The following is a 57012-nucleotide window of genomic DNA, read 5'->3' as shown; positions in this document are numbered from 1 at the left end:
GGCAGGTCCTCCAGCTCCGCCGCCTCCGGGGAGCCGCCGTACCCGCCAGCGGCGAGCAGCACCCCCTCGCGGGCCCGGACCCGGATCCGCCCGTCCGGCCCGTCGAGCACCGCGCCCACGACGGTGCCGTCCTCGACCAGCAGCTCGCGCGCCCGGGTCGCCAGCAGGCAGTCGACGCCCCGGCGGACCAGCGCCTCCCGCACGAAGCCCCCGGCGAGACCCATCCCGTGCGTCAGCAGGTCCGCGTCCTTCGCCGCACCTCCGGACTCCGCGTACTGCTCGGCGCGGGAGACGCCGACGTCGTAGTACGGCCCGCGACGCAGGCGCCCGCGCCAGGCGCCCAGGTCCCGGCCGTCCACGACGCATTCCAGCAGCCGCCCGGACTCCGTCGAGCCGGGCGCCGGGTGGTAGAGGTCCGGGGCCCCGGGGATCGCCCGGAGCGGCACCCCGGCCGCCGCGAACCAGGCGGTCGCCTCCCGCGCGTCGTTCAGGTAGTCGCGGCGGGCCGCCCGGTCCACGGGCCGCTCGCCCTGGACGTGGTCCAGATAGGACTCGACGGCGTCGATCGGGTCGGCTGGCCCCTCGGCCAGCGGATCCCCGCCGACCCAGACGAACCCGCCGCTGTAGGCGGCGACCCCGCCGACGACGTCCGAGCGCTCGGCGACGAGGACCTCGCCCCCGAGCTCGGCGGCGCGCAGCGCGGCGGCGAGCCCGCCCAGCCCGCCCCCGACGCAGAGCAGGTCGACCTCGCGGTCCGGTGTGGATGGTTCCGGCACGGCCGGTCTCCTCTCGGTGCGCACGGCGGATCAGACGGGAAGGCGTTCGCGGCTGGTCTCGCGCATGGTCGCGACGGTGATCAGACCGACCGCCGCCACGCCCATCACCCAGAACGCGGGTGCCATCGGGTCTCCGGTGCTCTGCACCAGCTGGGCGGCGATGTAGGGCGCGCTGCCCCCGGCGACGATCGTGCCGATGTTGAACCCGAGCGCCACCCCGGTGTAGCGCACTCGACGCGGGAACAGCTCGGTGAACTGCGGGAACGCGGGAACCTGCGCGAAGCCGTTGAAGGACATGTAGACGACGTAGACGAGCCCGACGACGACGATGCTCGACGTCGCTCCCAGCACGGCGAAGGCGGGCCAGGCGATCACCAGGTACCCGACGTACGCGAAGATCAGCACGGGCCTGCGGCCGAAGCGATCCGAGAGCGCGCCCGCGACGGGGTACGTCGCGCAGGCGAGTGCGATGCCGATCGCCGACGTCCAGTACACCGACTGCTTGTCGAAGCCGAGATCGTTGATCAGGTAGACGTTGAAGTAGGTCAGGCCGATGTAGCCGCTGCCGTTCATCGCGATCGCGATGCCGATGACCCGCAGCACCGAACCGGGCCGTTCCCGGACGACCTGCAGCAGCGGGCTGCGCACCACCTCCTGCTTGTCGGCCATCTCGGCGAACTCGGTGGTGTCCTCCAGCCGGACCCGCACCCACAGGCACAGGACCGCCAGCGGGATGGAGATCAGGAACGGGATCCGCCAGCCCCAGGCCACCATCTGCTCCTCGGTGGTCAGGGTGCTGACCAGGCCGACGACCGCCGCGGACATCGCGAAGCCGAAGGTCGAGCCGAGCGCGGTGACCGAGCCGTAGAGCCCGCGCCGCCCGGTCGGGGCCGACTCGGCGACGTAGGTGGCCGCGCCGCCGATCTCCCCGCCCGCCGAGAAGCCCTGCGCGAGCCGGATCAGCACCAGCAGCACCGGTGCCAGGAGACCGACGGACGAGTACGTCGGCAGCAGGCCCAGCAGCCCGCAGCAGATGCCCATCGCCACCACCGTCACGACCAGCGCGTGCCGGCGGCCCCGCCGGTCACCGAGCCGGCCGAAGAACCACCCGCCGATCGGCCGCATCACGTAGGCGGAACCGAAGACGGCCAGCGTGAGCAGCAGGGAGACGGCGGGCTGGCCGCTGGGGAAGAACAGCGGACCGATGGTGACCGCGAGGAAGGCGTAGACGCTGAAGTCGTAGTACTCGATCAGCGTGCCGACGCCTCCCGCCACGGCGGCGCGCCGGGCCGTCGCCGGGGAGCCGGTCGTGGTCGCCGCATCGGCGGCTGGGGTCGTTCCGGGCATCGCGAAGCTCCTGATCATCGTTGATCGGATCGGCAGGGGGCTGGGGCAGGACCGGGATCAGCGCTGGGGACTCGACTCACGGGCGTGCTCGGCGAGCAGCAGCTTCAGCGAGCCGCCCGCCTCGATCACCCGTCGCGCTCGCTCGCTGGGCGGCTCCCCGCGCAGCTCGGTCCCGTCCAGGCGGACGGCGGCCCGCCGCCAGTCGACCTCCACTGCGGCACCGACCTCGGCGGCGGTGCTGATGCCGGGCACCGTCAGCAGCGGCATCCCGTTGTAGGTCTCCCCGCGCCAGAAGCCGGGGGAGAAGGACTCCGCCAGGACCGCCGCGATGCCCAGGTCGCGCAGCGCGACCATCGGCGGATAGTGCGGGTGGCCGTAGCCGAAGTTGCGGCCCCCGACGATCACGTCCCCCGGCCGGACCCGGTCCGCGAAGCCCGGGTCGTAGGCGCGCATCACCTTGCCGCGCAGGAACTCCGCGTCGTAGGACTTGATGTTCTCGACGCCGATCACCAGGTCGATGTCGAAGTCGTCGCCGAACGCCCAGGCCACCCGCCCGCGGATGACGTCGGGCGGCGGCGGGTAGTCGCGCACGGCGCTCATGAGCGCGCCACCTCCTCGGCGGCGGTGATCGTGCCCGCGACGGCGCTCGCCGCCACCGTGTAGGCCGACCCCATGTAGATGTTCGCGTCGGTGCTGCCCATCCGGCCGGAGATGTTGAGCACCCCGGTCGAGATGCAGTTCTCCCCGGCCTGCAGCGGCTTCTGGTAGCCGAAGCAGAAGTCGCAGCTGGAGCGGGCGATCTGCGCCCCCGCCTCCCGCAGCACGTCGAGGAGCCCCTCGTCCTCGGCCTGCCGGTGCACGGCGTCGGAGGTCGGTACGACGTTGAGCTCCACTCCCGGGTCGATCCGCCGTCCGTCCAGGACCAGCGCGGCGGCCCGGATGTCCTCGATCCGCCCGCTGGCGCAGGATCCGATGAACGCCTTGGTGACCGGGGTGCCGGACAGCTCGTCGGCGCCGCGGGTGTGGGCCGAGCGGGCCGAGCCGGGCAGCACCACCTGCGGCCGCAGCGCGGACAGGTCGATGGTGTGCACGGCCGCGTACTCGGCGCCCGGATCCGGCAGCTGCGGGGTGAAGTCGGCGGCCGCGACGCGGCGGGCGTAGTTCAGCGCGGCCTCGTCCGGCTCGAACACCGCGGACACCGCCCCGGTGAACATCGCCATCCCGCACAGCCCCTGCCTGCGGTCGATGGACATCGACCGCGCGCCCGGCCCGGCGAACTCCATCACCTGATGCGCGCACCCGTCCGCGCCGAACTCGCCGATGATGTGGTGCACCAGGTCCCGGCTGTCGACGCCGGGCGCGAACCCGCCGGTCAGCTCGAACCGGGTGGTGCGGGGGACGTCGAGGTGGATCTGCCCGGAGACCCACGCCTCCAGCAGGTCCCGGCGCACGCCCCAGCCCAGCGCGCCGAACGCCCCGGCGCCGGAGATGTGCCCGTCGAAGTGGATCAGGAAGTTGCCCGGCAGCGCGTAGCCGAGCTCGGCCATCACCTGGTGCCCGATGCCCTGGGCCTCGTGCAGCGAGATGCCGTAGAACTCGCACCAGTCGCGGGTGACCTGGTGGACCGCCTGCTCCTTGTCGGTGCCCTTGGTGAGCATGTGGTCGATGAACACGAGGTAGCGCTCCGGCTCGACGAGCTCGCGGATGCCGAAGTCGTCGTGCATCTGCCGGAACATCACGTCGGTGTAGCCGGGGAAGTCGTAGGCGATCATGTAGTCCGGCCGCACCGGCAGGTTGTCGCCCGCCTGGACGCGGTCGACGCCCGCGGCCCTGGCCAGGATCTTCTCGGTGATCGTGCTGGGCATGGCGCTCCCTCAGACCGTTTCGGCGGCGGGCAGGTACGAGCGCTGCTGCCGCTCGACCTCCGCCATGCCGATGAGTTCGACGAACTCGTGGTGCGGTGTGGCGTCGGCGCTGACGTCGGCCGGGGGCTCGCCCGCGGCGAGCCGGCGCAGGCACGCCTGCGCGGCGCCGGTGACGGCCATCAGGACCTGGGTCGGCAGCAGCGCGAGCCGGACGCCGATCTGCTCCATCACCTCGGGGGTGAACTCGCGCTCGGTCCACGCGGAGGCGGTCAGCGTCGCCATCAGCGGGACGCCCGCGACCTCGTGGCAGCGGCGCCACTCCTCGGTGGTGGTGAACGTCTTCGTCACCGGCATGATCAGGTCCGCGCCCGCGTCGACGTAGGCCTCGGCCCGGCGCAGGGCCTCCTCGCCCTTGGCGTCGGTGCGGGCGATCACGAGCATCCCGGTGGCCTGCGCGGCGTCCCGCACGGCGCGGATCTTCCCGGTCGCCTCCGGCAGGTCGAGCAGTTCGATCTCGGCGCCGGGGATGAGCGGGCAGCGCTTCGGGGAGCGCTGGTCCTCCAGGAACACGGCGGCCACCCCGGCGTCGGCGAACCGGCGCGCGGTCCGGGCGGCGTTGACGGCGTTGCCGTAGCCGGTGTCGATGTCGGCGATGACGGGCAGCGGGCTCGCCTCGCGGATCGTCCGGACCGCCTGCAGGTTCTCCGTCATCGTGTAGAGCTCGGCGTCCGGGTAGCCCAGCGCCGCCGAGACGGCGAAGCCGGAGGCGCACAGCGCGGGGAAGCCCGCCTGCTCGGCGAGCCGGGCCGTGAGCCCGTCCCACACGCCCGGCGCCTGGACGAGTCCTTCGCTGATCATCTCGCGCAGATCCACTGACCACTCCTTCGTGTATCGTGATCCGATATGCGTTACGGAACTGTGCGCGAGGAGGGTGGGACGTGTCAAGCAACACATCGCCGGGTCGCTAGCCTGGCGAGGTCGTAGTCACGAAGGGTGAGGGGACGGGTGTGCGAGAGGCTGTCGAGGACGGCTCCGGGCGCGAGACGGTCGGCTCGGTGCTGCGCGCCTGCCAGCTGCTCGGCCAGTTCGGCGCCGAGCGGCCGGTGATCACGCTGGCCGAGCTCACGGCTGCCAGCGGGCTGAACAAACCGACCGTGCACCGGCTGATGAGCTCGTTCGTCGAGGCGGGCTGGGTGCACCGCGACCACAGCGGCGCCTACCGCGTGCGGATGCCGGTGTTCGCCATCGGGTCGGCCGCGCTCGCCGGCTTCGACCTGCGCACCGAGGCCCGGCCGGAACTGGAGGCGCTGGCCTCGCGGTTCGGCGACACCGCGTTCCTGATGGTGCCCTCCGGGGCGGGGGCCGTGTGCATCGACCGCGTCGAGGGCGGCAAGCCGATGGTGCTGGCCGCCGTCGCGATCGGTTCGGTGCTGCCGTTCCACGCCGCGGCCGCCCCGGTGGCGATGGTCGCGTTCGACCCCGAGCTGCGCCGCCGGGTGCTGGCGGAGCCGCTGCCCGCCTTCACCGGGGAGACCTTCGTGGATCCGGCGGAGTTCGCCGCGCACCTGGACGAGGTGCGGGCCGGGGGAGTCGCGCGCAGCCGGGACGACTACCTGCAGGGCGTCTCGGCGGTCGCCGCTCCCGTGCTCGGCTCCGGCGGTTCGCTGATCGGGACGATCAGCCTGGGCGGGCACAGCGACGACTTCACCGGCGCTCCCGGCGACCTGCGCGCCGCCGAGGTCCGCGCCGCTGCCGAACGCCTCACCGGCTCCCTCAGCACGGCCCGCTTCTGACGCTCGCTCCCCGGGGCCGCGCCCTGCTGTCGCGGGAGCCGGCCCGGTCCCGCGGCCGTCGGCCGGACGCCACCCGGGGACCGCGCTACTTCGCGGCGCGCTCCGGGTCGGGGGTGCCGGGGTCCTCGTCGAGGTGGCCGACCTCGGTGGTGCCGCGGGCACCGCGGGTTTCCGGTGCCGCGAGCCACGCGCCGAGGGCGAGCACGGCGGTCAGCGCGGTCACTCCGAAGGCCACCTGGTAGGAGATCGCGTCCGCGATCATGCCGGTGACCAGGGGGCCCACGATCGCGCCGACGTCCGCGGACATCTGGAAGGCGGCCAGCACCGGCCCGCCCCTGCCCTTGCTGCCCAGCAGGTCGGCGACCGCCGCGTTCTGCGCCGGGTTGAGCAGTCCCGCGCCCACCCCGGCGACCAGCGAGGCCACCAGGAACACCGGGATCGAGCTGCTGAAGCCCAGCGCGGCGGTGCCCACCACCGAGATGGAGAGCCCGAGCAGCACCATCGGCTTGCGGCCGCGCAGGTCCGAGAGCCGACCGGACATCATGATCACCGCGGCGTTGCCGACGGCGAACACGGACAGCGCCACCCCGGCCATCGCCTGCGTGGAGTGCAGGGCCTCGACCACGAACAGCGGGATCAGCGCGATCCGCACCCCGAACACGGCCCAGCCCGTGCTGAAGTTCGACAGCAGCGCGGCCCGGTAGGCCCGCGAGCCCAGCGCCTCGCGCACGGTCACCGCCGGGACGTCGTCCTTCACCGGCGCGGCCAGCGTCGAGTTCCGCAGCAGCAGCCAGCCCACGAACGCGGCCAGGAACAGCGCGGCGCCGTAGATCAGGAACGGCAGCCGCAGCGAGTAGCCGACCAGCAGGCTGCCGATGATCGGGCCGGACACGTTGCCCAGCAGGAAGCTCGTCGCCCACAGCCCGGAGGCCCGCCCGCGCTGGTCCGGTGGGGACAGCCGCACCAGCAGCGCCACCACGGACACGGTGAACATCGTCGAGCCGGTGCCGCCGAGGGCCCGGAACACCAGCAGCTGCCAGTACGAGTCGGCGAAGGCGCAGGCCGCGCTGCTCACGCCGACGATGGTCACCCCCCACACGTAGATCGGCCGTTCGCCGAACCACGCCACGAGCCGCCCGCTGGCGGGGGCGAAGGCCAGCCGCATGAAGGCGAACGCGCTCACGATGAACGACGCCGCCGTCACGCCCACGTCGAAGGAGGTGGCGAAGGCGGGCAGCGCGGGGGAGACGATGCCCATCCCGATCGCGACGATGAAGCTCCCGGTCACCAGGATCCAGATCTCGCGCGGCAACCGGGTTCCGGTGTCCGCGCCGCCCGCACCCGTCGGCATCGCTGACCTCACGCCGCCTCGCTCCCGTTCGACGAACCGGACGCGATCGCACTCCGGCCAGAGCGGTAGAACCCGCCCCGGCCCCCGCGCATTCCCCGCAGGTCGCGGAGCCGCGCCGGTCGGGAGCGGGCGTGTCCCGGCCCCGGGAAGCGCCCGGGGCCGGGTGCCGGCTCAGCTGAACGCGCCCGCGTAGGCGTTGAGCGCGGGCTGACCGCCGAGGTGGGCGTAGAGGACGTTCGACGCGCCGTCCAGCTCGCCGCCGCCGATCAGGTCGATCAGGCCCGCCATCGACTTGCCCTCGTAGACCGGGTCGATGATCATTCCCTCCAGCTCACCGCAGAGCCGGATCGCCTCCAGCGTCGACCGCACCGGGACGCCGTAGCGATCACCGGCCCAGCCGTCGAGCACGGTGATCTCGTCGTCCCGGAGCTCGCGGCCCAGCCCGATCAACCCCGCGGTGTGCCGCGCGATCCGCCCGACCTGCTCGCGGGTCCTGTCCACCGCCGCCGAGGCGTCGATGCCGATGACCCGGCGCGACCGCTCCTGACCGGCGAACCCGGCGATCATGCCGGCCTGGGTGGACCCGGTGACCGCGCAGACCACGATCGCGTCGAAGAAGACCCCCAGCTGCTCCTCCTGCCGCGCGACCTCCTCCGCCCAGTTCGCGAAGCCGAGCCCGCCCAGCTCGTGCTCGGACGCTCCGGCCGGGATGCCGTAGGGCGTGCCACCGGAGGCCCGGACGTCCTCCATCGCCTGCTCCCACGACTCGCGGATGCCGATGTCGAACCCGGCCGGGTCCAGCCGCACGTCGGCGCCCATGATCCGGGAGAGCAGGATGTTGCCGACCTTGTCGTTGACCGCGTCCGGCCACTCCACCCACTTCTCCTGCACCAGCCGCGCCCGCAGCCCCAGCTTCGCCGCGACGGCCGCGACCTGGCGGGTGTGGTTGGACTGGTAGCCGCCGATCGAGACCAGCGTGTCGGCGCCGGAGGCGAGCACGTCCGGAACGATGTACTCCAGCTTCCGGGTCTTGTTGCCGCCGTGGGCGAGACCGGAGTTGCAGTCCTCCCGCTTCGCCCAGATCCGCGCCCCGCCGAGGTGGGCGGTGAGCCGGTCGAGCGGGTGGACCGGGCTCGGCCCGAACAGCAGCGGGTAGCGGGGGAAGTCGGCCAGCGCCATGAGCTCTCCTGGATCTCGTCGAGGGCGATCACCGGGCGGGGATGCCGGTGCGGCCCCGCACCGCCCTCGGCCCGGTGATCATCCGCTCGATCGTGCGGGGATTCTCCGCCCCGCGCCACCCCCTTCCGCCGCCTCGTCGGTCGGCGTCAGCGCGCGGTGCGGGACAGGAAGTCCCGCAGGTGCGCCGCGATGGTGTCCAGGTCGCTCTCCAGGGCGAAGTGACCCGCGTCGAGCAGGTGGATCTCGGCGTCCGGGAGATCGTCGGCGAAGGCGCGAGCGCCGTCGGGCCCGAAGATCTCGTCGTTGGCGCCCCAGAGGGCGAGCAGCGGGACCTGGCTGCGCCGGAAGTGCTCCTGGACCGCCGGGTAGAGCTCGACGTTGCTGACGTAGTCGCGGAACAGGCGCAGCTGGACGGCGTCGTTGCCCGGCCGCTGGAGCAGGGCGTGGTCGTGCCACCAGGTGTCCGGGCTGACCAGGCTGGGGTCGGGGACGCCGTGCAGGTACTGCCACCGGATCGCCTCCAGCTCCAGGGCGCCGCGCACGGCCGCCTCGTTCTCCGGCCCGGGATCGGCCGCGTAGTCCCAGATCGGCGCCCAGAAGGAGGGGACGAAGCCGGCCTCGTAGGCGTTGCCGCTCTGGCTGATGATCGCGGTGATCCGCTCGGGCCGGCGCAGCGCGAGCCGCCAGCCGATCGGGGCTCCGTAGTCCTGCACGTACATCGCGAAGTCCCGCACGCCCAGCTCGTCGAGCAGGCCCTCGGTGGTGGTCGCCAGCGCGTCGAAGGTGTAGTCGAAGTCCTCGACGGCGGGCGCGTCGGACAGGCCGAAGCCGAGGTGGTCGGGGGCGAGGACGTGGTAGCGGTCGGCGAGCGCGGGGATGAGTTCGCGGAACATGTGCGAGCTGGTCGGGTAGCCGTGCAGCAGCAGCACGGTCGGCCGCTCGGGCGATCCGGCCTCGCGGTAGAAGACCTGGTGGTCGCCGACTGACGCGGTCAGGTGTCGCACTTCAGGCATGACAACCCCTTAACTTGATTTATCCGGTTAGGTGTTGACGCTAAGCGCCGCGTGCTAACCTGTCAAATCGGATCGATAAGGTTAGGTTGGTGTGGTGATCGACGAGGTGGAGCTGCTGCTCGCGCTGCTCAACAGTCGTCCGGTGGTCGACGGCATCGAGCGGGACGAGCTGGGGGAGGACGAGGCCGGACGCGCCTGGGCCACCGCGCGCGGCGGGGTCGGCACCTCAGCGGAGCTGCACCGGTTGCGGTGGGTGCGGGAACGGCTCACCGAGGTCGCGCTCGGGCGGCGGCCCGCCTCGGCGCTCGCGGACGCGCTCGACGGAGTGCGGCAGCGGCCGGTGCTCGACGACTCCGGGTTGAGCTGGGAACTCGTCGCCGGCGCCGACGAGCTGCTGCCCGCCCGGGCCGTGCTCGGGTGGGCTCGGGTCACCGAGCGGCTGCCCGGTCGGCTGCGGCCCTGCGGCAACGAGGAGTGCCGGCTGTTCCTGCTGGACCGCAGCAAGGCGAACCGGGCCCGCTGGTGCTCGATGGCCACCTGCGGCAACCGGATGAAGGCTCGCCGGCACTACGAGCGCCACCGCTCCGCCGACGGTTGATCGCCCGGCCGGGAGCGGAAGCGCGTCCCGCCGGGATCGCGGAGAACCGGCCGCGGCGGTCCGGCGCGGACGTCGGGCCGGCCGCCGCGAGTGGCGGGGCCGGAGCGTCCCGCGCGGTTTCCGGGGGAGCGCTGGTCCCGCCGAGGAGGAGCCGCCCGGCGGCTCGGCCGGACGGCTCCGGGAGGACCCGCGATCAGCGGGCGGCGAGAGCCGGGGCCTCGCTGAACAGGGTCGGCTCGACGGCCACGCCCCGCGCGAAGTTCTCCTCGACCTCGGCCTTCTCCTCGGAGTTGGGGAGGTTGTTCTCGCAGTCGGTCCCGGCGCTCGCCCCCGACATCAGGTCCTCGCAGACGCCGGTGCGGTCGTCCGGCAGCCCGAGGATGTGGCCGATCTCGTGGGTGGCGATGCGCGGGACGTGGTGGCCCTCGTCGACGGCCTGGCGGCCCATCCACACGGTGCCCACGCCGAGGGACTCGACCTGGGCGCGGGGCCACTGGTCGTCGGCGAGCACGGTGAGGTCGGCCTCCCCGCCGGTGGCCTCCTCCAGCTTGACGTTGGCGACCTGGTCGTTCCAGACCGCTGCGGCCTCGGCGACGGCGTCCTGGAACTCCTCGGCCCCGCTCGCGTCGTAGGTGATGACGTGCGGTTCGGCGGCCGAGACGGCGCCCGCCGCCGGCGCGCCCGCCACCAGCGCGATCGCGGTCGCCGCCCCGGCGAGTGCGGATGTCATCGAATACCTCGGCATGTCGGCTCCTCCTCATCGGTCACGACGGTTCCGCCCGGAGGCTAGGCCCGCGCCGTGCCCCGATTCGGACAGTGGCGGCTAACCGCCAGCCCGCCTAGCCGGTGCCGATGAGCAGGACGAGCAGCCGGCCGACGTCGAGGTCCAGGACCCCGGCGGGCGGAATCCCGTCCTCCAGCGCGCTCAGCAACCGCTCGCCCGCCTCGTCCTCGGCCTCACTGAGCAGCCGGTCGCGCAGGTGCGCGCGGCGCGCGAGCGGATCGCTCGGCTCGGTGCCGGTGCACGCGAGACGGGCGCCGCGCACCACGAGCTCGGCGCGCCCGACCGGGCGCGGGGCGAACCGGTCGTCGCGCCCGTCGTCCGCCGGGTGGCCGGCGCACCACGTCGGCTCGACGGTCCTCGGCCGCACCAGCTCGTCGAAGGCCCGCGCGACCATCCGGCCGGGCGGATCGTCGTCGTCCACGCGCACTCCCGCCGACCGGCACGCCGCCCGCAGCGCGGCGGTGGAACCACCGGGGAGGCCCAGCGCCCGGGACACCGCCTCCCGCACGTCGAGCACCGGCCGGTCGGCGGTGAGCGAGCGCGGCGGCCAGTCGTCCGCCGCCGCGGAACCGAACACCGCGATCGTCGCGGCCCGCAGCAGGTCCACGACGAGCTCCCGCATCCCGGCCTCGCCGACGTAGGCCTCGTAGGCGCGCAAGGAAGCGGATTCCCACGGGTCCTCGCCGTCGCCGAACCGGAGCGCGAACACCCGCTCCGCCCCGGCCGCGCGCATCCGCGCCAGGGAGACCAGCGCGCCGAGCTCGGCGGAAGTTCCCTGCGCCGCCACGGGTTCGGCCTCCACGTGGCCGTGCTCGCGCAAGACCTCCCGCAACGCTGCCACGAGCGCGCCGCGCGCTCGCAGCACCTGCACCGGATCCGGCGCGGAGCCCCGCACCAGGTGCCGCGGCCGCGACCGGGTTCCGCGCCCGCGCGCCGCCCGCGGCGGGCGGAGGCTCTTGGCGGTCATCGTCCAGCTCCGCGCCCGCACTGACAGCTCGCCGCGCCGGGTGGTGATGACCTCGCCGCGGATCCCGACGTGGTCGCCGGTGTCGACGTGGTCCCGCCACGGGCCCAGCACCGCCGAGTCCAGCAGGACCTGGACCGAGCCGGTTGAGTCGTCCAGCACGGCGAAGCACACCCCGCCGAGGTCCCGGATCGCCGTGACGCGGCCCGCCACGACCACCTCGCGCGCGGTGTGCGAATCCGGTGGCAGGCCGCCGAATTCCGCGACCAGGTCCTCCACGGTGGTGTTCCGGGCGAACGTCGCGGGATACGGCTCGACCCCCGCGTCGCGCAGGTGCCGCAGCCGTTCCAGGCGCCGCCGCTCGGGCCCGTCGCGAGGCGGGGCCGCGGCGGCGCGCTCGGCCGCCGCCTCCACCTCGCGGACCCCGGCGACGAGGTCGTCTTGCACCGCCCCGGCCGGGGTCACCCCGCGCGGGAGCCGCCGCCCGGCGGGCAGGAATCCCTCCAGCGCCCCGGCGGCCAGCGCGACCCGGGTCAGCGACCGGGCGGCCGGGTAGCACAGGAAGCGGGGCACCCAGTCCGGGTCGTACTTCGCGTTCGCCCGGTAGAGCGATTCCAGCTGGTAGAAGCGGGACGGGACGGTGAGCACCGCCCGCCACGCCCGCAGCACCGGGCCGGCGCCGAGCCGCTCCCCGGAGGCGAAGACGGACCGGAACATCGCGAAGTTCAGGGAGACGCGGCGGATTCCGAAGCGGGGCGCCTCCGCCATCAGGCAGGCGATCAGGTACTCGTTCAGCCCGTTGTCCGCCCCGGGATCGCGCCGCATCAGGTCCAGCGACGCGCCGCGCCGCCCCCACGGCACGAAGGACATCAGCGCGCGCAGTCCTCCTCCGGCGTCCCGCGCTTCGAGCATCAGGCACCGGCCGTCGGTCGGGTCCCCGAGGCGGCTCAGCGCCATCGAGAACCCCCGCTCGGCGCGGTCCCGCCGCCACCGCTGCGCGACGGCCAGCAGGTCGGCCATCTCGGCGCGCGGGATGTCCGCGTGCCGGCGCAGCCGCGCGGTGTACCCGGCCCGCTCGACGCGGTGCACCGCCTGGCGCAGCGCGCCGCGTCCCGGTCCGGAGAGCTGGAAGTCCCGCACCCGCAGCACCGCTTCGTCGCCCAGCTCCAGCGCGCGCAGGCCGAAGTCGGAGTACAGCCGCGCTGCCCGCTCCCCGGCGCCGAGCGCACCGGGGGTCCACCCGTAGGTGCGAGCCTCCTCCAGCCAGGCCCGCACCGCGCGCGGCCAGGCGCCGGGATCGCCGACGGGATCCGCGCTCGCGATGCTGGCCCCGCCGATGACCTGGTAGGTGATCGCGGCTCCGCCGTCGGGGGAGAACAGCACGTTCTTGTCCCGCCGGGTGGCGAAGTAGCCCAGCGAGTCGGGTTCGCCGTGCTCGGCCAGCAGCGTCCGCAGCCGGATCTCGTCCTCGTCGGTGCGCCGTCGCCGCCGTCGCGTTCCGCGGAAGAAGGCGTACAGCGCCGCGCCCAGCACGCTCGTGGCCGCCAGGTCCAGCAGCAGGTCCAGCCAGGCAGGCCCGGTGCCGGCCCCGACCCGGTGCAGGCCCAGCAGCCCGCCGACGGAGCGGTCGGCCGCCCACCAGAACCGGTCGGACGTGCCGGCGACCGTGCCGGGGAACGCCTCGGTCAGCCCCCAGCCCGCGAGCACCACCGCGACGATCCCGCCGACGCACACCAGCAGCGCGTGCCGCCACGCGCCCGGCGCCAACCGGGCGGGGAACGCGGGCCGCGCGGTGGCCAGCAGCGCGGCGGTTCCCAGCGCGATCAGCGCTTCGGCCGCCAGCGCCCCGGCACCGGCCGGTCGCCCGGCCAGCTGCCCCGGTTCCGCCAGCCCCGGTACCCGGGGCGCGGCGACGTGGGTGCCGACGCTGGTGGCCAGGCCGCCGAACTGGAACAGCAGCAGGGTGTTCAGGGCCGCCCGCTTGCGGCCGCGCAGCGCGGCTCCCAGCACGACGAGCACCAGGACGTTGACGACGTTGCCCGCGACGGGGACGTTCACCAGCCCGAACAGGAAGACCGTCCAGCGCGCGAACGCGTCGTGCCCGTCCCGCACCAGCAGCACCGCCGAGACGCAGGCGCCGAGCTGGACCAGCGCGGTCACCGCGACGGCGACCGCCGGCCCCCAGGACGCACGCGCTCCGACCATCCCCTCAACCCCCGCCGGGCGATTCTGGCCGCCCGCCGGGCCCCGTGCCACTCACGACCGGTTCGGCCGGGCGCGCTGCCAAAGCCGGACTACCGGCCGGAGGGCCGGTCCGGGCCGGTGATGCCGCGCCGGAGCTCACCGGGCCTGCGGGGCTCCGGTTCGTGGTAGCGGTCGTGGGACGGCGGGAGCTGCCAGGGGACGCTGGTGACCATGACGCCCGGTTCGAACCGCAGCCGCGCCTTCAGCCGCAGCGCGCTCTGGTTGTGCAGCGCGTTCTCCCACCAGCGGCCGAAGACGTACTCCGGGACGTAGACGACGACCAGCTCGCGCGGGTTCGCCCTCCGCAGCGCGCGGACGTGGTGCACGACGGGCCGGGTGATCTCCCGGTACGGCGATTCGAGCACCTTGAGCGGAACGGGGATCGCGCGGCGCTCCCAGGCCTCCTCCAGCTCCCGGGTGTCGGCGTCCTCGACGTTGACGGTGATGGCGGTGAGGTCGTCGGGGCGGGTGGCCCGCGCGTAGGCGAGCGCTCGCAGGACCGGCTTGTGCACGTGGGACACCAGCACCAGCGCGTGCACGCGGGAGGGGAGGGTGGCGTCGGAGTCCGCCGGTTCGAGTTCCCGCTGCACCTGGTCGTAGTGGCGGCGGATGCTCCGCATCGCGACGAACAGCACCGGGACCACGATCACGACCAGGTAGGCGCCGTGCGAGAACTTGGAGACGAGCACGATCACCAGCACCAGACCGGTCATCGAGGCCCCGGCCCCGTTGATCAGCCTGGCGCGGCGCCGGACCCTCCGCGCCGCGCGATCGGCGGTGGTCATCTCCCGGTTCCAGTGCCGCACCATGCCCGCTTGGGCGAGGGTGAACGAGGTGAACACGCCGAGGATGTAGAGCTGGATGAGGCGGGTGGTCGATCCCTCGAACACCCAGATCAGGGCTCCGGCGGCGGCCGCCAGCAGCACGATGCCGTTGGAGAACGCGAGCCGGTCGCCGCGCGTGTGCAGCTGCCGGGGCATGTACCGGTGCCGCGCCAGCAGGGAGGTCAGCATGGGGAAGCCGCTGTAGGCGGTGTTCGCCGCCAGGACCAGGATCAGCGTGGCCGCGGCCTGGACGTAGTAGAAGCCCGGGCTGGTCTCCCCGCCGAACACCGCCGCCGCGATCTGGGCGATGACGGTGAGCTGGGGTTCGGCCGCGCAGTCGCCGGGGAAGCCGATCAGGTCGCAGGGGTTCTCCGCGTAGTGCACGCCGGTGATCAGCGCCAGGGCGGTGACCCCCGAGAACATCGTGATCGCGATCAGCCCCGTCGCGGCCAGCGTGGCCGCCGCGTTGCGCGCCTTGGGCTTGCGGAACGCGGGCACGCCGTTGGAGACCGCCTCCATGCCGGTCAGGGCGGTGCAGCCGGAGGCGAACGCCCGCAGCAGCAGGAGCAGCAGCGCGAACGTGGACCACGAGGTCTGCTCCGGGCGGATCTCGTAGGCCGCGCTGCGGGCCACCGGCGCGGCCCCCGCCAGCACCTGCGCCAGCCCGGTGCCGATCATGACCAGCACGCCCGAGATGAACAGGTAGCTCGGCAGGGCGAACGCGCGCCCCGACTCGCGCATCCCGCGCAGGTTCATCGCCGTCAGCGCGATGACGAACCCGATGCAGATCTCCACCCGGTAGGGGTTCAGCCCGGTGAACGCCGAGATGATGTTGTCCACTCCCGCGGAGACCGAGACCGCCACGGTGAGCACGTAGTCGACCATCAGCGCCGCGGCCACGACCAGACCCGCCGAGGGGCCGAGGTTCTGCGCGGCCACGGTGTACGAACCGCCGCCGGAGGGGTAGGCGCGCACGACCTGGCGGTAGGAGATCGTCACGACCGCCAGCAGGACCACCACCGCCGCCGCGGCCCACCACGCCAGGTGCAGCACCGCCACCCCGCCCAGCGCCAGCACCAGCAGGATCTCCTGGCTCGCGTAGGCGACCGAGGAGAACGGGTCGCTGGCGAACAGGGGAAGCGCCAGCCGCTTCGGCAGCAGGGTCTCGGCGACCTGGTCGCTGCGCACGGGCCGACCCACGACCAGCCGCTTCACCCACCCCGCAGCCCCCAGCACGCCCGGAGCATAGGGGCGCGCGCGCCCCACGACGCGCCTCGGAACCCTCCCGGGTGAATCGGTCCCGGCCCCGCGCTCACCGGTGTCGCGCCGCCCCGGAGGCGGTGCGGAGCTGGCTGGTGCATCGGTGCTCCTGATCGCCCGGCGGTCGATCGGTGGCGGCAGCCGCCCCCGTGATCGACCACAACCCGGCCCGGCCGGATCCCGGGTTCATCGCATCGCGTTGAGCTGGTCGCGCGTGAAGGTCTCGGTGGACTTCAGGCCCGTTCGGAGCAGGATCTCCTCGACACCGCCGTCGGGGAGCGCGCGGTTGCCCGCGGTGCCGACGGCGACTCCGCGCACGCCCCCGGCGAGCGCGCCGAACAGCACGTCGCGCTCGGTGGAGCCCGGTGCCCGGCTCCCGTTCGCGATGCCCGCCGCCGACTGCGCGGCCGCGCCGGTCGCGCCCTTGGCCACGTCGCGCGCGCTCTCGTGGAAGAGGATCACCGGCCACGGTTTGACCGCGCCGAAGGAGGCCCGCCAGCCGTTGTGCCGCCACAGCTCCCGGAGCCGGGCGCCGAACGGCGCGCCCGCGTTGAACCGGGTGGCCGCCGACCGGAGCTCGTCCGAGGCCGCCAGCATCCGCCGCAGCTCGGCGACGACTCCGTCCGCCTGGTCCGCCTCGCGCCCCGCCGCGTTCGCCGAGTCCCGCGCGGCGTCGAGCTCCCGCACCGCCCGGTCGTGCTGGTCGCGCAGCGCGGTCGCTTCCCGGCGGGAGCCGTCGTGCTCGGACCTGGCCCGGCGCGCGGCCGCCTCGGCGTCGTCGAGCCAGCCCCGTTGAGGCGAGTGCTGGTACACGGCCAGGAGGCTCTCCGCGCGCCAGAGCCGCTGTTCGGCGTCGTTCACGCGGCCGCGCGCCGCCCGCCACGCGGAACGGGCGCGCGCCTCGCCGGACTCCGCGTCGCGCAGCGCGGATCGGGCGGCGGTGAGCTCGTCCTGGGCCCGCGACGCCCGCGCCTGCGCGATGCCCGCCTCGTCGGTGAGGCGGCGCCGTTCGCGCGGGTGGCCGCGCACCCCGAGCTCGCGGGCACCGGACCGGGCGCTGTCGAGCTCGCGCAGCTCCTGCTCCCGTCGCGCGCGCGGGGCCGCTTCCGGTGGCGCCGCCTCCCGGCCGCCCGGCGAGGTCCACCGCAGCGATCGCACGCCCTCGTCGATCTGGCCGGCGAACGTCGCGAACTCGGGGCGCCCGTCCGGCGTGCGCGCGACCTCGCCGGACGGGCCGATCTTCTTCGACACCCCGCTGCCGCTGATCCCGCCGAACGCGCCGCCGACGCCGAGGCTGATCGCCGCGTTGGTGAACAGGTGCCCCGGATCGGTGCCCTTGCCCGTGATTCCCGACGCCGTGCTGGTGGCGGCGAGATCGATGGCGAAGTCCCGCGTGCCCTCGACCAGGGCCCGGCCGTAGCCGAAGCTGAAGGCCTCCCCGCGCCAGCTCCGCTGCGCCAGCTGCTTGATCGCGGTGCGCGCCGAGGCGAGCCATCGGGTGAGCGTGGCCAGCACCTCGCCGAGCAGGGCGAGCATCCGGTTCGACTGCGCGACCAGGGTCGCGATGTACGCCTCCGCGGTCGCGACGAGCGGCGGGAAGAACGCCGCCGCCGCGATGTAGGCGATCAGCGCCGCGACCTGGATCGCGATCTCCACGAGGACGTCCGAGATCCGCTGCTGCTGGTGCGCGTGCTGCTCCAGCGCGCGCGCCACGTCCTCGCAGCGGTCGGACAGCGCGTCGAGACCTCCGGTGAGGCCGCCGGTGGAGCTGTGGAAGGCGTCCGCCGCGGGCCCCGACCAGTCGCCACCCGCCCGCGAGCGGGCGAGCCGGGAGCGGATCTCCGCCTCGTGGCCGCGCAGCTCCGCGGCGAGACCGCTCCACGCCCGCGCCTGGGCCTGGAGCGCGGCGGGGTCGCCGGTCCGCAGCGCAGCGCTGATGGCGGCGTCGCCCTGCTGGCTCATCAGGCGCGTCCCGGGCGCCCGGCGATCCGCGCCGACTCGTCCTCGGCGGACCGGTAAGCACGGGCCTGCGCCTCCAGCGCGTCCGCGCGGGCGTGCAGTTCTTCCACCTGGTCCCGCATTCCGCCGACGACCGCGTGCACGATCTCCAGCGCTTCCGCCGCCGCCGCATCCGATTCGAGCAGCTGTCCGAATCCGGTCGCCTGGAGTCCGCTCGCGAACCGGTCGCCCGAATCGCGCACGCCCTCGGCCGCGTCGCGGAGGGATGCCGCGGTCCTCGTGAGGTGTCCGGAGTCCACCGAAACGAGCTGCACCCTGCTGCCTCCTCTTCCCCGTCACGATCGCCGGTGCCGTGCGGTCGAGAGATTCCAGCAGGAGATTGGTGCACCGCAAGGGAAAACTGCGGCTGGTGATCTTTCCGACAGCCTGGTCGCGGCGCATCGCCCGATGTTCACCTGCCGTGCACCGCCCGATAAGCCCGGTGCTGGCCGGGCATCACCGAGGTCTGCGGCGCGAACCCGCCCGGCGCGGGGAACGGGACTGTCCCGGTGGCGCCGAGAGTCGGCGAGGTTCGACGGAACGGCGCGCGCTCCGGCCCGCTGCTTCTGCGGCGGGGGAGCAACGCCGGTTCTTCGGCCGGTGCGGAGTTCACGTGCGCGGGCGGCGGGCCCACCGCACCGGGGGGACCCGCCGCCCGAGGTCGCGGCCGGGGTCAGGTCATCATCTCGCCGAACTGCTGCTGCACCGGCCCGATGATGTCCGGGTTCATCGCTCCCAGGGTGAGCGCGATGCCCGCGAGGATCCCGAGCACCAGCGCGATGGTGCCCATCACCAGCCCGGCGGTCGCCAGGCCCTTGCCGGTCCGATGCGGCTGGCCGGCCTGCTTGCGCCCGAGGATGCCGAAGACGATGGCGACGATCCCCAGCAGGATCGCCAACGGCGCCAGCACGGCCGGGAGCACGCAGAACAGGGCCAGCAGCCCGAGCACGAGGGCGGTCACGGCCATGGGGCTGTTCGTGACCTGCTGCACCGATCCCGGCGAGCCGGTCGTCCACGAGGTCTCCGCAGCGGGATCCTGGCGCGGTTCGGCGCGGCTCGCGCCGCTGTGCTCCTCGGCCCCGTTCCCGTCGGGCCGGCGTGGGTCGTTCCGGTGCTCCACGTCGTGCGAGTCGTGCGAATGTGTCATGGCCGTTCTCTCCCCCGCGCGGATCTCGGCGGCCATCGCGCCGCCCTGCGTGCGCTCCTCGGGTGCCCTGCCCGGTCGGGCGGGCAAACCCACCCGGAACCGGGTGCCCAGCGCGACCGGGTGCGGAGCGGGAGCGGACGAGCGGCAGCGCGAGGAATCCATTGGCGGGCGCGTTCCGGAGCGGGAAGCGGTGCCTCCGGGCACCTCGGCAGCGGCCCCCGCGTCCGCCGCCGAGGGCGGGCCGCCGACCGGCCGGACGCGCCCCGCGCGGGCAGGTCTCCGGCCGCGACGTGGGATCGAACCCCGCCAGCTCCCGGGCCGCGGGCGGTCAGGAGTCGGGCCAGTCGACCGACAGGTACTGGGTTTCGGTGAACTGGTGCAGCCCCTCCTGGCCGCCTTCCCTGCCGAGGCCGCTCTGCTTGAGGCCGCCGAAGGGAGCGGAGGGATCGGAGACGATGCCGCGGTTGATGCCGACCATGCCCGCGTCCACGGCCTCGCCGATCCGGAGCGCGTGCCCCAGGTCCCCGGCGTAGACGTAGGCGGCGAGGCCGAGCTCGGTGGCGTTGACCTGGCGGATCAGCTCGTCCTCGTCGTGCCAGGTGACCACCGGGGCGATCGGGCCGAAGATCTCCTGCCCGAGGACGCGGGCACCGGCGGGCACGTCGGCGAGCACGGTCGGTGCGGCGAAGTGCCCGCCGGTGCCGGTGGGGAGCGCGGCCCGGGCGGCCACGCGGGCCCCGTCGGCGAGCGCCGAGTCCACCAGCGCGTCGAGCGCGGAGGCCGCCTTCGCGCTGATCACCGGGCCGATCTCCGCGCCGGGGTCGGATCCCGGCCCGACGCGCAGCGCGGCGACCCGGGCGCCGAACCGGTCGAGGAAGTCCGCCGCGATCTCCTCGTGCACGTAGAACCGGTTGGCGGCGGTGCAGGCCTGCCCGCCGTTGCGGAACTTCGCGATCATCGCTCCGGAGACCGCGGCGTCCAGGTCGGCGTCCGCGGTGATCACGAACGGGGCGTTGCCGCCCAGCTCCATCGAGGTGGTGAGCACCTGGTCGGCGGCCTGGCGCAGCAGCAGCCGCCCCACCGCCGTCGAGCCGGTGAACGACAGCTTGCGCACCCGCGGGTCCTCCAGCCAGGTGGTGACGACGGCCGCCGCGTCGGTCGTGGTGACGAGGTTGACCACGCCACCGGGCAGGCCCGCCTCGGCCAGCAGGTCCGCGATGGCCAGCGCGGTCAGCGGGGTCTCGGCCGCGGGTTTGACCACGGCGGTGCAACCCGCCGCCAGCGCGGGCGCGATCTTGCGGGTCGCCATGGCCGCCGGGAAGTTCCACGGCGTGACGAGCGCGGCGATCCCGACGGGGCGGTGGGTGACGAGCGTGCGGGCTCCGCCCGCCGGGGCCGGCCCGTAGGCACCGCCCGGGCGGACGGCTTCCTCGGCGTACCAGCGGAAGAACTCGGCCGCGTAGGTGACCTCGCCGAGGGCGTCGGCCCGGGACTTGCCGTTCTCCGCGACGATCAGGTCGCCGAGGCGGTCGCGGTCGCGCACCATCAGCTCGAACGTGCGATGCAGGACCTCCGAGCGCTGCCGCGCGGGCAGCGCGGCCCAGGCGCCCGCGCTCGCCGCCGCGGCGTCGACGGCGGCGATCGCCTCGGCCCGCCCGCCCTCGGGGACGGTCGCGATGATCTCCCCGGTGGCGGGGTCTTCGACGGGGAACTCGGTCACGGGGGAGCCCTTCCTCGATGTGCTGGACGGCCCCGCGACGACTCGGCGGCGGGAGCCCGGGATCATCCTCGGACCGCGCGCCCATGCCGTCCAATGCCGATTCGGCTCCCGTCCCATGCCCTGCTGGCATACTCCGCGGCGTGGAGCTGCGCAGCCTGCGGTACTTCGTCGCGGTCGCCGACCTGGGGTCGGTCAGCGCGGCGGTCGACGTCGTCCGGATCACCCAGCCCGCGCTGTCCCGCCGGATCCACCAGCTCGAACGCGAACTGGGGCTGCGCCTGTTCGACCGGACCGGTGCCCGGCTGGAGCTGACCGCGGCGGGACGGCACTTCCTGCCGGCGGCCCGGGAGGTGCTGCGCAGCGCCGAGGCCGCGCGGGCCGCGGCCGACGCGCTCGCGGCGGGGAGGCTGAGCCACCTGGCCATCGCCGCGCCCACCACGACGTTCACCGACGTGATCGCCCCGTTCCTCGCGACCTTCGGCCCGCGGGATCCGCTGCCGACACCCGTGGCGCCCGCCGGGACCGAGGCGCTGCGCCACGGCGCCGACCTGGCCATCGCCACCGCCGTGCCCGAACCCGCGTGGCGGCACCGGGCGCTGGCCGCGCTGCCGCTGTGGGCGTACGTGCCCGCCGGACATCGTTGGGGCGCGCGGGAATCCGTGCGCTTGGCCGAGCTGGCCGCCGAACCGCTGATCGTGCTCGAACCCGAGCTCCGGCCGCGCCTGATCCTGCGGGACGCGCTGGCCGCCGCCGAGCTCGCGCCGGAGGAGCAGATCGTGTGCGGCGATGCCCAGGTGGCGCAGGCGCTGGCGGCGGCGGGCCGGGGAGTCGCCGTGGTCTCCGACGACGCGCGCTTCGGCCTGCACGGCCTGCGGATCGAGGGGCCGCGAGGACCGCTGCGGATCAAGCTGTACGCGGCCTGGTCACCCCGGCACCACGCCGCCGGGGTGCTGGCCGGGATCGCCGAGCGGTTGCGCGAGTTCTGCGCCGACCGCTACGGCGCGGACGTGCTCCCGCCGGAGTGACGCGGTCCGGCGGTCCCGCCGCTGCTCTCGGACCGCCTCCGGAACTCGCCCGACCGCGCGTCGCGGGTCAGAGGACCTCGTCGCAGTCCAGGTCGGCCGCGGCGCCGGGTTCCCAGCGGACGTCCGAGAAGGTGACGTCCAGCCGGTCGTCGGAGAACACCAGGAACGGGGTGTCCACCTGGTCCGGCTCGGACGACGGATCGAGCTGGTTCGGCGGCACCCCCGGTGGGCGCGGATCGCTCTCGGCGAAGCAGGACAGCGGGATCGCGACCCGGGTCGGGGTTCCGGGCGGGATGCGGCGGAACAGCTCGGTGGCGGAGCGCTCGACCCCGCACGGGTAGGTGCAGTGCAGGCCGATCCCGACGTAACCGGCGGGCGGTGAGTGGACCTCAGCGGTGAACACCAGGGCCCCGTCGTGCTCCAGGAACGCCGGGAAGTCGATCGAGGCGAGGCCCTTCTGGACCTGCACGTAGAGCTGGGCGGGCAGGTCGCCGGTCCAGGTGGCGCGGAGGCCGTCCGCGGCCGGATCGACGCGCAGCGCTCCGTCCGGCTCGTGGGAGAAGTCGGCGCCCTGCCAGTTGTTCTCGTCCGAACCGACGAAGCCGGACAGGCCGGGAGCGACCTCTCCCGAGTAGATCGCCTTGGGCCGGGGGGTGTCCGCGGTCGTGATGAACGAGGTGGCCGCGAGGCCGGCCAGCAGCGCGGCCCCCACCGCGCCACCGGCCACCAGCCACTTCCGGTCCCGCCCCGGCGGCGGGGTCGTCCGCGCTGGTGCCTCGGGCGGGGCGGGCGGCTCGATCGGGGAGCTGACCGGCACCGAGACCGGAGCTTCCACCGGCCGCACCGACAGCTGGGCGGCGCCGAGCGCGACGGTGTACTTGGGGTGCAGGGCTGCCCGGACGGGCTTGGCGAACTCCTCGGCGATCTGCTGCCGCACCAGCGGGACCTGGGACGAGCCGCCCGCGAGCAGGACGGCGGACAGGTCGCGGATGCGCAGTCCGGCGGACTGGGTGGTCCGGTGCAGCGCGTCGATGGTCAGGCGCACCGTGGGCGCGATCATCTCGTTGAACTGCAGGCGCGTGATGGTGATCTCGCGCGGGCCGGCGGGCATCGGGACGCTCAGGCGCACGTCGGGTTCGGTCGACAGCGCCTCCTTGGCCCGCACGCAGAGCGCCTCGATCTCGGTGAGCGCGGTGGCGTCCCGCGGATCGGACGGGTCGAGCTCGCTGATCGCGCCGTCGAGCCGCTGGTCGAGGTGGGCGCGGATCGCCCGGTCGAAGTCGACGCCGCCGAGCTGCTCGACCCCTTCCGGGGTACCGAGGATCTCCATCCGGCCGTCGCGCATCCGCAGGACGGTGGAGTCGAAGGTGCCGCCGCCGAGGTCGTATACGGCGATGACCTCGCCGTCGCCGAGGCGGCGCTCGGTGGAGTAGTGCGTGGCGGCCGCTTCCGGTTCGGTGAGCAGCCGGACGTCCGGGATGTTCGCGAGCCGGGGGACCTCGGTGAAGTGCTCCCGCCGGTACGGGCCCCAGACCGCGGGGTAGGTCAGCACCACGGATTCCGGCGGTCCTCCGGTGATCCGCGTGGCGGCCGAGATCACGTCGCGCAGCTGCGCGGCCATCAGCGCGGCGGCGGAGTAGGTGGCGCCGCCGAGGAACAGCGGAGCCGGATCGCCCAGGCGGCGCTTGAAGTTCCGGGCCACCTTCCGCGGATCGGTGTCCGGGCTCAGGGCCGCGTCTCCGGTCAGCAAGGCGCCGCCCGGGACGCGGTAGGCGACCGAGGGCACGATCATGGAGGGGGACATCGGCACCATGCGGGTGCTGCCCGGACTGCTGATCGCCGCCGAGGTGAACGACGTTCCGAGATCGATTCCGACGCCGTAGCGCACTGCACAAGCCCCCTCAGATCTTCGGAAAGCACGGCACCATGACTACGTGTGTGATCAACACTAACCCTGGTGCGGCGTGGTGGACATCCCCACCCGGCACCGGATCGGCGCGCGTCCCCGCTGCGCACGGCCGCTCCGGGGAGCGAGGTGCCGGCTCCGCGCCGCGCCGGTCGCACCCCAGCTCGGCGACCGCGCAGGTGACCACGATTCCGAAGCGGCTGACCCGGATTGGTGATCTTGAGCCGCGTAGGCTCTCGCCAGCGATCACCACGACGCCCCCGCCCGCGCGGGGCGGGGAACTCGATGGGAGTCGGCTGAACGACCACCCCGGGGGACGCGGAGCCGGGGGCGGTGGACGAGTTGTCGGACGATCGTGCGAGGGGTGGGTACCCGGAGATGCTCGCGGACCACGGAGCGCGGGCCGCGCTCGAGGAACTGGCGACGACCCTGCCCTGCCCGGTCAGGTTCGGCGGTGACCTCGGGCCGCGACCGCCGGAGGACGTCGAGTCCGGCTTCCACCGCGCGGTCGCCTCCGTGCTGAGCCTGCTCGCGGAGTCGGTGCGGGGCGCGGACGCGGCGCTCGTGGTGGAGTTCGGGCACGACGAGGCGTTGCACGCCAGGGTGGTCTCGACGGCCGTGGCGCTGTCCACGAGCGAGCTGCGCGCCTCCCTCGAAGCCGACGCGGAGCGGATCGCTGCGGTGGGCGGTGCGATCGAGTCCGCCGTGGTCGGCGGCGCGGCGATCGTGACCGTCTCGCTGGGGGGAGCACCGGCGCAGGCGGTCCCGGCCTGGAGCCAGGGCAGCGCGCTCAACCGCCGGTTGCTGGACCTGGTCCGGCAGGGTCGCCGCGCGTTCGCCGAGGAGTCGGAGCAGCAGCGCTGGGAGGCGGTGCGGGAGAGGTTGACGAGTCCGCCGCGCCTGGCCGTGGTCTCCGATCTCCCCGCTGACCCCGATGCGGTCTCCCGCGCGTCGGAGCTGGGGGTCGCGGTGGTCATCGCGGAGGACCCGGCCGACGAGGCGCTGGCCGAGCACTTCCTCAGCGAGGACGATCCGCACGGGTCGATCGACGCGGTGCTCGTCGACGCGCGGCCGGACCTCGGCTTCCTGGCGGCGCTGCGGCGCAGCGGGCAGCGGGTGGAGGTGGTCCAGGACTCGACGGTCGACGAGGCGGCGCGGGAGCTGCTCGCACTGGCCCCGGTGATCGCCGCCCGGCGCGCGCTCGTCTCGTTGCGCGGCCTGGTGCGCGGTCTGTCCGGTGAACATCCGCTGCGGTGGGCCGTGGACCAGCTGGCCACCGAGGCGCACGAGGTCACCGAGCTGGACCTGCTCGACGAGATCCGGGCGGGTGAGATCAGGCTGCGGGAGGAGCTGGTCGAGGACGCGGCGCGGTTGCTCGGCGCGTGCGGTCCCGACCCGCGAGCCCGGCTCGGCCTGGACGCCGCCGACGAGGACGAGCAGGTGCGCGCCGCTGCCGAGGACGCGGTGCTGCGGTGGCGTGCGGAGGCGGGGGGACCGGGACTCGTCGGGCGCAACGCGATGACCTGCGAAGTCCTGGTGCGCACCGCGGAGGGCCTCCTCGACGCGACGCGCACCGCCTGACGGCGGGAAGCCCGCCTCCGGCGCGGGCGGCGGCCCGCGACGCCGCGCTCGGCGAACCGGGTCCGGGCGTCGATCACCCGCGTCCCCGGGCGGCGACCCACTCGGCGGCGGCCGCCAGGACCGCCTCCTGCGGACCGGCGCTGAGCCGGGACGTCGCGCGAGGAATGCGGCCGAGCGCCGCCGCCACCGCTTTCAGGCCGGGGATCGCCGGGGCGCTGAGCTCGGTGACGTCGAAGGCGGCCAGCACGCGGCGGTGCGCCTCGGCGACGTCGGCCCGCCCTTCGCGCACGGCGGCGACCAGGTCGACGAGCTCGTCCGGGAAGAGGTTCGCCAGGCCGCTGACCGCGCCGTCGGCCCCGGCCCACATCGCGGCGGGGATGAGGTCCTCGAAACCGGCGACGATCGCGAAGTCCGGCCGGTGCGGCCGGGTGGCGCGCAGTGCCGCGATCACCGCGAGCAGGTCGCGCACGGTGAGCTTGGCGCCGATCACCCGGGGCTCCTCGGCGGCGAGGCGGCCGAGCAGCCCGGGCGACAGCGGTTGTGCGGTGAGGCCGGGGAAGTCGTACACGACCACCGGAACGCCCGCGGCGTCGGCGACGGCGCTGAAGTGCTCGAAGACGCGGTCGTCGGGCACCTTCCAGTACAGCGGTGGCAGCGCGAGCACGGCGTCGGCACCCGCCTCGGCGGCGTCGGCCGCGAGCGCGCGGGTGTCGTTCGTGGACAGCCCGCTGACCCCGGCGAGCACCGGTACCCGCCCGGCCGCGCTCGCGAGGACGGTGTCCAGGACGGCTCGCCGCTCGGCTCCGGAGAACTCGGTGAACTCGCCGGTCGAGCCCAGCGGGACCAGCCCGTCCGCGCCGCGCGCGATCAGGTCGGTCACGAGTCCGGCGAGCGCGTCGTGATCGATCGCGCCGTCCTCGTGGAGGGGGGTCAGCAGAGCGGGCCACAGACCGGATAGCCGCACGAGCGCTCCATCCTGCGCGGGAAGGCTTGCCTGGTGGGCGATGCCCGGGGGAGAAGGTAGCGGAGAGGAGCGGCCCGCGACAGCGCTGGACGGGTGCCGTGGCACCCGTGCCGGGAGCGGTGCGGTCCGAGCGGCAGCCCGGTGCCCGCCTCGCCGCCCGCCGGCCCCGGGAACACCGGCGCGGGCCACCGGTCACCAGTCGTGCAGGGTCCCGTCGAGCAGGCGGTTCGTCGGGAGGTAGGCCGGTTCGTACTCGTACCGCGCGGCCAGCTCCTCGTCGACGTGCACGCCCAGGCCCGGTTCCTCGCTCGGCCGCAGGCCACCGCCGGAGAAGTCGAGGGTCGTGCCGAAGACCTCCCCGGTCCGCTCGCTGTGCACCATGTACTCCTGGATGCCGAAGTTGTGCACCGCCAGCCCCAGGTGGACGGCCGCCGACAGGCCGATCGGGGACACGTCGGTCGGGCCGTGCATCCCCGACTTCACCTGGTACATCCCGGCGTAGTCGAGGATCCGGCGCACCCCGGTGATGCCGCCCGCGTGCGTGACGGGGGAGCGGACGTAGTCGATCAGCTGCTCCCGGATCAGCGTCTGGTAGTCCCAGACGGTGTTGAACACCTCGCCGATCGCCAGCGGGGTCGTGGTGTGCTGGCGGACCAGCCGCAGCGCCTCCTGGTTCTCGGCGGGGGTGACGTCCTCCAGCCAGAACAGGTCGTAGGGCTCCAGCGACCGGCCCAGCCGCGCGGCCTGGACGGGGGTCAGCCGGTGGTGCGCGTCGTGCAGCAGCGCGACCTCCGGTCCGAACTCGTTGCGCACCGCCTCGAACACCGAGGGGACGTGGCGCAGGTAGGCGCGGGTGTCCCAGCTCTCCTCGGTCGGCCGGGGGGAGCGGCGCGCGGGCTCGTAGTCGTAGCGGGTGCCGTCCCCGACCGCCGCCGCCTCGCTGGAGGCCACGCCGTACACCGAGTCCAGCCCCGGCACCCCGGTCTGGATCCGCACCGCGCGGAACCCCTCGGCCAGGTGCGCGCGGACCGAGTCGAACAGCTCGGGCAGGTCCTTGCCGCTGGCGTGGCCGTAGACCAGGCAGCGCTCCCGGCTCGCGCCGCCGAGCAGCTGGTAGAGCGGCAGGCCCGCCACCTTCGCCTTGATGTCCCACAGCGCGGTGTCGACCGCGGCGATCGCGGCCATCGTCACCGGGCCCCGCCGCCAGTAGCCGCCGCGGTAGAGGTACTGCCAGGTGTCCTCGATGCGGTGCGCGTCCCGGCCGAGCAGCAGCGGGGCCAGGTGGTCGCGCAGGTAGGAGGCGACGGAGAGCTCGCGGCCGTTGAGCGTCGCGTCTCCCCAGCCGACGACGCCGTCGGAGGTGGTCAGCTTCAGCGTGACGAAGTTGCGGCCCGGGCTGGTGACGATGACGTCCGCGCTGGCGATGAGCACAACACCACTCCTCCTGCTCGTCGGTGGATCGCCCTCCGGCCCGCTCCCGGAGCGGTCCTGCCGCGGCGATCGGCGTCCGACGCTAGGAGCGCGATCCGGTGGGCGGCAACGCATTGCCACTTGTTGTCACCGCGGCCGGTGTGCTCGATTGGGTGCGGACATCTCCCGGAGGTGAGCGGTGACCGAGCGTCGGCCGACCATCTACGACGTGGCGCGCCGCTGCGGCGTCGCCGCGTCCACCGTGTCCCGCGCCTTCAGCAACCCGGCGCGGGTCAACGCCACCACCCGCGCGCTGGTGCGGGCGGCGGCGGCCGAGATCGGTTACGCGCCGCGCCCGCTCGCCAGGGCCGAGGCGCCGGGCCGGTCGCGCACGCTGATGCTGGTCGTCACCGACATCGCGAACCCCTACTACGCGAGCATGATCAAAGCGGTGCAGGCGCGCGCCATCGAGCACCGCTACACCCTCGCGCTCACCGACAGCGACGAGTCGCCCCAGGTGGAGGCGAGCAACCTGCGCCACCTGCTCGCCGGGTCCAGCGGCGGCATCCTGGCGACCTCCCGGCTCTCCGACGACACCGTGCGGCAGCTCGCCCGGCACCGGCCGCTGGTGGTGGTCAACCGCGAGATCGCCGGGCTGCCGAGCCTGGTCGTCGACACCGCGGGCGGGATGGGCGAGGCCGTGCGGCACCTGGCGGCGCACGGCCACCGCCGCATCGCCTACCTGTCCGGGCCGCGCAATTCCTGGATCAACGGGCAGCGGTGGAACGCGGTGCGGGGCGCCGCGGCCGAACTCGGGGCGCGCGCGGTGTTCCTCGGGCCGCACGCGCCGACCAGGGAAGGCGGTCACGACGCCGCCGAAGCGCTCCTGCTGGACGGGGCGACGGCGGCCATCGCCTACAACGACCTCGTCGCCATCGGCGCGGTGCGACGGCTTCAGCACAGGGGGATCCGGCTGCCGCAGGACCGCAGCGTCGTCGGCTGCGACGACATCTTCGGCGCGGACCTGCTGGTGCCGGGGCTGACCACGGTCGCGGGGCCCACCGGGCAGGTCGGTTCGTGCGCGGTCGACCTGGTGCACGCGGAGCTCACCGGCGGCGTCGCCCGGTCGAGGACCTTCGACGCGCACCTCCGGGTGCGCGGCTCCACCGGACCGGCACCGGCAACCGATGGCAACTAGTTGTCCGGGGGCTCCGGCGGCGCTGATGCTGCGCGCATGGCTGGCAGTTCCCCTCCTCCGCTCGCACCGCACCCGGACCGGCTGCTGCCCAGCGACCCGGTGCAACGCCCCATCGCCCGGCGGCTCCACGAGAGCGTGCGCGATCTCCCCCTGATCAGCCCGCACGGGCACGTCGACCCGGAGCTGCTGGCGGCCGACCGCCCCTTCCCCGACCCGGCCGCGCTGCTGGTCACGCCCGACCACTACGTGACGCGGCTGCTGCACGCGCACGGCGTGCCGCTGCACGCGTGCGGCCTGCCGGGCGGGCCGGAACCCGCGCCGCCCCGGGAGGTGTGGCGGACGTTCTGCTCGCACTGGCGGCTGTTCCTCGGGACCGCCTCCCGGCAGTGGCTGGAAGCGGAGCTGCACGACGTGCTGGGCGTGTCGGTGCAGCCGTCGGCGGAGACCGCGGACGCGCTGTTCGACGAGCTCACCGAACGCCTGAGCCGACCCGAGCTGCGCCCGCGCGCGCTGTACCGCTCGTTCGGCATCGAGGTGCTCGCCACCACCGACGACCCCGCCGACGACCTCCGCCACCACCGGGCGCTGGCCGAGGACCCGGCCTGGCACGGCCGGGTGGTGCCGACGTTCCGGCCCGACCGCTACCTGGACGCGACCAGCGCGAGCTGGCCCGGCGCGCTGGACCGGCTCGCCGCCGCCAGCGGCATCGACACCGGCGACTACCGGGGGTTGATCGCGGCGCTGGAGTCGCGCCGCGAGTACTTCCGGGCGCACGGCGCCACCGCGACCGACCACGGCGCGCCCGATCCGCGGATGGAGTTCCTGCCGGAGAACGAGGCGTCCCGGTTGTTCGACGAGGTGCGCGCCGGCCGGGGAGACGCGGCGCTGCTGTCCCGGCAGCTGCTCGGCGAGATGGCCCGGATGTCCAGCGAGGACGGGCTGGTGCTCGCGCTGCACACCGGCAGCCTGCGCGACCACCACCCGGAGACCTCCGCCCGCTACGGGCCGGACACCGGCCACGACATCCCCACCGGCGCCGAGTTCACCCGCTCCCTGCGGCCGATGCTGCGGCGGTTCGGCACCCACCCGCGGTTCCGCACCGTGCTGTGCACTCTCGACGAGTCGGTGTTCTCCCGGGAACTCGCGCCGCTGGCCGGTTTCTACCCGTCGGTGTACCTGGGCGCGCCGTGGTGGTTCCTGGACGCGCCGCGAGCAATGCGGCGGTTCCGGGACGCCGTCACCGAGACGGCGGGATTCCACCGCACCGCCGGATTCATCGACGACACCCGGGGTTTCTGCTCCATCCCCGCCCGGCACGACACCGCGCGCCGGGTCGACGCCGGGTACCTGGCCTCGCTCGTCGCCGAGCACGTGCTGAGCGAGGAGGACGCCGCGCAGGTCCTGCGCGAGCTCAACGACCTCCAGCCCCGCACCGCCTTCCGGTTGTGATCGTGCGGTTGCGCCGCGAGCACGCACCCGCACCGGTCCGGGCCGTCCACCTGGGACTCGGCGGCTTCCACCGCGCGCACCAGGCCTGGTACACCGCCGCCGACCCCGAGTGGGGCATCGCCGCCTACACCTTCCGCAGCACCGCGCTGCCCCGGGCGCTGGGCGAGCAGGGCGGGCTGTACTCGTTGCTGGTGCGCGGAGCAGCGGGTCCCGCGGTGCGCACCGTGGCCTCGATCAGCCGTGCCCATCCCGGAGGGGACGTCGAGCGGTGGCTGGCCGACCTCGCCGACCCCGAGGTCGCACTGGTCACGCTCACCGTCACCGAGGCGGCCTACCGGCCGTCCGCCCCGGGAGAGGATTCGGCGCTCGCCCGGCTGGTCGCCGGGCTGCGGGCGAGGTTCCGCCGCTGCGCCGCCCCGATCACCCTCGTGCCCTGCGACAACGTGCCCGCCAACGGGGACGTGCTGCGGACGGCGCTGCGGGCGTCGATCCCCGCGTCGGAGGCGGCGTTCGCCGCGTGGGCGGAGACGGGGGTGTCGATCGCGAGCACCGTGGTCGACCGCATCACCCCCGCCACCACCGCCGAGGACGTGCGGGCCGCGCGGGAGCTCACCGGGGTGCACGACGCGGTGCCGGTGGTGACCGAGCCGTTCGCGGAATGGCTGATCGCGGGCGGCTTCGCGGCGGGGCGGCCGCGCTGGGAGCGGGCGGGGGCGCGGTTCACCGGCTCCGTCGACGAGCACCAGCGGCGGAAGTTGTGGCTGCTCAACGGCGCGCACACCCTGCTCGCCTACGCGGGTCCCGCGCGCGGGCGGAGCTCGGTGCGGGAAGCGGTGGACGACGACGTGCTGGCCGGGCTGGTCGAGTCCTGGTGGGACACCGCGTCGCGGCACCTCGCGCTGCCCGCGGCGGAGCTCGCCGAATACCGCGAGCGGCTGCGGCGGCGCTTCGCGGCCCCGGCCATCGAGCACCGGCTCCGGCAGATCGCCGCCGACGGCTCGCAGAAGATCCCGGCGCGCGTCCTCCCGGTGCTGCGGGCCGAGCGGGCGGCCGGTCGGCTGCCGGAGGCGGCGGTCGCCGTGCTGGCCGCGTGGACCGCTCACCTGCGCACCGGTGAGGTGCGGGACGCCCGCGCGGCGGAGCTGGTGCGGTTGGCGGCGTCCGGGGCCCGCGCGCCGCTCGCGGAACTGGATCCCGAACTGGGCGCCGACGACGAGCTGGTGGCCGCGATCGACGCGGAGCTGGGGCGCTTCAGCTGACCCGCGAGCGCGCGCCGCTCGGGACCGAGCGGCGGGGCTGAACGGGCCACGTCGGCGACGGCGGAGCGACGCGCGCCGGCCCGGATGGCAAGTAGTGGCAACTGATTGCCGCGCGGATCCGCGGCTGCCTAGGTTGAACGCCCTCCGCGCCGCCCGGGAGCAGCGGCGACACCCGCGGCGACGTCCCGCGACGGCACCCCCACGACGAAGTGAGCGCCGGACGAGTCCGGCCAGGGAAGGGAATCGACATGCACCCGTTGGACTGGGCGGTCATCGCGGGCTACCTGCTGGTGATGGTGGCGATCGGCGTCTGGGCGCACCGGCAGGTCGCCGACACCGCGGACTTCTTCACCGCGGGCGGGCGGATGCCGTGGTGGCTGGCCGGGATCTCGCACCACATGTCCGGCTACAGCGCGGTCGTGTTCGTCGCCTACGCCGGGGTCGCCTACGACCAGGGCGTCGTGTCCTACGTCGTGTTCATGTTCCCGCTGGCCGTCGCGACCGGGATCGGCGCTTTCCTGTTCGCTCCCAAGTGGAACCGGCTGCGCACCCACTACGACATCGCCTCCCCGCTGGAGTACCTGGCGCGCCGCTACGACGTTCCCACCCAGCAGGTGCTGGCGTGGAGCGGGTCGCTGCTGAAGGTGTTCGACGTGGCGGCGAAGTGGTCGGCGATCGCGCTGCTGCTCAACAGGTTCGTCGGCGTCCCCCTCGGCTGGGGGATCGTGATCACCGCTGCCGTGACGCTGGTGTACTGCACCGCGGGCGGGCTGTGGGCCGACGCGCTCACCGAACTCGGCCAGTTCGTCATCCAGGGCGTCGCGGCGTTCGCGATGATCGGTGCCGTCGGCGTGGCGCTGGCGGACCGCGGGTTCAGCTACGCGAACTTCTGGTCCGCGCTGCCCGAGGGCCACACCGCGCCGACCACGAGCAGCTATCCGGCGTACTTCCTGCTGGTCTACGTGATCGTGAAGACCTTCGAGTACAACGGCGGCATGTGGAACCTGGCGCAGCGCTACATCGCCACTCCCAGCTCCACCGCGGCGAAGCGGACGGCGCTGCTGTCCAGCGGGCTCTACCTGGTGTGGCCGATCGTGCTGATGCTGCCGATGTTCGCCGCTCCGCTGCTGGTGCGGGTGGCGGACTCGCAGGACGTCTACGCCGAGATGGCGCTGCGGTTCCTGCCCGCCGGCCTGCTGGGCCTGGTGCTGGTCGGAGTCTTCTCGCACACGATGGCGATGGCCGCCTCCGACGCCACGGCCATCTCGGCGGTGATGACCCGCGACGTGCTGCCGCACGTCTGGCGCCGCGCCCGAGATTTCACCGACCTCCAGTCGCTGCGGGCCGGGCGAGTGCTCACGGTGGTGTTCGTGCTGCTGAGCGTGGTGCTGGCGCTCAACGCGGAGAACCTCGGCGGAGTGCTGGGCATCATCGTCGCCTGGGTGGGCGCGCTGATCGGACCGATCTCCATCCCGATGATGCTGGGCATGTTGCGCCCCTTCCGGTACGTGGGGCCGGCGGCGGCGCTCGGCTCGTGGGCGGGCGGGCTGCTCACCTTCGCGGTCACGAAGTACGCGCTGGTCCTCCCCGAGGCGGTCACGGTGGTCTCGCCGGTTCTGGTCTCGCTGCTGCTGTTCGTCACCATCGGAGCGCTGCGCCGGGACGCGCCACCGGCGGCCGAGGAGATCACCGCCGCGCTCACCACCGACCCGGACGCCGGCACCCCGAGCCCCGCCGCCAGCTGAGCGCTCGATCACCGGCGGTGGGCCCGTCCGGGCTCAGCGCGGACCGGCGGTGAGCTCCAGGGCCGCCGCGTCGCCGTCCCGCGTGCGGACCCCGGAGACCTACCGGGCGGCCCGCGACGTCGTGCGGCGCTGCGCCGCGGTGCCCGGCGCCCGCTGACGCGCCTCCCGCGCCGGGCGGGGGACCGGTTCGAGCCCCGGCTGGGGGCGGCCGGGGCTCGAACCGGAGAACGGGGTCAGGCCGCGACGTCGAGTGCGGTCCAGGCCAGCGCGGTCGCCGCGTCCAGCAGCGCCTTCTCCGCGTCGCCGCCGACGCAGTGCGCGGCGAACTCCGGCTGGTGGTTCAGCGCGGGTAGCGACCCGATCCCCACGTAGGGGTGGATCGCGGGCACGACCTGCGAGACGTTGCCCATGTCGGTGGAGGCACGGTTCATCCGCCGCGCCACCGGGTCCTGGCCGAACGCGCGGCCGAGCCGCTCGGCGTTGCGGACGTAGGCGTCCAGCGCCGGGCGGCAGGTGCGGAACTCCGCGTACGGCTTGCTCTCCGGCACGATCTCCAGGGAGGTGCCGGTGGCGTGGGCGCCCGCTTCGAAGCAGCGCCGCACCTTCAGCTCGGTCTCGGCCAGCTCGCCCAGGCTCTCGGCCCGCACGTACCAGCGGCCCTCGGTGCGGGCCGGGATCGCGTTCGGGGCCTCCCCGCCGTTGGTCATGACGCCGTGCACCCGGACGCTGGGCGGCAACTGCTGGCGCAGCAGCCCGATGGCGACCTGGGCCACGGTGAACGCGTCGGCGGCGTTGACGCCCTGCTCCGGGTACGCCGCCGCGTGCGCCCCCTTGCCCTGGTAGGACACGTGGGAGTGCGAGACCGCGAACGGCTCGGCCTCCGCGACGTCCACGGGTGCCGGGTGCGCCATCATCGCCAGGTCGAGACCCGCGAACGCCCCGCGCTCCAGCAGCTCGATCTTGCCGCCGCCGCCTTCCTCGGCGGGAGTGCCGTAGACCTCGACGGTGAGGCCGGCCGCGTCCGCCAGCCCGGCCAGCGCTCGCGCCGCGCCGACGGTGATCGCCGCGATCAGGTTGTGCCCGCAGGCGTGCCCGAGCCCGGGCAGCGCGTCGTACTCGGCGCACAACCCGAGCCGGAACGGGCCGCTGCCGAACGTCGCGAGGAACGCGGTCTCGAACCCGAGGTAGCCCGGCGTGACCTCGAATCCCGCTTCCGCCAGGGATTCGGCGACCCAGCGCGCCGAGCGGTGCTCCTCCCACGCCGTCTCCGGGTGGGCGTGCAACTGCTCGGAGAGCCGGACGAGCCGGTCGGCGTCGGCGGCGACGGTGTTGGCCGCGTGCCGCTTCGCGGCGCTCATCCCTCGTCCCCGGGCACGCCGTAGGAGGGCGCGGCGGTCGGGTCGAGCGCGCGGGTCACGTAGTCGTCGCGCTGCGGCAGCCAGATCTCCAGCAGGGCGCGGAGATCGGCGATCGGGGAGTCGCTCCAGTCGATCCGCAGGTCGGTCTCGCGCCACGACACCGCCCGGACCACGGACACTCCCGCCGAGTGCACCGGTCCGGCCTCGCCACCGGCGGCCAGCCCCGCTTCGAGCGCGGTGAGCAGCCGCTGCTCCAGCTCGCCCGCGGACCCCTCGAACGCCTCGGCCACGGCGTCGACGACCTCGGGGGCCGCCAGCATGTTCCCGGCCGCGACGACACCCGCGCCGACGCGGTGCCGGTGCACGCCCAGCGACGCGGAGCCGGAGTGCGCGGCGCCGGCACCGCCCAGGTCCAGCACGGTGAGCTGCCGGTGCTCGGTCAGGTCGTTGCCGCCGACCACCGCGTCCAGCGCGCCGCGCGCCCCGGCACCGGCTTCCAGCGCGTCCAGCAGCGCGGTGCCCAGCCGCGGATCGGTCACGTTCTGCGAGGACGCGCCACCGACCCCCGCGCGCAGGTGGACGCAGCGGGCCGCCACCGCCGGGCTGGAGGAGGTCACGGCGATCCCGACGGCGCCGCGGCCGTCGGTGCCGAGCACGGAGAACGTCACTCGGCACCTCCGGGGAGGACCGCGATCGCGTCGACCTCGACGAGCCATTCCGGGCGGGCCAGCGCGGAGACCACGACCCCGGTGGAGATGGGGTGCACGCCCCGGGTCCAGCGCCCGACGGTGCGGTAGACCGCCTCGCGGTAGCGCGGGTCGACGAGGTAGATCGTCAGCTTCACCAGGTGCTCCATCCGGGCACCGGCCTCCTCCAGCAGCATCGCGATGTTGGCCATCGCCCGCTCGGCCTGGGCTTCGACGTCGCCGATGCCGACCGACTCGCTGGTGTCGAGGTCCTGGCCGATCTGACCGCGCACGTACACGGTGTTCCCGGCGACGACGGCCTGGCACAGGTCGTTGTCCAGGTCCTGCTCCGGGTAGGTGTCGCGGGTGTTGAACGGCCGGATCCGGGTGTGCCCGCCCGCGACGATCGGGGGGCTCGCCGGGTTGGAGGTCATCGTCGGCTCCTTCAGCTCTCGTGGTCGGCCGCGATCGCGGCGGCGTGCTGCGCGAGGTAACCGCGCTGGGTGGCGATGTGGTCGGCGACGTACCGGGCGTCGTGCCACACGCCCCAGATGAAGCTCGACCCGCGACGCGACAGCCACGGCAGGCCGAGGAAGTAGACGCCCGGCTCCGCGGACACGCCGCGCCGCTGGTCGGGTCGCCCGTTCTCGTCGAAGGCGTCGACCTGGAGCCAGCCGTAGTCGGTGGCGAAACCGGTCGCCCACACGATCGAGCCGACCCCGGCCTCGGCCAGGTCGAGTTCCCGGCGCGGATCGGTCGCGCTGGCGGGCAGCGGCCCGAGGACGTGCGCCTCCGGTTCCGGTGGCAGGTCGAGCCCGTTGCGCTCCGCGTGCTCGTCGGCCGCGCGCAGCAGCGCGAGGTGCTGGGCGTCGCCGAACTCGATGTTCGCGGCCAGGTCCGGTGCGAAGCGCAGCACGCCGTCCGCGAAGGACTCCGTCATGCCGACCAGCTCGATGCCGGTGCGGGCCAGGGCCCGGAAGTCGACGGTGCGGCCGCCCTGCGCTCCGCTGACCGCGATGGTCACGTGCCGCGCGCCCTGCGGCGGGGTGTCCGCGTCCCACAACCCGAGCACGCCCAGCCACCAGCAGAAGTCGCGCCCGCGGTACCGGCGCGGCGGCCGGTCGTGCGGTCCGACCGAGAGCAGCACCCGACGGCCGGAGCGGCGCAGCTCGTCGGCGATCTGGACGCCCGAGGAACCGGCCCCCACGACGAGGACCGCTCCCTCGGGCAGCTGGGAGGGGTTCCGGTAGTCGCTGGAGTGCAGCTGCACCGGCCCGGCGTCGGCGGGGACCACGGGCGGGATCACCGGGTGCTGGAACGGGCCGGTCGCCGCCACCACGAACCGCGCGTCGATCGGGCCGTCCGAGGTCTCGACCCGGAAACCGGGAGCACCGGCGTTCTTGCGCACCGAGGTGACCTCGACGCCGCAGCGGATCGGTGCGTCGATCTTCGCGGCGTAGTCGGCGAAGTAGTTCGCCACCTGGTCCTTGGTGGCGAACTCGTCGGGGGCGACGTCGGCGAACTCCATGCCGGGGAAGCGGTCGTGCCACGCGGGCCCGTTGGCCACCAGCGAGTCCCAGCGCCCGGTGCGCCAGCGCTCGGCGATGCGGTCCCGCTCCAGGACGACGTGCGGGACCCCCTGCTCGCCGAGGTGCTCGCTCATCGCGACGCCCGCTTGGCCCGCGCCGACGACGACCACCTCGGTCCGTTCGCTTGACATGTCGACCTCCCTCGATCGGCGGCTCCGAGTCGTCCCCGCTGCCGCGGGAAAATCCTCGAAGACGTCGACCCTTCTGTCCAACAGATGTTGCAGCTGCGCCGGATCGATTCTTCGGATGCGGCTACCGCGTCCGCGCCGGTTCGGCGCTCGGCTCGGTGGCCTCGGGGGCGAGGTCCTCGGGCCGCAGCAGCTCGTTCCCGGCGGTCTCCCGCAGCGTCAGCGCGGCCACCAGCCCGCCGACGGCGAAGATCATCAGGTACGGACCGGGCACGAGGGTGCTGCCGGTCGCGGAGATGAGCACGGTCAGCACGTACGGCACCGTCCCCGCGAACAGCGCGGCGGTGACGTTGTAACCGATCGACAGGCCGCTCTGGCGGGTGCGCGTCGGGAAGATCTCCGCCGACCACACCGCGTAGGTGCCGAGGATCGCCGCCAGGCACGCGCCCAGCAGCAGGCCCGCGATCCACGTCCCGACGAGACCGGTCCGCATCAGCAGGAACGCCGGCGTGGCGAGGACCAGCAGCGCCGCGGTCGCCCCGATGAACACCGGCTTGCGCCCCACCCGGTCGGACAACCCGCCGAACAGCGGCACCAGCACCAGGCCCAGCAGCGAGATCGCCGTGGACAGCAGACCGGCGCTGCCCGCCGGGTGCCCGAGGTGGTCCGTCTCGTAGGTGACCAGGTAGGTCAGCACCACGTAGAACGGCACGTGCATCGCCGTCATCAACCCGGCCGCCTGCAGCAGCTCGCGACGATGGGTGCGCAGCAGCTCCCGCGCGGGGCTGCGCGGCACGGAGTCGTTCGCCTCCAGCGCGCGGTACTCGGGGGTGTCCTCGATCTTGTTCCGGATGACGAAGCCGATGACGCCGAGCGGCGCGGCGATCAGGAACGGGATCCGCCAGCCCCACTCGGTGAGCTGGGTCTCGCTCAGCCCGACCGACAGCATCAGGAACGCGAAGGAACCGGCGAGGAAGCCCAGCAGCGAGCCGACCTCCAGCCAGCTCACGCCGAAGCCCCGGCGGCGGCGCGGCGCGGTCTCCGCCAGGAAGCTCGCCGCGCTGCCGAACTCGCCGCCCGCCGCGAAGCCCTGCACCAGGCGCAGCACCACCAGCAGCACCGGCGCGGCGATCCCGATGGACGCGTACCCGGGCAGCAGCCCGATCGCCAGCGTCGCACCGGACATCAGGAAGATGACGAGCGAGAGCGTCCGTTTCCGGCCGATCCGGTCGCCCAGCGGCCCGAACACGGCGGCGCCGATCGGGCGGATCCCGAAGGACACGGCGAACACGGCGAACACGGCCAGCAGCCCGGAGGTGCCGTCACCCGCGGGGAAGAACACCTTCGCGACGGTGTCGGCCAGGTAGGCGTACGCGGCCCAGTCGAACCAGTGCACGAACACGCCGACGGCCCCGGCGGCGACGCTCCGCCGCAACCCGGCGGCGTCGGGGGCGGCCTCGGCCTCCGGAACGGCCGGGCCGTTGTGCGAGGTCGGCATGGGCGCCTCCTGATGTCGGGATGGTGGGCGAGCGCGCTCGCCGGACGTCCCGGTGGCGCGGTGCGGACAAGACTGACGCCGGGGGGAAGGATTCGTCCAATAGATGTTTTCGCTGCGCCTGAACGGAAGAACAGATGATGTCGCCCGGGTTTCGGAATCGTTCCAGGCGCGTTTCCGGACGCGGTCAGACCACGTCCCGCAACAGGGCCATCACGGCGCGGGAACGCGCGGTCTGCCGGACACCGCCGACGACCGTGATCGTCACCTCCAGGGGAGGTCGGTTCCCGAGCAGGTCCAGCGCGACGACCTCACCGCCGCCGTAGGTCTGGGCGGTCCGCGGCCGCTGGTTGAGGATCGAGTACCCGAGCCCCTGGGCGACGAGCGACCGCACCGTCTCGTAGCTCCGGCTGCGGTACCGGACGTCGGGCGCGGTGCCCGAGGACGCCACGACCTCGCGGAAGTAGTCCCTGCTGTGGGGCAGGTCGAGCAGCACCATCGGGTCGGGCGCCAGCTCGGCCAGGTCCACCGCCTCCCGCCCGGCGAGCCGGTGCCCCGCCGGCACGATGACGTGCGCTGGTGCCAGGTCGATGGTCTCCCGCCGCAGGTCGGCGTCGGTCGGCGTGCCCAGCCCGTAGGTGAGCGCGAAGTCGATGCGGCCGGTCCGCAGCGCCTGGTGCAGGTGTTCGGCCTCGTCCTCCACCACGGTCAGCTCGACGTCGGGGTAGTGCTCGCCGCAGGCGGCGAACAGCCTGGGCAGGTAGTACGGGCCGAGCGTCACGAAACAACCGATCGCCACCGGCCCGGTGACGGTGCCGCCGCTGCCGCGCGCTTCCGCCTCGACGTCGCGGGCCCGGGTCAGCAGGTCGCGCGCCTGGTGCAGCAGCCGTTCCCCGGCGGAGGTGAGGGTGAGGCCGCGCGCCCGGTGCCGGATGAACAGCTGGAGCCGCAGTTCGTGCTCCAGGTTGGCGACCGCCGAGGAGACCGCCGACTGCGCGATGCGCAGCTCGTCGGCGGCCGCGGTCATCGAACCGCGCTCGGCCGCGGTGACGAAGTAGCGCAGCTGCACGAGGGTGAAGCCGACGGGGGTGGGCATACCGGGCCTCGGGGGTGGGGGAGCGGTCTCCTCCGAAGGTTAGCCCGCGACCGCCGCCCCGGCGGCTGGCGGAAGCCGCCCGTCACCACCGGTGGCGGCGGCGCAGCGCGGCCGGGCGCCCGTCTGGGTCCACGACGGCCCGCTCGACGGGCACCGCCCACACCCGGGTCAGCGCGGAGGTCACCGGGCGGGAGTGCCGCCGCAGGTGGCCGGGAGGTCGCGGTCCCGCCCCGGCACCCTCGTGCCAGCGATCGAGCTCGGCGGCCGCCCGGCGCAGCACCTCGGTGCCCGCGACCGGATCCGCCAGGTCCGCGACGAGGTCGTGCTCGCGGCCCAGGTGCTCCCGCCACAGGCGCAGCCGGAGCTCCCGGGCGAACGCGCCGCCCTCGTCGACGACGGCGGCGGTGAGCTCGGAGTCGTAGGACCACGAGCGCCGGTTGAGGTTCGCCGAGCCCACCGCGGCCCAGCTGTCGTCGATCACGCAGACCTTCGAGTGCAGGTAGATCGGCATGTCGCCGGTGTTCTCCAGGTCGTAGACGTCGACCCGGTCCCCACCGGCCGCGCGCAGCACGTCCAGCGCCGCGCCGTGGGCGACGCGGCTGGTCGCCGTCTCCACCGCGCCTCCCTTCTCCGGGAGGTGCGGCACCACGGCGACCAGGCGCAACCCGGGCTCGCGGCGCAGCGCGTCGGCGAACGCCTCGGCCACCACCGGTGACCAGAGGAACTGGTCCTCCACGTAGACCAGCCGCCGGGCGCGGCGCAGCGCCTTCACGTAGGCACGGGCGATGCTGCGCTCGCCCCCGGGGGCGAACGGGTAGGGCGGTCGCTTGGCCGGGTAGGTGCGCAGCAGCTGCACCGAGCTGGACCCGGCCCGGGGTGGTGGCGGGAGGCGGTCCGGGAGCCCGTCGGCCCGCCGGGGGCCCAGCCACCGCCGGGTCCGCGAGATCGGCCCCCGCCGGGACGCCGTCGCGTCCGACCACCGCTCCCGGAAGCAGTGCTCGACGTCGTCCACCGCCGGTCCGCGCACCAGCAGGTGCGCGTCGTGCCAGGCGGGTCGCGCACCGTAGCGGCCGTCCATGGACGCCTGGACGTCGGGATCGCCGGGGTGGCGGTGGTCGTCGCGGCGGCTCGGGCACGGGTCGATCCCGCCGAGGAAGGCGGCGTCGGAGGCCGGGTCCTCCGGGCGGCGGATCACCAGGAACTTCTGGTGGTGGCAGCCGAACGGTCGCACCCGCTGGTCCAGCAGCGCGGCCCCGCCCCGGTGCCGCAGCGCGGTGACGAACCGCCGGTTGTCCGGGACGAGGTCCCGGCGCAGCGTCAGGAACGGCCACCAGAACAGGGCGTGCACCGAGGCGCCCAGCTCCAGGGCGCGCAGCAGCAGCGCGCCGAGCGAGGTCCCCGCCCCGTCGAGCGGTTTGTCCTGGACTCCGCTCCAGGCCGCGAAGAAGACCTGATCCCCGGCCCGGACGTCGTTGAGCTCGGACACCAGGCCGGTGAAGTACTCGGTGCCGTCGATGAGCGGCCGCACCGAGTTCCCCGCCGACCAGGGGCTCCCGCCCGGGTGCCGCCGGTCGAGGTCCGTGGCCGGGTTGCCGCGCTCGTCCGCGGTCAAGAACCAGTGCGCCGGCCCGCTGTCCGCCGGTTCCTCCGCGGACGGGTACTCGGGGGGTTCCGGCACGGCTCGTCGCTCACCGCCTCTCGTGGTTCCGCTGCTCGTCACCGCAGCCGGGCCTCGCGTCCCGGAGCGGATCACCCGGGATGGGTCTCACCGCCGACCGGTGCGAGCACCTCCCCGGTGTAGTAGCTGGAGAGCTGGTTGGCGGCGAAGAACACGTAGGAGGGCGCGATCTCGTCGGGCTGGGCCATGCGCCCCATCGGCACGTGCTGGCCGAACCCCTCGACGGAGCTCTCCGGCAGGGTGGCCGGGATCAGCGGAGTCCACACCGGACCGGGCGCGACGCAGTTGACCCGGATGCCCTGCTGCGCCAGCGATTGCGCGAGCGACATCGTCAGCACGTGCACCGCGCCCTTGCTGGCGGCGTAGTCGATGAGCGTCTTGTTGCCGCGCAGGCCGTTGACCGAACCGGTGTTCACGATCGCCGAGCCCTCCGGCAGGTGCGCGAGCGCGGCGCGGGTGAGCCAGAACGGGGCGTAGACGTTCACCTTGAACGTGCGGTCGAACTGCTCGGTGGTGGTGTCGGTGAACCGCTCGACCGGTGCCTGGGTCCCGGCGTGGTTGACCAGCACGTCGAGCCCGCCGAACTGCTCGGCGACCTCGTCGACGAGCCGCTGGCAGGCGGCCTCCTCGCCGAGGTCGGTCTTGTGCAGCTCGCACCGCTGGCCCTGGGCGCGGACGAGCTCGGCGGTGCGTTCGGCGTCCTCGTCCTCCACGTCCGCCTGGTAGGCGATGGCCACGTCGGCGCCCTCCTTCGCGAACGCCACCGAGACCGCGCGGCCGATTCCCGAGTCGCCTCCGGTGATCAGCGCGCGCTTGCCCTCCAGCAGCCCCCGTCCGCGGTAGTCCGCCATCTCGTCCCGGGGCGCGGGCTCCATCGCCGCGCTCGTCCCGGGTGCGGTCTGCTGCTGGGGCGGGGGAGTGGAGTGCTGGTCGGACATGCGCGCCTCCTCGGCGTCGTCGTGCGTGCTCGCGCGGGAGCGGGGCGACCGGTTTCCCGAGCCGCTCCCGCCCGTCTCCGCGGCGGGTCGGGGATTCTGGCCCCCACCTACCCGGTTCGGCAGCCGGGTAATCGGCGTCGTGCCGCATCAGCTCTCGCGCACGTCGGCCTCGCGGTCCCGCCCGCCGCCGAGGCACCGCCCGGCCCGGCGGGCCCCGCGTGGCGTGATCGAGATGCGAGGCGGGGGATCTCCCCGGAAGGGAAGGTCGGAGCGGGGCGGCGCGCGCGGAGTTGCACCTTCCGCGGCGGCATGTGGTCCAGTGGCCCACGTCCCGATCCCCGGAGGATGAGGTCCCCGCTCATGCGTTCGTCTTTCACGCCACCCCGCCAGGTCAAGATCGGTGACGCGGCGGCCTTCGCCGGCACCACGCCGCGGGCGATTCGCCACTACCACGAGATCGGCCTGCTCCCCGAGCCCGAGCGGGGCGGTGATGGTCGCCGCCGGTACGGGTACGAGGACATGATCCGCCTGCTGTGGATTCGCAAGATGGCCGACGCCGGGATCGCCCTCGACGACATCCGCGACGCCCTGGCCACCGGCACGGCTTCCGCCGGTGCGGACGGCGAAGACGGCATCACGAGTGTCCTCGAGCGCTTGGAGGAGACCCTCGCCCAGCGAGAGGCGGAACTGGGGCGGCAGCGGACCGCCGTGCAGCGGATGCGCACCGAAGGCAGCCGGATGGGCCTGCTCTCCGATTTCGTCACCGATCGCCTCAAGAGCCTGCCCGAAGGCTCCCTGCGTCAGGAGGACCTGGACGCTCTGCTGGTCACCGAGCGGATCTTCGGCCCGCTCGGCGCGGCCGTCCAGGCCACCCGCTTCCTCGTCCTGGCCACGCATCCCGCCCTGCGGGAGCGATCCGACCGCGTGGACGAGGCCGAGGAAGCACTCGACGACAGCGTCGCCGTCGATGATCCGCGGGTGGTTCGAGTGGCCGTCGAGCGGCACGCCTTCGAGACCGCCCTGCACACCGCCATCGAGGAGTCCGGCTTGGACGAGGACGACGACGCCCTCTTCGACGCCTGGGACGCCTCGCACCCCGCTGCCGCCGACGATGAGGCCGACCTCAGCTCCGGCGGATCGGAGGCCGCCTCCACGAGCGCGTTCGAAGCCGTGGGCAAGATGCCCTACGACGCCTCCCCGGCCCGCCTGCGCTGCATGGAACTGGCCGTCGAGATGTTCGCCCAGGACTCACCCGCCACCTGAAGCCTGAGCGGGATCGGGCGCCGGACGTCGCGGCCCTACCGGGGGCGGGACGGGCCCGCCCCCGGTGTTGCGGCCGTGCTACTGGGCGCGGTTGCCGAGGAGAGCCATCCCCAGCGTCCCGGCCCCGGCGAGGGCCAGGAGCGCTCCGGCGACGACGTTGCTCCACACCATGCCGACGGTGGGTGCCGCGGCCGGGACGATCCACGTGGAGATGATCAGCCAGATGCCCAGCGGCACCAGGACCCAGCTGATCCCGCCGCCGCGCTCGAACAGACCCGTGACCCCCAGCCCGATCCCCACGGCGACCAGCCCCAAGATCAGGTTGTGGGTCCGCATCGCGGGCTCGGTGGCGTTGAACCCGAGCACCCAGGGCGACAACGCGGCCCAGAGTCCGGCGAGCGCCACGATCCCGTCCGCCGCGACCGTTTGCGGGGAGCCGAGCGTCCCGCCGTACTGGCGTTGCAACGACACGACGTCCGGGTGGTCCCGCATCGACGCCTCGTGCGAGGAGCGCTGTGCCATGTCGAGCTCCTTCCCGGGAGGAACCTGCCTCCCATCACGGAATCTCCGGATGACGTGCGGGAGAAACGTGCCGCGGCGGGGGAATGCGTCCCGATGTCGCCGACCCTCGCGGGACCGGCCGGGCATCGGAACGCTGGCGGTGACCGAGCCCGTTCACTCCCGTCGTGCCGCCGCGAGGGCCGCGCCCGCGCACGGCTACCGGAGCGGGGCGCCGAGGAAGTCGCCGATCTCGCGCACGACCCGTTCGGGGGCGTCCTCCATGAGGAAGTGCCCGGCGCCGGGGACCACGACGAGCTCGGCGTGCGGAATGGCATCGCTGAGGCGCTTCGCGTAGCGCGCGGGCTGCCACTGGTCCTCTTCGCCCCACACGATGCGGACGGGCGCGGTCAGGTGGCCGAGCTGGTCGCTGATCTCCTCCGTGTACGTCGAGTCGTAGTGGCGCACCTGGTGCTCGAAGAAGGAGACGCGGCCCGGCGCTGACTGGTGGGGCGCCAGGTACGCCTGGAGGACGTCTCCGGACATGAGCGAGTCGTCGGCGACGGTCATCTTGAGCTGCCGGGTCAGCAGGGCGTTGAACTCGTCCTGCGACATGGCCGCGACGTCGTCCAGGTGCTCTTCGATGATCTTCTTCCAGGTCGGGGAGGGCCACGAGTCGAAGCTGACCGAGTCGATGAGCATCAGACGGCGCACCCGCTCGGGGTGGGCGAGGGAGAAGCGCTGACCGATGGCGCCGCCGATGTCGTGAGCGACGATGCTGACCCGGTCGACGCCCAGCGCGTCGAGGAGGTGTTCCAGGAGTTCCGCCTGGGCGGCGACGGAGGTGTCGCGGTCCACCGGCCGTTCGGAGCGGCCGTAGCCCAGCAGGTCGTAGGTGACGGCCCGGAACCCGGCCGCCTCGATCCGCGGTACGACATCGCGCCACTCGTGGGAGTGCGAGGGGGTGCCGTGGATGAAGATCACGGGTTCGCCCTGGCCGCGATCCCGGTAGGCCAGGCGCACGCCGTCGACGATGAGGCTGTCGGTCAAGAGGGTCATGGTGCGTTCCTCGGGTAGCTGACGTCGGGGAAGGCCCGGCGATCGCCGAGCAGGCGGGAGCCTATACTAGGTAGACCAGTCTACCTAGTTGAATCGAGGGGCCGATGGACGAGACGGGACGAGCACCGGGCGCCGGGAGGCGGCGACCGGCTCGGGAGCGAGTTCTGGACGCCGCGGCGCTGCGCTTCTACCGCGACGGGGTCGCGGCGACCGGCATCGACACGATCACCACCGAGGCCGGGGTGGCGAAGATGAGCCTGTACAACAACTTCTCCTCCAAGGCCGAACTGGTCCGCGCCTACCTGGACGCCCGGCACGAGGAGTGGCTGGACCAGTACCGCTCACGCCTCCAGCGGGCGGAAGGTCCCCGCGACGCCGTGCTGGCCGTGTTCGACACCTACCTCGACAGTGCCGCCGGGGAGGGCTTCCGCGGATGCGGACTGCTCAACGCTGCCGCGGAAATGCCCGCCGGGGACGAGGGGCGCGCCCTGGTGCGTCGGCACAAGGAGGAAGTCGAGCGCCTGATCGCCGGGCACACCGCGGCGTTGTCCCCCGAGCGTCCCGATGCCGCTCGCGCCGCGGCGGAACACCTGGCCTTCCTCCTGGAGGGCGCCATGACGCGCGCCGGCCTGGAGGGCGACAGCACCCGGTTGCGGCACGCCCGGGCCCTGGCGGTGGGGCTGCTGGACCAGTTGTGACCGGGTCGGCCCGAGTCCGCGAGCGCCAGGCCCGCGCCGGGACGAGCGCGGCGCGCCGACGTGCGGCGCGGGAGGTGGCCTAGTCTTGCGAGCGGACGCAACGGCTCGACGATCGCGGGGGACGCTGATGGGTGTGTTGGATTTGCGCGGAGTCCCCGCCAGGCGCGCCGTTCCGGCCGCGGTGGGGTTCGTGCTCGCCGTGACCGCGGTAGCCGCGGCCGGCTCGCTGTCCGCGGGTTCGGCGGCCCAGAGCTACGCGACGCTGGTGCAGCCCGCCTGGGCGCCTCCCAGCTGGTTGTTCGGTCCGGTGTGGAGCCTCCTGTACGCGCTGATCGCGTTCGCGGGCTGGCGGGTCTGGCTGGCCGCGGGGTCCATCGGCAACGCCCGGACCGAGCTGTCGGTGTACCTGGTGGGGTTGATCCTGAACGCGCTGTGGACACCGCTCTTCTTCGCGCTCGGACTCCCGGTGGCGGCGATGGTCGACATCCTCGCGCTGGACCTGGTGATCATCGTCACGGCGGTCCTGTTCTGGCGCCGGGACCGCGTGGCTGGATGGGTCTTCCTGCCCTACCTGGCGTGGACGCTGTTCGCCACCGCCCTGAACGGCGCCATCATCGCGTTGAACTGAGCAGCGGCGAGCGTCTCCGCTGCTGTCAGCCCGGCTCGGGGAAGTCGGGGAAGCGGTCGAGGAGGGTCGACCGGATGTGGTAGTCCACCCTCGTTCTCCGATAGGTGACGTCGTTCTCGACGCTGTCGGGCAGACCGCGGCGGACGCTGCCCGAATCGGCGTCGTACTCGGAAGAGCCGAAGAACCGCACGCACGATTCCGGTGCTTCGGAGAAGCGCAGTTCTTCGGCCTCCACCACCGCGACGAAGTCGATGTCCGGTTGCTGGCGGGAATCGGTCATCGCGGCTTCTCCCGCCGGGCAGGTCGGGGCCGCTCGGAGCGCTGCGCCGAACTCGGCCTCCTCGTGCCCGTGCGGTCCGCCTTCTTCCGGGCGGGCCGCTTGCCGCCTTCGGCCGAGTCGTCGGTCGCGGTTCGCGCGGTCTCTCCGACGTCTTCGGCCGCGCTCCTGGCGCCTTCGCCGACGTCTTCGGCCGCGCTCCTGGCGCCTTCGCCGACGTCTTCGGCCGCGCTCTCGGCGCCTTCGCCCACGTCCTCGACCGCGCTCCCCGCGCCCTCTCCGACGTCCTTGGCCGCGCTTCCGGCGCCTTCACCGACCTCGTGCGCCGCCTTCCCGGCGCCTTCTCCGACGTCTTCGGCGGCGCTTCCGGCGCCTTCGCCCACGTCCTTGGCGGCGCTTCCGGCGCCTTCGCCGACATCCTTGGCCGCGCTCCCCGCGCCCTCTCCGACCTCTTGCGCCGCCTTCCCGGCGCCTTCACCGACCTCCTTTGCCGCGCTGCCAGCGCCTTCTCCGACGTCTTCGACCGCGCTTCCGGCGCCCTCGCCGACTTCCTTGACCGCGCTTCCGGCGCCTTCGCCGACGTCTTCGACCGCGCTTCCGGCACCTTCGCCGACGTCCTTGACCGCGCTTCCGGCGCCTTCGCCGACGTCCTTGACCGCGCTTCCGGCGCCTTCTCCGACGTCCTTGACCGCGCTGCCCGCGCCCTCGCCGACTTCCTTGACCGCGCTTCCGGCGCCTTCTCCGACGTCCTTGACCGCGCTGCCAGCACCTTCGCCGATCTCCTGCGCCGCCGCGCCGAGCCCCTGGGTCAGGTTCTCCAAGATCTGCGGGTTCCTGTCGATGGTCTTGAGAACGCGCTCCAGGATCCCCGCGACGTTGTCGAGCCGGACCTTCAGCAGGGCCTGCGCCTCAACTCCCTTGATCTCCAAGGCGACCCGCCCGAGGAAGACGTCCGCGCCGACGTTGAGCTTCACCAGGTCCAGCACCTCGGCCTGGAGCGACACCTTCGCCCGGACGTTCTCGACCTCCAGGTTGATCTCGTCGACCTTCAGGAGCGGCACGTCCAGCAGGACATCGGGCTCGGCGGTGTTGCGAACGGCGGTCTCCTCGTCGTCGTCGGCCTCCGGCTCGTCCTCGCGATCTCGCCCGTAGCGCGCGTCCTCATCGTTGCGATCCAAATTCTGGTCGGCCATCGCGTTACCTCTTCTCGCATCGGCCCGTTCTCCGGAGCGCAGCGCCGACCGCGGCCCGGACCGCTCCGGCAACGGCCACTCACCGGAAGTCGGAGGTCCGCACGGGCGCGGGTTCCTCACCTGGCCCGCTCCCCGATGAGCGCATCACTGGCCGGGAGACTTCGGCCGCCGGGTTCGCCGCGGTGCCGCGGTGCGAGCCCGCGAGGTCGCTCGCCGAGCGGAGCTCTCCCGGCCGGTGGCGGCGGAGCCCTCCTCGGACGCCCGATCGTCCGCCTCCTCCGGCTCTTCGCCGCCGCGGTCCTCGGACTCGCGCGCGGCCTCGTTCGCTTCGGCCTCCTCTTCCTCGTACTCGTCCTCGGTGCCGCCCTCCTCGGGAGCTTCCGGTTCGGTCGAGCGAGCCGACCGCTTCCTGCCTCGGAGGGTGCTGGCGGTGTCGGTGAGCGAACCCGTCGCCGTCTCGGCCGCCTTCTTGCCGGCGGCGCCCGCGGTCCCGGCGGTGTCGGCGACGGCGCCCGCGCCGGTGCCCCGGATCCTGTCGGCGAGCGCGTCGACCCGGCTGGTGGCCGCACTGGCGGCCGCGTTGGCGGCGGCTCGCAGCAGCTGCTCACCGAGTTCCCCGGTGACCTTGTTCTTGACCTCTCCGGTGAGTCTCTGGAGTTCCGGGGAGGAGTTCAACAGCTTGGTGCCCTGCTGCATGAGCTGTTTCGGATCCAGCGACAGCCGCCGGCCCGCCAGCATCCCCGCCACCGCGATCGCCAGTTTCATCCTGCGCGTGCGGCCCAGCAGGTAGCCGATGGCCACCGCGACCGCCGTCCTCAGCGTCGACATCGCAACCCCCTGTGTCGGTCGGCACTCCGAAGCCTCGGTTGGCCGGGTACCCACAACCCCGGACGCCATATCGGGCCAGGTGCGCTGGTCTGCCGTCCACGGGCGAACGGACGTCGAAGGACCCGGATCCGCCGGTGATCTGTTTGACCCGGGGGAGGGCGGGCATTACTGCGGTAGCCGCAGCCGGACGGCGGCCCGTGGGCCGGGGTGGGGAGGTTGCGGCGACGGCGCGAACGACCTGGCCGACGGATCGATGTGCCGCGTCGCGTGGAACGCGGTCTGGGTGCGCCCCGGACCCGGGACGCGCCGGTGGCCACGTGGCCCCCCGCGTGCCGCGGCACGCGGGCCGAACCCGACGCGTGTCGCGACTGAGGCGTGTCGCGGTCAGCACCAGCACGACGAGGGGATGCCATGGTTGAGACCGGTCAGAAGCAGGGATCGATGAGCAGGGTGATGAGCGAGCTGCCGATCGATCCCCTCAAGAAGTCAGGCCAAGGGCTCGTCGACGCCCTCGTCTCACGGGCGTTGGGCACGGTCGACACCAAGGTCACCGCGCTGACGGGCCGACTCACGGAGGTCGCCGAGAGCGGTGGCACCGGACTCCTCAGCGCCATCACCGGCAAGGAGGAGGAGGAGAACGGCGAGAAGGGGAAGGGCGGTCTCCTCTCCAGCATCACCTCCGGGCTGAGCGGTGGCGCGAGCAAGGCGACCGAGACCGTCAAGCAGGCCGTGGGTGGGGGCGGCGGCGACGGAGACGGCGGGGACGGCGGCGACACGGGTGGTGCGGGCGGCAGCAACGCGAAGGTCGTCAACATCATCGAGCAGTTCGACGTCGGGTTGCCGCTGCGGGTCGCCTACGACCAGTGGACGCAGTTCCAGGACTTCCCCACCTTCACCCGCAAGGTCGAGAGCGTCGACCAGGAGTCCGACGAGAAGGTCAACTGGAAGGCGCAGATCTTCTGGTCCCACCGCAGCTGGGAGGCCACGATCACCGAGCAGATCCCCGACACCCGAATCGTGTGGCGCTCGACGGGGGCGAAGGGCTCGGTCGACGGAGCGATCACCTTCCACGAGCTCGCGCCCTCGATGACGCGGATCCTGATGGTGCTCGAGTACCACCCGCAGGGCTTCTTCGAGAAGACGGCGAACCTCTGGCGCGCTCAGGGCCGACGCGCGCGCGCCGATTTCAAGCAGATCAAGCGGCACATGATGACGCGGACGATCCTGGAGCAGGACGAGATCGAAGGCTGGCGCGGCGAGATCCGCGATTCGGAGGTCGTCCAGACGCACGAGGACGCGCTCGAGGAGGAACGCGAGAGTTCCGCCCAGTCCGAGGAGTCCGAGCACGGCGACTACGAGGACACCGGCGAAGAGGGTTACGAGGAGGAAGGCGAAGGCGAAGAAGGCGAGGAGGACTACGAGGAAGAGGAGGACGAAGAAGAGGAGGACGAGGACCGGGAAACCGAGAAGCCGGCGCAGGGCCGGAGCCGGTCGCAGGAGAAGCCTCGCAGGGGAGACAGGGGGTAGCCCATGTCCGCCCGCGCACGGATACCGGGCCTCGGTCTCCTCCGGAGAGGCTTCGACGCACTGGTGTCCAAGATCAAGGACTGGGGCAGCAAGATCGTCGACACCTTCTCGGAGAGCGTGAAGGCCCTGCCCGGGATCGGACACGCCATCTCCGCGGCGATCCAGGGCAAGAACCCCCTGTGGGAGGGGCTCAAGGGAGCCGTGGCCCACCTGAGCCGCACCACCAAGACAGTCCTGATCGTCGGAATCTCCCTCGCTCTCCTGCTCGGTCCCGTCATGCTCGTGGTCCTGCTCCTGGGGGCCCTGATCGCCTGGATCGTCACGAGCGTGCGAACACGCCAGAACAAGACCTCCCGCGGCCGGACCGCACGGGGTGGGACCGCCCAGGGCGCTCGCTGAGGGATGAGCTCGGGTGCGACGTGGTCAGCTGGCCGATCGGGCTCGGTGGCCGCGGTGGCGAGCGTGCCGCGGACGGGGGTGCCAGCTCCGGCACCGGCACCGTCCACGGCGGAAAGCACGAAGGACGGCGCGCCCGGTCGCCCACGAGCGGTGGGCGCGCCCGCCGGTTCGTCCCTCTAGAGCTGAACTCGATCCACGATCTCGTAATAGGCGTGGAGGTCGAGCCATTCGACGCCCGAAACGACCTTCCCGTTCTCCAGGGTGAGGATGTAGAGGTAGCCGTTGGCGTAGGGCTCACCGTCGATCGCGATCCCGGTGCTGTCGATCCGGGCGATGACGTCGTCCCCATCGGCCCACAGCCCCCGGGTCTTGATCTCCAGCGGGCGTTGGAGCCGGTCGAACAGCGCGGCCTCGGCTCGGTCGTGCAGATCTTTCAGGCCGTGGTAGAAACCGGCGACCGGGCCGTGCCCCGCGATCTCCCACCTCGTGTCCTCCGTGAAGATCTTCGCGAAGAACTTCGTGAAGTCGTGCGCTCCTTCCAGCAAGGCGTCCCGGACGATCTGGAGGTTCTTCTCTTCTCGCGCCGAGTTCGGCAAGTGCGTCTCCTTCGGTGCTGCGCTCCGTCCGCGGCGGACCTTGCCGCCGCGGGCACCTGGCTGGTGCCCAGCACGAAACTAGGTTCGTCCGGACCGAGGTGGCAGGACGTGTTGCGCGGGGGTGCGGCACACCCCCTCACGCGCCGCGCGGAGCCGCTACCATCGGCCTGCGTGGCAGCAGATCCGAAGCGGAGGACGGAACTGGGTGCGTATCTCCGCGCTCGACGGGCCGCTGTCGACCCCGCCGACGTCGGACTGCCCAGGGGGCGGCGTCGCGTCAGCGGGCTCCGGCGGGAAGAAGTCGCGACCTTGGCGGGCGTCAGCGTCGATTACTACTCCCGGCTCGAACAGGGCCGCGAGCGTCATCCGTCGCCGCAGCTGCTGAGCTCGCTGGGGCGCGTTCTCCGGCTCGACGAAGAGGAACGCCTTCACCTGCACCGCCTCGCCGGCGCGGACCCGGCCCAGGCCACCGCTCACGTCGCCCGGTCCGTTTCCGCGCCGCTGCGCGGGCTCATCGACCGCTGGTCCCAGAACCCCGCTTTCGTCTACGACGACGCCCAGGAGATCCTGGCCGCGAACGCGCTGGGACGAGCGCTGCATTCCGGGTTCGCGAATCCCGACAACTTCGCCCGGATGGTATTCCGCGATCCCGCGGGCGCCAGCTTCTTCGTCGAGTGGGAGCGAGTCGCCTCGGACACCGTCGGATTTCTCCGGCAGGCGTGGGGGAAGTCCGCGTCGAGGTCGCGCACGGAGGCCGTCGTCGACGAACTCCTCGAATCCAGCGTTGATTTCAGGCGCATGTGGCGCGCGCACTCGGTCATCGGGAAAAGTCATCGGACGAAGACGCTCCACCACCCGGAAATCGGCCGGGTCGTCCTCGAATATCACAGCTTCACCGTTCCGGACGCTCCCGGCCAGCACCTGCTCATCTGCGACGCGCCTGCCGGAAGCGAATCGGAACGGCGCGTTCGACTGCTCGCCGGTCCGGCGGACGCGGAGCTCCCGAGGACGGAGGCCGAGGGCTCAGCGCTTCGGGACGGCCCCGGGAGATCGGGCGAACGCGCATCGTCCACCTGAGCCGCGAGTCACCGGTCGGGAGTGGACCTCGGCGGTGGTCGCCGCGCGCCCCGGCCGGTGACTTTCGCCCCTCCCCGGGCGGGGTGGACACCGGAGACGCTCGATCGAGGTGAGAGCGGGATGTGCCTCGTCGAGGAGCTGCGTTGAACCGTTGGCCCCGGAGGACCGAGGATCGACCACCGCTGCGCGCGCAGGAGGAAGCCGCGCCGCGCGAGGCTCGCGCGGACGGCAGCTCGGGCGCCGGGAACGCCTCGGCGCGGGCCGCGGAGCCCCCGGGGCGCGACATCCCGGAGCTGTCCGGGCGCCGGGGGTTCTCCCCCGCGCCGAGCGCGGATCGTGCGGTGGCCCGGGGGCGCGGGCGCAAGGCGTGGCGAGCGCTGGCGAGCTGGGGCGTCGCGCTGATCGGGCTCGGCCTCCTGGCGTGGCAGCTGCCGGCCGCGACGGCGGATGCGCGCGGGTTGGGCTTCGAGCTGGCCTCGCTCCGAACCGGATGGGTCGGGATCGCGATCCTGCTGGGCACGGGTGCGCTCGTGCTGTACGGCGAGTCGCACCGCGTTCTGCTGCGAACGGGCGGTGCCCGGTTGCGGTTCGGCACGGTGCAGGCGGTCAACTTCGCGGAGAACGCGTTGTCGACGACGTTGCCCGGCGTCGGCAACGCCGCCGGTTTCGCCTATGCGACGTACCGGCTGCGGCAGCTTCGGGTGACGGTGGCCCTGGCCGCGTGGTCCTCGCTGCTGGCGGGGATCGTCGCGATGCTGACCCTGCTGGTCCTGGGGCTGCTCGGACTCGGCTGGAGCGGTCAGGTGTCGGGTTTCATCGCGGCGCCCGCAGCGGTGGCCGTGCTTCTCGCCGCGTGGGGAGCGTGGGCGCTCCTCGGCCGCGCCCCGGCCGGGCGACGCGGGAGCACCTCCGCGCCGGCCGGGCGATCGCGCGCGGCGCGGGCATGGCACGAGCTCTCCGGCGAGGTCCTCCTCTGGCGTCCGAGCCGACGGCGGTGGATCGCGGTCTTCTTCCTCGCGGCGATGAGCTGGACCCTGGACATCGCGAGCCTCTTCGCCAGCATCGCCGCGACCGGGCACCTGGTGCCGTGGGCCGCACTGGTCACCGGGTTCCTGGTGGTGCAGGCCAGCATCGCCCTGCAGGTGTTCCCCGGTGGTGCCGGTCCCGCCGAGGCGGGCTTGTTCGGCGTGCTGGTCGCCTTCGGCCTCCCGGCCGCGCCGGCCGCGGCCGCGGTGCTGGTCTACCGGCTCATCAGCTGGGTGTGGCTGGCCGTCCTCGGTTGGATCGTCTACCTGGCCCAGTCCGGTGCCGGAGCACGAACCCGCGGCACCCCGCGCCGGCGGCGCGCTGATGGGCGTGCGCGATCGCGGAAGTCGCGCTGACGCCCCCCCGGTTGGAACGGCAGGTGCGCATCGCGGTGGCCGCGCGTTCCACCTCACGCAGGTGTGCTGGTTCGCGGTCGCCGCCCGCGGTGCGGGTACGGTGCCCGGATTGTTCGGCGTGGTTCCGGGATGTCACGCAACCAGCGTTTCCGGCAGTTCGTTGCGTAGTTTCCTGTGCTGACCGTAACGGTTCGCGAGTGGGCGCGTTCGGGGTGGGAGTTATCGGCTCTTGATGCTTCCGTCCGGTCTTGTTACGGTTCGTGCATCGGTGATGACTGGGGTCGCCGACCTACTGTGCACTGGGGTGTATGAGTTGAAGTCTGTCGTCTAGAGCGCCGTTTTTCTTCTGCGTCGCTCCGCCGGACGCGGTTCCGGTGGAGACTGTTCGGGCAAAGCCGCTGTGACTTTTCACGAGTGGCGTGCGCTCGCTTGATGAGGGGTATTCAGTGCGGCGACTTGCTGTTTTTTTCGGCGGTGAATTCTGTTCGCTCGCAGATTCCGCTGTCAGTTATCTGCTCGATGCCGGGCATTCCGCCTGCGTGCGTGACGCATCGGGATCGTGGTCGGGCCGGGACGATCCGAACTTCGTCGTGCTGGAGCCCGGGAGCCTTCCCGGACCCGAGTGGGCGCACGAGCTCGTGTTCGGCACCGACTCCCCGGTGACCGGGGGCGGGTGCCTCCGCCTCGACCTGGTGCGAGCGTCCGGGGGCCTCGTCGCGACCTGCGAGCTGGGGCAGCAGGGGAGAACGACCTCGTTCACCAGCACCCGGTGCCCCGGCGCGGCCGGGCGCCCGCCGACCGCGGTCGCGGCGCGGGAGGCGCTGGTCGACGTGTGCGTGGACGCGATCATCGAGCTCAGCCGGGATGCTTCCCGGTCAGCTCCCACCGCGCCCGGCGGTGCGGCCGAGGGGGCGGGGGAGAGCTGTTTCGAGGAGTACGCGCGGGCCGAGCGGGAGTCCCGCCGGATTCGTCGGCGGTGGCGGGAGTGCTCCGATGACCACGTCCGGTGGAGCGCCCCGGCGGCTCGCTCCGGCGCGGAGGCGCCCAGGGACGCCGTGGAGCGCGCGGTGCCCGCGGGGATCGATGTCCTCCACCTGGAACGGCTGTCGCTGGCGCTGCAACTGCTGATGAATTCGCGCAAGCGAGCCGTGTTCAGCCACGCGGTGAACACCTCCGCCGGGACGCTGGTGCGGTTCGCCGAGGTATCCGCCGAATCCGCGGTGCGAGACGTCGGTGCCGCCCTGGGCGAGGTCCCGCTGAGCGTTGTGGAGAACCCCTTCTACGAGTTCTCCGACGTGTTCGGCGACTGGCCCGACTCGGGATTCGTGGTGCAGGTCGGCTGGGACTCGCCGGAGCCGCCCGGAGCGGTGGTCGTGTTGCGGCATTGCCCGCGCCGCGCCGCGCTCAGGATCTCGTACCCGCGCGATCTGCCGTTCTTCGCGCGACTGCCCGAGCAGCTGGACGCATTCTTCGGAGAAATCCCGGAGTCGCGCGACGGCACCCGCTCCTTCGGCGATCTGACCGCGCTCGCCCCACCCGCCCGGCACCGCCTCGAACTCGTCCCGGCGCCCGCGAACTTCGATCCCACCCCGATCCACCACGTGATCGAGCGGCAGGCCCGGCGGACGCCGGAGGCGCCGGCCCTGGTGCACGAGGAGGTGGTGTGGACGTACCGGGAGCTCAACGAAGCGGCGAACCGGCTCGCCCAGCACCTGCGGGATCGCTTCGGCCCCCCGCGCGGCGCGCCGATCGCGGTGCACCTCGATCGCGACGCGAACCTGCTGATCGCGTTGCTTGCGGTCCTCAAGCTCGGCTGCGCCTACGTTCCGCTGGACAAGGACGCGCCGCTCCACCGGATCGGGTTGATCATGTCCGGCTCCGAGCCCGCGCTGGTGCTCACCGACGCCCCCGGCTCCGCCGCGCTGGCCGCCTCCGGCACCGGCGTTCCGCTGGTCCCGCTGGACGACCCCGACACCCGCGAGGCCGTGCGGGCGCGCGAGGGCCACGACCTGGACATCGCGGTCGACCCGGACGACCTCGCCTACGTCATCCACACCTCCGGCACCACCGGCGTTCCCAAGGGCGTGGCCGTCGAGCACCGCAACTTCGCCAACATCGCCGCGGACATCGCCGAGCGGATCCGGTTCGGGCCCGCGGACCGCGTCCTCGCGGTGACCACGATCGCGTTCGACATCTCCACGCTGGAGGTCTTCCTGCCGCTGATGCGCGGCGGGTGCGTGGTGCTCGCCGGGCAGCAGGACCTGCTCGACATCGAGAAGCTGCTCGCGCTGGTGGACCGGGGCGGCGTCACCGTCATGCAGGCGACCCCGTCGCTGTGGCAGCTCCTGGTGCCGCGCCTCGGCGGGCGGAGGCTCCCGGTGCGGGCGCTGTGCGGCGGGGAGGCGTTACCGCCGCACCTGGCCGCCGAGCTCGTCGAAGCGGTGCTGGAGTGCTGGAACGTCTACGGCCCCACTGAGACGACCGTGTGGTCCACGGCCCACCGGCTCACCGGTGCGCCCGGCCCGGTGCCGATCGGGCGTCCCGTGGCGAACACGCGGTGCTACGTGCTCGACGAGCGGGGGAGGCCGCTGCCGGAGGGAGTGGTCGGTGAGCTGCACGTCGCGGGCAGCGGGGTGGCGCGCGGGTACCTCAACGACGAAGAGCAGACCGCCGACCGCTTCGTGCCCGACCTGGTGCGCGAGGGCGAGCGGATGTACCGCACCGGCGACCTGGTCCGGGCGCTGCCGGGCGGTGAGCTGGAGTTCGCCGGCCGCAACGACTTCCAGGTGAAGCTGCGCGGGCACCGGATCGAGCTCGGCGAGATCGAGAACGTGCTGCGCGATCACCCGGCGGTGTCGCAGAGCCTCGTGGTCGTCGCCGACGGCGCCCACGTCGAGCACGGCGACGGCCGGTTCCTCGCCGCCTACGTGGTGACCGACCCCGGCCGCACCGAGGAGATCCACGAGCACCTGGCCGCGGCGCTGCCCGAGTACATGGTGCCCACCGTGCTCGTCCCGCTGGCCGAGCTGCCGCTCAACGTCAACGGCAAGGTGGACCGGAGCGCCCTGCCCGACCCGGCGCCGCACCGGGTGTCCGGGCACGTCGCGCCCAGCACCGAGCTGGAGGCCCGGCTGTGCGAGCTGTGGCAGGCGGTGCTGGGTCGGGAGGTCGGCGTCACCGACGACTTCTTCTGGTCCGGCGGCAACAGCATCCTCGGCA

The 57012-nt window shown here is 73.4% G+C and carries 48 protein-coding genes (2 of these 48 running past the window's edge); 16 read left to right on the top strand and 32 right to left on the bottom strand.

Going from position 1 to position 57012, the window contains the following annotated elements; all coding sequences use genetic code 11:
• The 5 genes in view from ACL03H_RS15835 to ACL03H_RS15815 are tightly spaced (at most 57 nt apart) and all read right to left on the bottom strand, a layout consistent with a single transcriptional unit that may run on beyond the window.
• A protein-coding gene (locus ACL03H_RS15835; RefSeq protein WP_412812002.1) for an FAD-dependent oxidoreductase crosses the window boundary here: on the bottom strand, positions 1–776 show its 5' end (the start). The gene continues 835 nt to the left of window position 1, outside the view; 776 of the gene's 1611 nt are visible here — the first part of the coding sequence; the start codon lies at positions 774–776; the stop codon falls past the left edge of the window.
• Between the two features lie 30 nt (positions 777–806).
• A complete protein-coding gene (locus tag ACL03H_RS15830) occupies positions 807–2123 on the bottom strand; it encodes an MFS transporter (protein WP_412812001.1) in 1317 nt (438 codons plus the stop codon).
• Between the two features lie 57 nt (positions 2124–2180).
• Complete coding sequence (locus ACL03H_RS15825; protein WP_412812000.1) at positions 2181–2723, bottom strand: 3-isopropylmalate dehydratase small subunit; 543 nt, start codon at positions 2721–2723, stop codon at positions 2181–2183.
• Positions 2720–3988: a 3-isopropylmalate dehydratase large subunit gene (locus tag ACL03H_RS15820; protein WP_412811999.1), complete on the bottom strand. Its 1269-nt coding sequence runs from the start codon at positions 3986–3988 to the stop codon at positions 2720–2722. The genes ACL03H_RS15825 and ACL03H_RS15820 overlap by 4 nt, the downstream gene beginning before the upstream one ends.
• Positions 3989–3997: 9 nt before the next feature.
• Positions 3998–4861 (bottom strand): isocitrate lyase/PEP mutase family protein, encoded by an 864-nt coding sequence (locus ACL03H_RS15815; RefSeq protein WP_412811998.1) that lies wholly within the window; start codon positions 4859–4861, stop codon positions 3998–4000.
• Between the two features lie 134 nt (positions 4862–4995).
• On the opposite strand from ACL03H_RS15815, the gene ACL03H_RS15810 reads away from it, so the two are divergent.
• Positions 4996–5781, top strand: coding sequence for an IclR family transcriptional regulator (locus ACL03H_RS15810; protein ID WP_412811997.1), 786 nt, complete (start codon positions 4996–4998; stop codon positions 5779–5781).
• 85 nt (positions 5782–5866) lie between these two features.
• Here ACL03H_RS15810 and ACL03H_RS15805 read toward each other — a convergent pair whose 3' ends face one another.
• The 3 genes from ACL03H_RS15805 to ACL03H_RS15795 form a co-directional block, all read right to left on the bottom strand.
• A complete protein-coding gene (locus ACL03H_RS15805) occupies positions 5867–7144 on the bottom strand; it encodes an MFS transporter (RefSeq protein WP_412811996.1) in 1278 nt (425 codons plus the stop codon).
• Between the two features lie 159 nt (positions 7145–7303).
• Entirely contained in the window at positions 7304–8311 is a 1008-nt protein-coding gene (locus ACL03H_RS15800; RefSeq protein ID WP_412811995.1) for a 1-aminocyclopropane-1-carboxylate deaminase, read from the bottom strand.
• Between the two features lie 146 nt (positions 8312–8457).
• Complete coding sequence (locus ACL03H_RS15795; protein ID WP_412811994.1) at positions 8458–9324, bottom strand: alpha/beta fold hydrolase; 867 nt, start codon at positions 9322–9324, stop codon at positions 8458–8460.
• 91 nt (positions 9325–9415) lie between these two features.
• On the opposite strand from ACL03H_RS15795, the gene ACL03H_RS15790 reads away from it, so the two are divergent.
• Positions 9416–9922, top strand: coding sequence for a CGNR zinc finger domain-containing protein (locus tag ACL03H_RS15790; RefSeq protein WP_412811993.1), 507 nt, complete (start codon positions 9416–9418; stop codon positions 9920–9922).
• Positions 9923–10115: 193 nt separating this feature from the next.
• Here ACL03H_RS15790 and ACL03H_RS15785 read toward each other — a convergent pair whose 3' ends face one another.
• The 7 genes from ACL03H_RS15785 to ACL03H_RS15755 all read right to left on the bottom strand — a co-directional run bounded on the left by ACL03H_RS15785 (position 10116) and on the right by ACL03H_RS15755 (position 20863).
• Positions 10116–10652 (bottom strand): snapalysin family zinc-dependent metalloprotease, encoded by a 537-nt coding sequence (locus ACL03H_RS15785; protein ID WP_412811992.1) that lies wholly within the window; start codon positions 10650–10652, stop codon positions 10116–10118.
• A gap of 109 nt (positions 10653–10761) precedes the next feature.
• On the bottom strand, positions 10762–13875 hold the full coding sequence (gene lysX, locus ACL03H_RS15780; RefSeq protein WP_412811991.1) for a bifunctional lysylphosphatidylglycerol synthetase/lysine--tRNA ligase LysX: 3114 nt from the start codon (positions 13873–13875) through the stop codon (positions 10762–10764).
• Between the two features lie 89 nt (positions 13876–13964).
• On the bottom strand, positions 13965–15974 hold the full coding sequence (locus ACL03H_RS15775; protein WP_412811990.1) for an APC family permease: 2010 nt from the start codon (positions 15972–15974) through the stop codon (positions 13965–13967).
• A 210-nt stretch (positions 15975–16184) separates the two neighbouring features.
• Positions 16185–17960 carry a WXG100 family type VII secretion target gene (locus ACL03H_RS15770; protein ID WP_412811989.1) on the bottom strand — a complete coding sequence of 592 codons (1776 nt, stop codon included), beginning with the start codon at positions 17958–17960 and terminating at the stop codon, positions 16185–16187.
• Complete coding sequence (locus ACL03H_RS15765; RefSeq protein WP_412811988.1) at positions 17960–18271, bottom strand: hypothetical protein; 312 nt, start codon at positions 18269–18271, stop codon at positions 17960–17962. Before ACL03H_RS15765 ends, ACL03H_RS15770 begins: the two co-directional genes overlap by 1 nt.
• A 398-nt stretch (positions 18272–18669) precedes the next feature.
• Positions 18670–19143: a DUF4190 domain-containing protein gene (locus tag ACL03H_RS15760; protein ID WP_412811987.1), complete on the bottom strand. Its 474-nt coding sequence runs from the start codon at positions 19141–19143 to the stop codon at positions 18670–18672.
• Between the two features lie 328 nt (positions 19144–19471).
• Positions 19472–20863, bottom strand: coding sequence for an NAD-dependent succinate-semialdehyde dehydrogenase (locus ACL03H_RS15755; protein ID WP_412811986.1), 1392 nt, complete (start codon positions 20861–20863; stop codon positions 19472–19474).
• 140 nt (positions 20864–21003) lie between these two features.
• Between ACL03H_RS15755 and ACL03H_RS15750 the strand changes: the two genes are divergently transcribed.
• Positions 21004–21888 (top strand): LysR family transcriptional regulator, encoded by an 885-nt coding sequence (locus tag ACL03H_RS15750; protein WP_412811985.1) that lies wholly within the window; start codon positions 21004–21006, stop codon positions 21886–21888.
• Between the two features lie 67 nt (positions 21889–21955).
• Here the strand turns inward: ACL03H_RS15750 and ACL03H_RS15745 are convergent, their stop codons facing one another.
• Positions 21956–23776: an Hsp70 family protein gene (locus ACL03H_RS15745; RefSeq protein ID WP_412811984.1), complete on the bottom strand. Its 1821-nt coding sequence runs from the start codon at positions 23774–23776 to the stop codon at positions 21956–21958.
• 396 nt (positions 23777–24172) lie between these two features.
• On the opposite strand from ACL03H_RS15745, the gene ACL03H_RS15740 reads away from it, so the two are divergent.
• On the top strand, positions 24173–25375 hold the full coding sequence (locus tag ACL03H_RS15740) for a hypothetical protein (RefSeq protein ID WP_412811983.1): 1203 nt from the start codon (positions 24173–24175) through the stop codon (positions 25373–25375).
• A 73-nt stretch (positions 25376–25448) separates the two neighbouring features.
• On the opposite strand, the gene ACL03H_RS15735 is transcribed toward ACL03H_RS15740, so the two are convergent.
• Entirely contained in the window at positions 25449–26339 is an 891-nt protein-coding gene (locus tag ACL03H_RS15735) for a dihydrodipicolinate synthase family protein (protein WP_412811982.1), read from the bottom strand.
• Between the two features lie 192 nt (positions 26340–26531).
• Positions 26532–27770 (bottom strand): D-mannonate dehydratase ManD, encoded by a 1239-nt coding sequence (gene manD / locus ACL03H_RS15730; RefSeq protein WP_412811981.1) that lies wholly within the window; start codon positions 27768–27770, stop codon positions 26532–26534.
• A 178-nt stretch (positions 27771–27948) separates the two neighbouring features.
• On the opposite strand from manD, the gene ACL03H_RS15725 reads away from it, so the two are divergent.
• From ACL03H_RS15725 to ACL03H_RS15710, 4 genes are all read left to right on the top strand, one after another.
• Positions 27949–28947 (top strand): LacI family DNA-binding transcriptional regulator, encoded by a 999-nt coding sequence (locus tag ACL03H_RS15725; protein WP_412811980.1) that lies wholly within the window; start codon positions 27949–27951, stop codon positions 28945–28947.
• Between the two features lie 36 nt (positions 28948–28983).
• Positions 28984–30396, top strand: coding sequence for a glucuronate isomerase (gene uxaC / locus ACL03H_RS15720; RefSeq protein WP_412811979.1), 1413 nt, complete (start codon positions 28984–28986; stop codon positions 30394–30396).
• A gap of 2 nt (positions 30397–30398) precedes the next feature.
• Positions 30399–31655, top strand: a complete 1257-nt coding sequence (locus ACL03H_RS15715) for a mannitol dehydrogenase family protein (RefSeq protein ID WP_412811978.1) — start codon at positions 30399–30401, stop codon at positions 31653–31655.
• Positions 31656–31903: 248 nt separating this feature from the next.
• Positions 31904–33400 (top strand): sodium:solute symporter family protein, encoded by a 1497-nt coding sequence (locus ACL03H_RS15710; protein ID WP_412811977.1) that lies wholly within the window; start codon positions 31904–31906, stop codon positions 33398–33400.
• A gap of 233 nt (positions 33401–33633) precedes the next feature.
• Here the strand turns inward: ACL03H_RS15710 and ACL03H_RS15705 are convergent, their stop codons facing one another.
• The 8 genes from ACL03H_RS15705 to ACL03H_RS15670 all read right to left on the bottom strand — a co-directional run bounded on the left by ACL03H_RS15705 (position 33634) and on the right by ACL03H_RS15670 (position 42368).
• The gene (locus tag ACL03H_RS15705) at positions 33634–34758 is read right to left on the bottom strand and encodes a M20 family metallopeptidase (RefSeq protein ID WP_412811976.1); all 1125 of its coding nucleotides are present in this window, start codon (positions 34756–34758) and stop codon (positions 33634–33636) included.
• The gene (locus ACL03H_RS15700; RefSeq protein WP_412811975.1) at positions 34755–35426 is read right to left on the bottom strand and encodes a DUF1028 domain-containing protein; all 672 of its coding nucleotides are present in this window, start codon (positions 35424–35426) and stop codon (positions 34755–34757) included. The genes ACL03H_RS15705 and ACL03H_RS15700 overlap by 4 nt, the downstream gene beginning before the upstream one ends.
• A complete protein-coding gene (locus tag ACL03H_RS15695; RefSeq protein ID WP_412811974.1) occupies positions 35423–35878 on the bottom strand; it encodes a RidA family protein in 456 nt (151 codons plus the stop codon). Before ACL03H_RS15695 ends, ACL03H_RS15700 begins: the two co-directional genes overlap by 4 nt.
• Before the next feature lie 11 nt (positions 35879–35889).
• Entirely contained in the window at positions 35890–37164 is a 1275-nt protein-coding gene (locus ACL03H_RS15690) for a flavin-containing monooxygenase (RefSeq protein ID WP_412811973.1), read from the bottom strand.
• Between the two features lie 121 nt (positions 37165–37285).
• A complete protein-coding gene (locus ACL03H_RS15685) occupies positions 37286–38659 on the bottom strand; it encodes an MFS transporter (RefSeq protein ID WP_412811972.1) in 1374 nt (457 codons plus the stop codon).
• A 184-nt stretch (positions 38660–38843) separates the two neighbouring features.
• The gene (locus ACL03H_RS15680) at positions 38844–39752 is read right to left on the bottom strand and encodes a LysR family transcriptional regulator (RefSeq protein ID WP_412811971.1); all 909 of its coding nucleotides are present in this window, start codon (positions 39750–39752) and stop codon (positions 38844–38846) included.
• An 82-nt stretch (positions 39753–39834) separates the two neighbouring features.
• A complete protein-coding gene (locus ACL03H_RS15675) occupies positions 39835–41430 on the bottom strand; it encodes a phospholipase D family protein (RefSeq protein WP_412811970.1) in 1596 nt (531 codons plus the stop codon).
• A gap of 71 nt (positions 41431–41501) precedes the next feature.
• A complete protein-coding gene (locus ACL03H_RS15670) occupies positions 41502–42368 on the bottom strand; it encodes an SDR family oxidoreductase (protein WP_412811969.1) in 867 nt (288 codons plus the stop codon).
• A 360-nt stretch (positions 42369–42728) separates the two neighbouring features.
• Between ACL03H_RS15670 and ACL03H_RS15665 the strand changes: the two genes are divergently transcribed.
• The gene (locus ACL03H_RS15665; RefSeq protein WP_412811968.1) at positions 42729–43631 is read left to right on the top strand and encodes a MerR family transcriptional regulator; all 903 of its coding nucleotides are present in this window, start codon (positions 42729–42731) and stop codon (positions 43629–43631) included.
• A gap of 78 nt (positions 43632–43709) precedes the next feature.
• Here ACL03H_RS15665 and ACL03H_RS15660 read toward each other — a convergent pair whose 3' ends face one another.
• Together ACL03H_RS15660 and ACL03H_RS15655 are read right to left on the bottom strand one after the other, a co-directional pair.
• A complete protein-coding gene (locus tag ACL03H_RS15660; protein ID WP_412811967.1) occupies positions 43710–44153 on the bottom strand; it encodes an SPW repeat protein in 444 nt (147 codons plus the stop codon).
• 195 nt (positions 44154–44348) lie between these two features.
• Positions 44349–45188 carry an alpha/beta fold hydrolase gene (locus ACL03H_RS15655; protein ID WP_412811966.1) on the bottom strand — a complete coding sequence of 280 codons (840 nt, stop codon included), beginning with the start codon at positions 45186–45188 and terminating at the stop codon, positions 44349–44351.
• Positions 45189–45292: 104 nt separating this feature from the next.
• Here ACL03H_RS15655 and ACL03H_RS15650 point away from each other — a divergent pair, with 104 nt between their 5' ends.
• Entirely contained in the window at positions 45293–45886 is a 594-nt protein-coding gene (locus ACL03H_RS15650; RefSeq protein WP_412811965.1) for a TetR/AcrR family transcriptional regulator, read from the top strand.
• Between the two features lie 127 nt (positions 45887–46013).
• Complete coding sequence (locus ACL03H_RS15645) at positions 46014–46514, top strand: TspO/MBR family protein (protein ID WP_412811964.1); 501 nt, start codon at positions 46014–46016, stop codon at positions 46512–46514.
• Positions 46515–46539: 25 nt separating this feature from the next.
• On the opposite strand, the gene ACL03H_RS15640 is transcribed toward ACL03H_RS15645, so the two are convergent.
• The 3 genes from ACL03H_RS15640 to ACL03H_RS15630 form a co-directional block, all read right to left on the bottom strand.
• Entirely contained in the window at positions 46540–46794 is a 255-nt protein-coding gene (locus ACL03H_RS15640) for a hypothetical protein (RefSeq protein WP_412811963.1), read from the bottom strand.
• Positions 46791–47984 carry a putative sodium/potassium/calcium exchanger gene (locus ACL03H_RS15635; protein WP_412811962.1) on the bottom strand — a complete coding sequence of 398 codons (1194 nt, stop codon included), beginning with the start codon at positions 47982–47984 and terminating at the stop codon, positions 46791–46793. Before ACL03H_RS15635 ends, ACL03H_RS15640 begins: the two co-directional genes overlap by 4 nt.
• A gap of 144 nt (positions 47985–48128) precedes the next feature.
• Positions 48129–48812, bottom strand: coding sequence for a hypothetical protein (locus tag ACL03H_RS15630; protein ID WP_412811961.1), 684 nt, complete (start codon positions 48810–48812; stop codon positions 48129–48131).
• A 411-nt stretch (positions 48813–49223) separates the two neighbouring features.
• On the opposite strand from ACL03H_RS15630, the gene ACL03H_RS15625 reads away from it, so the two are divergent.
• Positions 49224–50339 (top strand): SRPBCC family protein, encoded by a 1116-nt coding sequence (locus tag ACL03H_RS15625; RefSeq protein WP_412811960.1) that lies wholly within the window; start codon positions 49224–49226, stop codon positions 50337–50339.
• A 63-nt stretch (positions 50340–50402) separates the two neighbouring features.
• Positions 50403–50738, top strand: a complete 336-nt coding sequence (locus ACL03H_RS15620) for a hypothetical protein (RefSeq protein ID WP_412811959.1) — start codon at positions 50403–50405, stop codon at positions 50736–50738.
• A 176-nt stretch (positions 50739–50914) separates the two neighbouring features.
• On the opposite strand, the gene ACL03H_RS15615 is transcribed toward ACL03H_RS15620, so the two are convergent.
• Positions 50915–51334, bottom strand: a complete 420-nt coding sequence (locus ACL03H_RS15615) for a nuclear transport factor 2 family protein (RefSeq protein WP_412811958.1) — start codon at positions 51332–51334, stop codon at positions 50915–50917.
• A gap of 171 nt (positions 51335–51505) precedes the next feature.
• Between ACL03H_RS15615 and ACL03H_RS15610 the strand changes: the two genes are divergently transcribed.
• The 3 genes from ACL03H_RS15610 to ACL03H_RS15600 all read left to right on the top strand — a co-directional run.
• Positions 51506–52411 carry a helix-turn-helix transcriptional regulator gene (locus ACL03H_RS15610; RefSeq protein ID WP_412811957.1) on the top strand — a complete coding sequence of 302 codons (906 nt, stop codon included), beginning with the start codon at positions 51506–51508 and terminating at the stop codon, positions 52409–52411.
• Positions 52412–52554: 143 nt separating this feature from the next.
• On the top strand, positions 52555–53793 hold the full coding sequence (locus tag ACL03H_RS15605) for a lysylphosphatidylglycerol synthase transmembrane domain-containing protein (protein ID WP_412811956.1): 1239 nt from the start codon (positions 52555–52557) through the stop codon (positions 53791–53793).
• A gap of 539 nt (positions 53794–54332) precedes the next feature.
• Positions 54333–57012, top strand: partial view of an amino acid adenylation domain-containing protein gene (locus ACL03H_RS15600; RefSeq protein ID WP_412811955.1) — the 5' portion only. 4346 nt of this gene lie beyond the right edge of the window; 2680 of the gene's 7026 nt are visible here — the first part of the coding sequence; it begins with the start codon at positions 54333–54335; its stop codon lies off the right edge, out of view.

Source organism: Saccharopolyspora antibiotica (genome assembly GCF_047200635.1).
Classification (GTDB): Bacteria; Actinomycetota; Actinomycetes; order Mycobacteriales; family Pseudonocardiaceae; genus Saccharopolyspora_C.
This window is presented reverse-complemented; position numbering and strand designations above follow the sequence as displayed.

What these genes read in the sequence shown, in the direction of transcription:
- ACL03H_RS15830 (WP_412812001.1), bottom strand. Translation starts at nt 2,123, where the DNA reads ATGCCCGGAACGACCCCAGCCGCCGATGCGGCGACCACGACCGGCTCC.
- ACL03H_RS15825 (WP_412812000.1), bottom strand. Translation starts at nt 2,723, where the DNA reads ATGAGCGCCGTGCGCGACTACCCGCCGCCGCCCGACGTCATCCGCGGG.
- ACL03H_RS15820 (WP_412811999.1), bottom strand. Translation starts at nt 3,988, where the DNA reads ATGCCCAGCACGATCACCGAGAAGATCCTGGCCAGGGCCGCGGGCGTC.
- ACL03H_RS15800 (WP_412811995.1), bottom strand. Translation starts at nt 8,311, where the DNA reads ATGGCGCTGGCCGACTTCCCCCGCTACCCGCTGCTGTTCGGGCCGAGC.
- ACL03H_RS15795 (WP_412811994.1), bottom strand. Translation starts at nt 9,324, where the DNA reads ATGCCTGAAGTGCGACACCTGACCGCGTCAGTCGGCGACCACCAGGTC.
- ACL03H_RS15785 (WP_412811992.1), bottom strand. Translation starts at nt 10,652, where the DNA reads ATGACATCCGCACTCGCCGGGGCGGCGACCGCGATCGCGCTGGTGGCG.
- lysX (WP_412811991.1), bottom strand. Translation starts at nt 13,875, where the DNA reads ATGGTCGGAGCGCGTGCGTCCTGGGGGCCGGCGGTCGCCGTCGCGGTG.
- ACL03H_RS15770 (WP_412811989.1), bottom strand. Translation starts at nt 17,960, where the DNA reads ATGAGCCAGCAGGGCGACGCCGCCATCAGCGCTGCGCTGCGGACCGGC.
- ACL03H_RS15760 (WP_412811987.1), bottom strand. Translation starts at nt 19,143, where the DNA reads ATGACACATTCGCACGACTCGCACGACGTGGAGCACCGGAACGACCCA.
- ACL03H_RS15740 (WP_412811983.1), top strand. Translation starts at nt 24,173, where the DNA reads ATGCTCGCGGACCACGGAGCGCGGGCCGCGCTCGAGGAACTGGCGACG.
- uxaC (WP_412811979.1), top strand. Translation starts at nt 28,984, where the DNA reads ATGGCTGGCAGTTCCCCTCCTCCGCTCGCACCGCACCCGGACCGGCTG.
- ACL03H_RS15710 (WP_412811977.1), top strand. Translation starts at nt 31,904, where the DNA reads ATGCACCCGTTGGACTGGGCGGTCATCGCGGGCTACCTGCTGGTGATG.
- ACL03H_RS15705 (WP_412811976.1), bottom strand. Translation starts at nt 34,758, where the DNA reads ATGAGCGCCGCGAAGCGGCACGCGGCCAACACCGTCGCCGCCGACGCC.
- ACL03H_RS15695 (WP_412811974.1), bottom strand. Translation starts at nt 35,878, where the DNA reads ATGACCTCCAACCCGGCGAGCCCCCCGATCGTCGCGGGCGGGCACACC.
- ACL03H_RS15690 (WP_412811973.1), bottom strand. Translation starts at nt 37,164, where the DNA reads ATGTCAAGCGAACGGACCGAGGTGGTCGTCGTCGGCGCGGGCCAAGCG.
- ACL03H_RS15685 (WP_412811972.1), bottom strand. Translation starts at nt 38,659, where the DNA reads ATGCCGACCTCGCACAACGGCCCGGCCGTTCCGGAGGCCGAGGCCGCC.
- ACL03H_RS15680 (WP_412811971.1), bottom strand. Translation starts at nt 39,752, where the DNA reads ATGCCCACCCCCGTCGGCTTCACCCTCGTGCAGCTGCGCTACTTCGTC.
- ACL03H_RS15670 (WP_412811969.1), bottom strand. Translation starts at nt 42,368, where the DNA reads ATGTCCGACCAGCACTCCACTCCCCCGCCCCAGCAGCAGACCGCACCC.
- ACL03H_RS15665 (WP_412811968.1), top strand. Translation starts at nt 42,729, where the DNA reads ATGCGTTCGTCTTTCACGCCACCCCGCCAGGTCAAGATCGGTGACGCG.
- ACL03H_RS15660 (WP_412811967.1), bottom strand. Translation starts at nt 44,153, where the DNA reads ATGGCACAGCGCTCCTCGCACGAGGCGTCGATGCGGGACCACCCGGAC.
- ACL03H_RS15655 (WP_412811966.1), bottom strand. Translation starts at nt 45,188, where the DNA reads ATGACCCTCTTGACCGACAGCCTCATCGTCGACGGCGTGCGCCTGGCC.
- ACL03H_RS15650 (WP_412811965.1), top strand. Translation starts at nt 45,293, where the DNA reads ATGGACGAGACGGGACGAGCACCGGGCGCCGGGAGGCGGCGACCGGCT.
- ACL03H_RS15645 (WP_412811964.1), top strand. Translation starts at nt 46,014, where the DNA reads ATGGGTGTGTTGGATTTGCGCGGAGTCCCCGCCAGGCGCGCCGTTCCG.
- ACL03H_RS15640 (WP_412811963.1), bottom strand. Translation starts at nt 46,794, where the DNA reads ATGACCGATTCCCGCCAGCAACCGGACATCGACTTCGTCGCGGTGGTG.
- ACL03H_RS15635 (WP_412811962.1), bottom strand. Translation starts at nt 47,984, where the DNA reads ATGGCCGACCAGAATTTGGATCGCAACGATGAGGACGCGCGCTACGGG.
- ACL03H_RS15630 (WP_412811961.1), bottom strand. Translation starts at nt 48,812, where the DNA reads ATGTCGACGCTGAGGACGGCGGTCGCGGTGGCCATCGGCTACCTGCTG.
- ACL03H_RS15625 (WP_412811960.1), top strand. Translation starts at nt 49,224, where the DNA reads ATGGTTGAGACCGGTCAGAAGCAGGGATCGATGAGCAGGGTGATGAGC.